The sequence below is a fragment of the Sphingomonas sp. 67-41 genome, assembly GCF_001899725.1.
Taxonomy (GTDB): Bacteria; Pseudomonadota; Alphaproteobacteria; order Sphingomonadales; family Sphingomonadaceae; genus Sphingomonas; species Sphingomonas leidyi.
In genome coordinates this window covers 1-44,157 of the sequence record NZ_MKWJ01000026.1, presented here as the reverse complement: position 1 = coordinate 44,157, position 44,157 = coordinate 1, and the positions used below count along the sequence as shown (strand labels likewise).

The following is a 44,157-nucleotide window of genomic DNA, read 5'->3' as shown; positions in this document are numbered from 1 at the left end:
TTCTAGCGCGGGTTCGATTCCCGCTACCCGCTCCAGCTTCTCCTTGATTCCGAAGACATTGCCGCGAATCGCGGACGACGCGCCATGCGCGGTTCCCATGTGCGATTAAATCAGACTATTGTGCTTGCCATGCTCCGCTGGCTCCCTGCGCTCGCCCTTCTGCTTGCCACCCCCGCTTTCGCCCAGATGCCGCATATGGAGGGCGGACGGCTGATCGTGGACGGCAAGCCGTTCCTGATCCGGGGGGGCGAACTGGGCAATAGCTCGGCCACCGACCGCGCGTGGCTCAGGCCGCACTGGCAGCGGCTGAAGGCGCTGCATCTCAACACGGTGCTGGCGCCGGTGACATGGGAGGCAATCGAGCCCGAGGAAGGCCGGTTCGACTTCTCCAGCCTCGACTGGCTGGTCGAGGATGCGCGGGCCAACGACATGCGGCTGGTGCTGCTGTGGTTCGGCAGCTGGAAGAACAGCATGTCGACCTATGTGCCCGCCTGGGTGAAGCGCGACGGCAAGCGCTTCCTGCGCTCGACCGGCGAGGATGGGCAGCCGCAGGATATCCTGTCGGTGTTCGGCATGGCCACGCGCGACGCCGATGCGCGGGCCTTTGCCGCGTTGATGAAGCATCTGAAGGCGATCGACGGCGACCGGCACACCGTGCTCATGGTGCAGGTGGAGAACGAGATCGGCTTCCTGCCGACCGCGCGCGAGCACGGCCCGCTGGCCGACGCCGCCTTCGCCAGGTGGAAGGGCGGCGAGGAGGGGTTCACCGCGCATCATTATGCGCGCTGGGCCAATGCGGTGGCCGAGGCCGGCAAGCGCGAATACGCGCTGCCGATGTACGTCAACGGGGCGCAGGGGCGGCCGGGCAAGCTGCCGGGCGAATATCCGAGCGGCGGCCCGCTCGCGCATCTGATGCAGATATGGCGGGATGCCGCGCCTGCGATCGATATGCTCGCGCCCGACATCTACTTCCCGAACTTCGCGGGCATCGTCGAGGGCTATACCGTGCCTGGCAACCCCCTGTTCGTGCCCGAGGCGAACCAGGCGGGCGATCCGCGCGCGCCGGCCAACGCCATGCGGGCGATCGGCAAACATGGCGCGATCGGGTTCAGCCCCTTCGCGATCGAGAACATTGCCGACAAGGACCGCCTGGGCAGCTTCTATGCGATGCTCGAGCAACTGACCCCGGCATTATTCGCGGCCAGGGCACGCGCGGGGTTCGCGCCGCCGGTGGGCTTCGAAGGCGCGGTCGACAGCGCACCGCAGACGGCGACGCTGGGTGGCTATGCGCTGACCGTCGGGTTCGTCGATCCCTGGACGCCGAAGGACAAGCAGGAGCCGGCCGAGCATGGCGGGATCCTGCTCTGGCTGGGCGGCGAGGATTATCTGGTCGCGGGCAGCGGAATCACGGTGACGTTCGGGCCGCGCATCGGCCTCGATACCGTCGAGGAGGGCAAGTTCGTCGACGGGAAATGGGTCGCCGGCCGGAAACTCAACGGCGACGAGACGCACCAGGGCCGGCACGTCCGCCTGCCGCCCGGGCAGTTCGGCATCCAGAAGATGCGGCTCTATCGTTATTGAGATCCGGTTGAGCCAAATCATATCTCGGGCGTTACGATCCGGATGGAAAGACTCTGGTTCATCACCAACCCCGGCTCGGGATCCACCACCAGGGCCAAATGCGATGCGCTCGAGGGCGTGTTCACGGAGCGCGGGCTGACGCTGGTCGGCCGCACCGAGTTTCCGGAGCAGAATATGCCCGCCGGGCCCGATCTCGATCGGGACGGGATCGATACCGTGGTGCTGTTCGCGGGCGACGGAACGATCAACGCTGCACTATCGGCGCTCAGGGCATGGGAGGGCAGCTTCCTGATCCTGCCGGGCGGAACGATGAACCTGCTCGCCAAGTCGCTGCACGATACGCTCGATCCCCGGGCGATCGTCCAGGCCGCGCACGACGAAGCCACCCGCATCGCCCTGCCCTATGTCCAGGCGGCCGGGCATCGTGCGTTCGTCGGGCTGATCATGGGGCCCGCCACTGCCTGGTTCCGCGCGCGCGAGGCGGTGCGCAAGGGGGCGTTCCGGCGGTTGTTCCAGGCGGCCCATGTTGCATGGAACCGCACGTTCGGCGGCAGCGGCATCCGCATCTCCGGCGTATCGGCGCTCGCGGGCCGCTATCAGGCGGTATTCGTCCGGCCCGAGAAGGGCGAACTGCACGTAGCGGCGGTGGACGCGCGCGACTGGAGCGCGATCGCGCAACTGGGCTGGGAATGGCTGACCGGGGATTGGGTCGCGGCGCATGCAGTGAGCGAGGGCCTTACCCGCGAGTTCGCCGCCCGCGGGAAGAAGCCGGTGCTGGCGCTGTTCGATGGCGAGCCGGTTCCGCTGGCGCCGGGAACCCCGATCACGGCGGGGATAAGCCGCAAGGCCTTCATCGCGACGCGCAAGGGGCCGGAATGACGCGGCTCTTCCATGTCAGCGACGTGCATTTCGGGCGGGAGGACCGCGCTGCGCTCGACTGGTTCGCCGCGCGGGTGCGCGAAGAGCAGCCTGACGCTGTGATCGTGACCGGCGACTTGACGATGCAGGCGCGGGCGAAGGAATTCTCGGCCGCTGCGCAGTGGCTCAAGGGCCTTGGCCGGCCGGTGACGGTGGAGGTGGGCAATCACGACCTGCCGTGGTTCAATCCCTGGGCGCGGTTCGTGGCGCCCTACCGGCGCTACCATGCGCTCGAACGGATGATCGAGCGGCCGCTCGATGTGAAGGGCGTGGCAGTGGTGCCGCTCAAGACCACCGCGCGCTTCCAGTGGCGGCTCGACTGGTCGAAGGGCTATGTCAGCGGCCGGGCACTGCGGGCATCGCTGGCATTGGTCGAAGCGGTGCCGCCGGGCGGGCTGGTGTTCGTCGCCTGCCATCACCCGCTGGTGGAGGGTGGCACGCGGACGACCTCGGAGACGCATTGCGGGGCCCAGGCCCTGGACGCGCTGGCCCGGGCGGGGGTGGATGCGGTGCTCACCGGCCATGTCCATGATCCGTTCGATATCGAGCGGCGGATCGGCGAGCGGACGGTGCGCCTGATCGGGGCGGGCACCTTGTCAGAGCGGGTGCGGGCGCGCCCGCCTTCGTTCAACGAACTCAGCGTGGCGGGCACGGGCTTCTCCACCCGGGCGCGGTTCATGGGCGAGGGGAGCGTGGCGCTCTAGGCGATGGCCCACTTGCGGTTTGCCGACTCCCCGGACATCCTGGCCGCAAGAAGGGGGAATATCCATGCGGTTCGGCGGGTCTTTGTTGTTGTGCGCGTTGGCGACGCTGTCGCCGGCACCTGCTCGGGCGCAGGGGTGTGAAGTGCACATCTGGCCCACCACCCGATTTGCCGCCACGACCAGCAGCATCTTCCTGGGTGGGACGATGGGCGGCACCCACAATGCGCCGACTGCCAAGGACAACCTCGCCGAAGTGATGTCGCCGGAGCGCCAGGCCGAGGTCTATCGATCGCTGGACTGGGCAATGCTGATGGCGAGCAAGCAGCCGATCGCGTTGGTCATCGAGCCCGCGATGGATGCCGTGACAGTGAAGAAGAAGGGGCCCCGCCTGGCGAAGGGCGGAGCGGCCTGCCACTATGAAATTATCATCCAGGGCATCGCCTATGGCGAGGATCCCGTTTGGGGCAAGGCGCTCGCTACCTCGATGATCCTGCGGAGATACGACGGTCAATCGGAGCAGGCGCGGGTCACTTGGATTCGGGGCAGCCAAGGCGTGAAGAAGTCGCTCAACAAGGAAGCTGTCGGCGTCGAGGAAGCGGCTTCGGTGATGAAGGAAGCGCTTGCGATCATTCTGGGGGAGCGTGTTCCGGTTGCTGCCAGAAAGCTCGGTTAGCTGCCATGTTGGGCGAGACAGTCTAGCGCTTCGAAATGTCCTGCCCGAACACCAGCAGATTGCCGTCCGGCGCCACCACCATCAGTTCGCGCTGGCCATAGATCTGGTCGACCGGTCCGTGGATGTCGCCATCGTTGAGCAGGTGCGCCTTGGGTCTCAGCTCGTCGGCGACCGCTTCCACATCCTCGACGTCGACATAATAGCAGAAGCGGCGATTGCCCGGCGGGGCACCGTCGTCGCCGACATTCTCCAGCAGGCGGAACGCTGCCTGTTCGCGCTGGACATACGCATAGTTGGACGTGCGGAAATAGAGCGTGAAGCCGAGCACCTCGGTGAAGAACCAGACGGCCTTCTCGAAATCCGGCACGTGCATGAACGGTGTAATGCGATAGAGATTGGCCATCGTCCGCCTCCCCCAAAGCCGCGCCCCATTACCGGAGCGGAACGATAGCGCAATCCCGATACGCAGTTAAGCGCGGAGGAACCTAAGTTCGGAACAGGCCCAGCGGCCCGCGCCCGCCCGTGCTCCAGGTCGACCAGTTGGGGAAGACATAGGGCAGGTCCGCATCGGCGACGCCGTGCCAGCGGGCGATCGCGCCGATATACTCCTCCTGCGCCACGGCGGGAACGAAGCGACCCTCGCTGCTCACATCGGTGGCGCCGCCGAGCACCGGGTCCGGATAGGCGCCGAAGATGCCGCCGGGCGCGACATTGCCGCCGACTACCAGATGGTTGCTGCCCCACGCATGGTCGGTGCCGTTCTGGGCATTGCCGCGATAGGTGCGGCCGAAGTCGCTCATCGTGAAGCTGGTGACGTTCTCGGCCATGCCGATCGCCTGCATCGCGCGGTGGAAGCCGGCCAGCGCCATGGCCAGGTCGCCGAGCAGGTTCGCATGGGTGCCGGTATCGTTGGTGCCGCCATTGGTCTGGCCCGAATGGTTGTCGTACCCGCCCTGGCTGACGAAGAAGGTCTGGCGGCCATGGCCCAGGCTGCCCCGCGCATCGATCATCCGGGCGACGCGCATCAGCTGGCGCGCGACGTCGCTGGTGAGCGCGGCGCCGGTGGCCGGGTTGACGAAATAGCCGTCGAGCGTGCTGTTCGCCGAGATGATCGTGTTGGCGGTGGTCGCCTGATCATAGCTGGCATTGATGGCGCGCGCGCTCGCCTCCGCGACGTCGCCCAGTCCGGCGGCCGAGGAGAAGGTGGTGAGCGCGGCGTTCTTGGCGTTGTTCGCCGCGTTGCTCATGCTCGAATAGCCCGAACGCATGAGCGTGCCGGTGGAAGGCAGCACCAGCGCCGAGCTGGTCTTGCCGATCACCGCCAGGTTCGAGCCGGCGATCGAGATCATCGACGGGACCGCGCTCGTGCCCATCCGGTCGGTCAGGCGGCCCATGAAGCCGTCGGTCGCGAAGTCGCGGGCGCGCAGGCCCTGCCAGTGCGCCTGCTCGTCCGAATGGCTGAGCAGGTTCATCGGGCGCAGATCGGCGCGCGACTGATAGGTCGCCTTGGTGAGCGGGGCGAAGAGGGTGCCGGCATTGAGGACGAGCGCCAGGCTGCCCTCGTCCCAGAGCGGGCGCAGCGCCGCCATCGCCGGATGGAGCGCATAGGGGGCGCCGGTGAGCGCGGTCAGCCGGTTGGCCGCGATGCCCACCGTGCCGCGCGAGGCGAGATATTGCGGGTGCCGGGCATCGGTGGGGATCACCATGTTCCAGCCGTCGTTCCCGCCGAACAGGAACACGCCCACCATCGCGCGATAGCTGCCGCTCGGCGCGGCGATGGCGGTGGTGCGGCCGAGCTGGCCGATCGCGGCGAGCGCGCTCGCGCCGGCGGTGACCTTGAGCAAGTCGCGTCGGGAAATCGTCATCGGTCCGGCTCCTCAGCGGTCGACCAGGAACATCGGGCTGGTCGCCGCGACGTAGAGCATCGTCTGGGCGCGGCGGCGCGCCTGGACATTCGCATCGGCATTGGTGATCGGCGTGGCAGCGGCCTTGAGCGCGTCCTTCTGCGCCTGATTCAGCGTATTGGCGAACAAGGTCAGGTCGATGCGCGACACCATCGTGTCGAGATCGGTGCCATAGGCTTCCCAGGTCGCCCACAGGGGCTGCGTCAGCGAGGACATGGGCAGGCCGGAATCGAGCGCATATTCGCTGCGATTGGCATCGCCCGAGACGGTCCAGTCATAGACGAAATTGTGCCAGCGCAGCACGTTGGACGTATTGAGCAGCTTCGAGGCCGGGCTCTTCAGCACCGTCGATCCGGGCAGCGGGAAGTCGTCCGGATAGAAGTTGAACACCGAAGGCGCCCGGAACACCGGCTGGCCGAGATTGGCATCGCGGGTGGTGAAGACATAGCCGTCGGTCGCAAAGCCGATCGCGCGGGCGAGCGCGGTCATCAGCAGCACCGGTTCCTTTAGCTTGCCGCCGGCGGCGGTGGGCGCCGCCCGCGCCTCGCCGTCGAGCAGGGTGGCGCGGACCACCGCCTTCATGTCGCCGCGCACGCCCTTGCCATTGTCCGCGAACGCCGCCGCCACGCGGCCGACATAGGCCGGGCTCGGATTGGCGGTGACGAGGTGGACGATCATGTGGCGCGCGACGAAGGGCGCGGTGGAAGCGCTGTTGAACGCGGCATCGACCACCGCCGCGACGCTGGCTTCCTGCGTGGCACCCGCGGCGACGGTGGCGCCGAGGAACTTCTTCTCGGTCGTGTCATAGCGCGATGCGACCTGGATCATCGGCTTGGAATAGTCGCGGGCATTGCCGTCGGTGATCGCGGCGCCGCCGACCCGGGCATAGGTCCAGCCGGTCAGCGCCTTGGCGACGCCCTTGATGTCGTCGGTCGCATAATTGGGAATGGCCGCGCCGCTGCCGTCGCGCTTCAAGCTGCCGTCCATGTTCAGCTGGTCCGGCCCCATCGAGAACAGCTGGAGCAGCTCGCGGGCGTAATTCTCCGACGGGCCCGACTTGTTGCTGTCGGCCATGTCGAGATAGTCGCCCATATAGCCGCTCATCGTCACCTGCTGGAGGATGTCGCGATAATTGCCGAAGGCGTTGGCGAGGAAGATCTGATTGAACGCGGCGATGCCCGCGGTCGAGTTCACCTCGGCTTCGGAAGCGACGATCATCTGGCCGAGCGCGAAGGCGGTGCGCTGGCGCAGCTGGTCGGACCCGGCGATGGCGTTGGCGTAGAAGCGCATCGCCACCGGCGTGCGGCTGAAATGGGCGCGCGAGCAGACCGTGTCGCCGCTCGCGCAGAAATCGCGGCGCACTTCCGTGGCGAGATCGGCGTAGGAACTGCTGGACGCGGCGAGCTGTTCGTCGACCCAGGCAGTGGCGCCGAGCTGCTTGATCCGGGCGATCAGATCGGGCGTGGGGCCGAAGCTCGCCTGCTTGGCGAGGCGGGCGGCGTCCCCCTCGGTGAACACGGCCGGCGTGGGCGTCGGTCCGGGTGTCGAGACCACGCCGCCGCCGCCCGACGACGTGCCCCCGCCGCCCGAATCGCAACCCACGAGCGCGAGCAAACCGAGCGCCGCGCCAAGCGCGGCCAGTTTTCGTTGCCGGAACACCAATTTTCCCCCGCCGCCGCGAGAAGTCGCGACCTGCGCGAATCTGCATAGTTTGCCGGCGGAATCCCAGCAACCTGCGGAAATACCTAAGACGGGCTTCAGCGCGATTGTGCCCGGCGCAAGGGCGCGGATCCGGCCGGTAGTTGCGCAGCCGCAACGGCGCGAACGGCGACGAGACGATCGGAACATGCGACGGAATGCGCAGTCCGACAGCGGTTGACTCTTCCGCAATCGTGTCTCATATTTCTGTTATGACAGAAATTACGGACAATGCTGTTCAGTTGCCGATCGCGGTGCAGCAGTTCGTGCTGCACTGGGGCGAGATGGGGGGGCAGTGGGGCGTCAACCGCTCGGTCGCCCAGATCCATGCGCTGCTCTATCTCTCGGACCGGCCGCTCAACGCCGAGGAGATCAGCGACACGCTGCGCATCGCGCGGAGCAACACGTCGAACAGTCTCAAGGAGTTGCTCGGCTGGAAGCTGATCCGCCGCGTGCCCGTGATGGGCGACCGGCGCGATCATTACGAGGCCGAGGTCGACTTGATGCAGATGCTCACGCGCATCGCCCAGGGCCGCAAGGAGCGCGAGATCGATCCGGCAGTGGCGGCGCTGCGCGTGTGCACCGAGGAAGCCAGGCGCGACGGCCGCATCTCGGACGTCGCGCGCGGGCGGATCGAGGCGATGCAGGATTTCGTCGTCACGATCGACGACTGGTACCAGCAGATGATGAGCGTGCCGCCGGGACGGCTGATGACGCTGATCCGGCTGGGCAAGCGGATCCTGAGCTTCCTTCCCAAGGGCAAGGCTGAATAGCGGCCCCCGGCCGCGGAAAGGGTGGCATATGGGCGTGGCAATCGGATATGCGCCTGGCGCGCTGGCCCGTTACGCCGACTGGCATCGAATGGGCGCGCCCTGCCGCGCCGACGACGACAGCCCCTTTGCCCGGCTGCTCGGCGCACGCTGGCTGTTCCTGCCGCCCGCGACGCGCCGCCGTTTCCTGCGCAAGATCGAGGCCGGGGCCTGTGTCTCCTATCTCGGCGAAGTCGCCGAATGCCGGATCAGCCGGGCGGGATGGCTGCTGGCGCAGGCCGCGCGGTTGATCGGCGCGCCGTTGCCGCTCGGCACGGACGTGGGCGTCTCGGCCAGCGTGAGCGTCACCGCCGATGCCGACGGCCAGGGGCAGTATTGGACGCGGCAATATGGCCGTGCACAGGGTTTTCCACAGGTTATCCACAGCGCCAAGCGCTTTGCCGGGCCGACGGGCATCGAGGAATATCTGGGGCTTGGGGTGGGCATCGCACTCCGGCTGGAGGAAGCGGGTGGCGCGCTCCTGTTCGTGAGCGATCATTATTTCCTGAAACTGGGCGGGCTGCGGGTGAAGCTGCCGGCCTGGGCGATGCCCGGGGCGTTGACGGTGGGGCATATGGATCTGGGCGGCGGACGTTTCCTGTTCAGTCTCGACCTGGTGCATCCTTGGCTTGGCGAGCTGGTCCACCAGCTCTGCGTGTTCGCGGACCCGGTGGAATGAGCGGGCGCGGCCCCATTGCCTGCTGCGCGGCGATCCTCGCCGCCGCCTTGGCCGGCTCGATCGGATTCATGCTCCTCGCGGGCAGTCTCGCCGGTGACCTGTTCCTGCTCTGCTTCTTCATCGCCCTGATTCTCGCATTCGGTCACCTGGTCTTCATTGCGCTTCCGATCTATCTGGTGCTGGTTGATCGATGGCCGCTGCGCATGTGGAATGCGGGTTTGGCCGGCTTTCTGATCGGTGCGATACCAATGTCGCTACTTGGCCTCGGTGGCAGGCCGGACCTGGAAGCGCTGCTCTCGGCGATATTGTGGTTCGGTGGTTCGGGACTGGTCGGCGGGCTGGCCTTTTGCGCGGTCCGCGGCGGAGACATTGTGGTGCCGGACGGCGCCGAATGAGCCGCATCCTCGTCATCGGCGGCTATGGCGGGTTCGGGGCGCGGTTGAGCCGGCGACTGCTTGCGGCGGGGCATGAGGTGCTGGTCGCCGGGCGGAGCCACGACAGGGCCGCGGCGTTCTGCGCCGGGCATCCCGGCGCCGAACCCGTTGTGGCGGACCGGACCAACGGGATCGGCATGGTGCTGGCGCGCGAACGGCCCGACCTGGTGATCGATGCGGCGGGACCGTTCCAGGGCAGCGGCTATACGGTGCCCGAGGCGTGCATCGCGATGCGCATCCCCTATCTCGACCTGGCGGATTCGCGCGATTTCGTGACGGGAATCGCGGCGCTCAACAAGGGCCCGGCGGTGGCGGTGCCGATCGTCAGCGGCGCCTCGAGCGTGCCGGCGCTTTCCGGCGCCGTGGTGCGTGCCCTGGCGGCGGGACTGCCGCAGGTCGAGCGCATCGACATCGCCATCAGCGCTTCGAACCGGGCAGTGGCCGGCCCATCGGTGGCGGCCGCGATCCTCTCCTATGTCGGCAAGCCGGTGCGCGTCTGGCGCGGCCAGCGCTGGATGCAGGCGACCGGCTGGCAGGACCTGCGCCGCGAGCGTTTCGCCATCGAAGGAGAGGCGGCCCCGCTCCGCCGCTGGATCGCGCTCGCCGAAGTGCCGGACCTGTCGCTGGCGCCGGAACTGTTGCCCGGCCGCCCCGCCACGACTTTCCGTGCCGGTACCGAGCTCGGGTTCCAGATGCTCGCCTTGTGGCTGCTGAGCTGGCCGGTCCGCTGGGGGTGGCTCCGGACGCTGCGCGGCGCGGCGCCCTGGCTGCACAAGCTCCAGCGGATCACCGCCTGGGCCGGGAGCGACCGATCGGCGATGTCGGTAACGCTGGTTGGGGCAGGTGTCCGCCGGCGCTGGACGCTGATCGCCGATCGCGGAGACGGGCCCGAAATTCCCACGCTGGCGGCCGAACTGCTCGCCGGGGACATTCTGGCCGGTCGCGTGCCGCCGGGCGCACAGGATGCGAGCCGGCTGCTGACGCTCGACCGGTTCGAGCCGCTCTTCGCCGGCCTGGCCATCCGCCATGCGGTGCGCGAGCATGCGGTCGATCCGCTCTACGCGCGGGCCATGGGTGCGCGCTTCGCGCGGCTGCCGGAACAGGTGCGTGCCATGCACGCGCTATGTGGCGATGCCGGCGCGGAGGGGGAGGGCGAGGTGCGCCGAGGCAGGGGCCTGGCCTGGCTGGTCGGGCGGGTGATGGGGTTCCCGCCGAGCGGCAGCTATCCGCTCCGCGTCGCCTTCGCGGCCAGGAATGGCAAGGAATGCTGGACGCGGGATTTCGGTGGCCATGCCTTTTCGAGCGAACTCGGCCAGGCGGGGCAGGGCGTCGCGGAGCGTTTCGGCCCGCTGCGCTTCGCCTTCGACCTCCCCTCGGATGACAAGGGGTTGCGGATGGTGCTGCGGCGCTGGAGCGCGTTCGGCGTGCCGATGCCGCGTTTGCTGGCCCCCCGCATCGCCGCGCGCGAATGGCAGGAGGATGGGCGCTTCCGCTTCGAGGTGGGGGTAGCGTTGCCGCTGCTCGGCGCGGTGGTCCACTATACCGGCTGGCTGGCGCGCCTCTAGCGCAGCCAGCGCGCCATTCGGGGATAGGCGGGGAGGCCCAGCGCGGCGGCCTGGTGCGGCTCGGCGGACATGCCGAAATATTGCAGCATCGGCGGCCCGGGCCCGGCGCCGCGGTCGAACGCGGCCGCCAGCGCTTCGCCGCCGCCGAGATAGCCATCGGCATGGAACAGCGTGCGCGTATCGATGCCGGCCGCGCGGGCAGCGGCATAGGACCAGGCGATCGCCGCCATCTCCTCGCCCGGATCGTCGCGGACCTCGCAGAGTGTCGGGCGGTCGGCGGGGTCGGTGACGGCGATATGGCCGGCCTCGTGGAGCAGGTCGCCGGGGTGAAAGGGCCGGGCCGGATCGAGCACCAGCCCGCCGCTGCGCACCTCGATGCCGGGCAGGAAGCTCTCGCCCTCGATCCTGCCCCGAGACACCGGGATCCCGATCTCGTCGAGGAAGGCCAGGATGCGGACCGTGTCGGGATGGTCGAGCGCCATGGCGCGAGGCTAGCCGCGGTCGGGGCCGGCGCACAAACGAAAAGGGCGGCCCGTCGCCGGACCGCCCCTTCGTTGTTCCGTGAAGAACCGCTTAGCGCTTCGAGAACTGGAAGCTGCGGCGAGCCTTGGCCCGGCCATACTTCTTGCGCTCGACCGTGCGGCTGTCGCGGGTCAGGAAGCCGGCCTGCTTCACCGGGGTGCGCAGGATCGGCTCGTACTTGGTGAGCGCCTGGCTGATGCCGTGCTTCACCGCGCCGGCCTGGCCCGAAAGGCCGCCACCCTTGACGGTGCAGACGACGTCATACTGGCCCTCGCGCTCGGTGATGCCGAACACCTGGTTGATGACGAGACGCAGCGTCGGGCGCGCGAAATAGACTTCCTGATCGCGACCGTTGATCGTGATCTTGCCGGTGCCCGGCTTCAGCCATACGCGGGCGACGGCATCCTTGCGGCGGCCGGTCGCATAGGCGCGGCCGAACTTGTCGAGCTCCTGCTGGCGCAGCACGGCCGGGGTCGACGGTGCGTCGAGCTGGCCGGCGAGATACGCCTCGGCGCGGGTGTCGGCCGAAGCCTGGGCCTCGGTGGCCACGGCCTGCTCGCCGGCGGCGATGGCGCCGAGATCGGAAAGGGACTGGCGGTTGTCGGACATTATGCGCCCACCTTGTTCTTGCGGCTCATGCCGGCGATGTCGAGGACCTCGGGGTTCTGCGCTTCGTGGGGATGCTCAGCACCGTTGTAGATGCGCAGGTTGCGCATCTGCTGGCGGCCCAGCGGACCGCGCGGGATCATGCGCTCCACGGCCTTTTCGAGCACGCGCTCCGGGAAACGACCCTCGAGCACCTTGCCCGCGGTGATCCCCTTGATGCCGCCCGCATAGCCGGTGTGCTTGTAGTACACCTTCTGGGCCAGCTTCTTGCCGGTGAACCGGATCTTGTCCGCGTTGATGACGATGACATTGTCACCGCAATCGACGTGCGGGGTGAAGCTCGTCTTGTGCTTGCCGCGCAGGACGTTGGCGATCACGACGGCAGCGCGGCCGACGATCAGGCCGTCGGCATCGACGATGTGCCACTTCTTCTCCACCTCGGCCGGCTTGGCCGACTTGGTGGTCTTCATCAGCGCCTTCATGGGCGAGACCTTTCGAGTATGAAACGCAAGCGCGCCACCCTTCCGGGCAGCGCGGTTGATGGCCCTCTGACGATTCGCGCGGAGAAAGTCAAGAAAAGCGCGGGTTTGCTGACGGGTACTGGGATACCATGGCCTAGTCGGCGGCCCGTTCCACGGTGAGCAATGTGACGCTGACCCTCTCCAGGCCGCCCGCCCGGATGCGCAGCGTCTTGCTGTTGCGGGTGATCAGCCCGGTGCGGGGATCCATGTCGGTCACGCGTTCGAACGCCATGTCGGCCGCATCGGCGCGGACGGTGCTGCGGAGCAGGCCGTCGGGCAGGGCGACGACGGTGCGCCGCCCCTCGAGCGCTATCGTGCCGCCATAGGCCGATTGGCCGGGCAGGCGGACCGGCGTGCTGCCGGGGGTTGTCGCCTCGTCCGCAATCACCGCCACCACGAGCGAGGCGAGCATCGCGCGCCGGCGTTCGACCGGCAGCGCGCGGAGCGGGGCCGCGATGCGCGCGGCGAGCTTCTCGCGTTCCGCCGGCGCCAGGGCATGCCGGGCGGCGGCCACTTCGGCGACACGCCGGCAGAAGCGCTCCCACAGCGCTGGCATGTCGTCGATCGCGACGACGACGCCCCGCGGATCGAGATGGAAGACGATCGTGCTGCCGGCAAATGCCCCGAACCCGGCTTCATAGGCAGCGCCGCTGCTGTCCGGGGTTTCGCCGATGCCGGCGCGCAGCGTCACTTCGGCGCGATAGCCCTTGTCCACGCGCGCGAAGCGGATATCGCGCTCCATGCGATAGGTGCGGGCGCCGTCGCGGCGTTCGGTCACCACGCGCCTCGGCGCATCCAGCGGCGGGGCGAAGGCGGCCGTGCTGGCCTGGAGGATGATCGCCGCGAGCAGCATCAGCGCGTCTCGCCTGCCACCCAGGCGGCCACCTGCTCGCTGGCAGTAGCGGTCCAGCTCTCGATCACCGGCAGTTCATAGGGATGGAGCGCAGCGATCCGATCGCGCAGGCGCGTGGCGAGCATCGGGCGCGTCTTGAACAGCACCGGCACTTCCTCCGCTCTCTCCAGCGCTCCGTGCCACAGATAGAGCGACGTGCAGGGGGCGAGGATGTTGGCGCAGGCGGCGAGATGCTCGTCGAGCACGGCTTCCGCCACCCGCTCGGCATCCGCGCGGGTGGCGAAGGTCACGTAGAAGAGCGCGAGCTCGCTCAAGCGGCAGCCCGGGCGCCGGCGACATGCGCGCCCCAGACGGTGGCGATCACCACCAGCGCGCCGGTGAGCTGGTGGAGCGCGGCGAGCCAGATCGGCACCCCGGCCATCACCGTGGCGATGCCGAGCAGGATCTGGGTGCCGAAGGCGCTGTGGATCGCGATCGAGGCGCGGCGGCTCGTGGCGCGCACCTTGCGCGCGAGCAGGATCAGCCCCGCCACCGCCACCCAGGCCCACCAGCGATGGATGAAGTGCACCACCGCCGGATCGGAGAAGAGGACATGGCCGAGGCTCTGGCCCGTCTGGCTGACGCCCGGGAAGAAATGGCCGTTCATCAGCGGCCATTGGTCGGTCACCAGCCCGGCATCGAGCCCGGCGACCAGCGCGCCGTAGAAGAGCTGGACGAACAGCACGAGCAGCACGCCGGTGGCGAGGCCGGTCAGCCGGGCGGGAGGTGCCATCGGGTTGCGGGCGAGCGCCAGCAGGTCGAGCGCGGTCCAGACGATGCCGCCTAGGGTGAACAGCGCGGTGAGCAGGTGCGCGGCAAGCCAGAAATGATCCACTGCGGTGCTGGTCTTGTTGAGCCCGGACTGGACCATCCACCAGCCGAGCGCGCCCTGCAGCCCGCCCAGCGCGAGCAGCGCGGTCAGCCGCCAGCCATAGCCTTGCGGAATCGCGCGCCGGACGGCGAACCAGACCAGGGGCAGGAAGAAGGCGAGCCCGATGACGCGGCCGAGCAGCCGGTGGAGATATTCCCAGAAGAAGATGTTCTTGAACTCGGCCAGCGTCATGCCGCGGTTCAGCTGCTCATATTGGCCGATCTGCCGGTAATGGGCGAACTCGGCCTGCCACTGTGCATCGGTGAGCGGCGGGATCGCGCCCGACAGCGGCTTCCATTCGGTGATCGACAGGCCCGATTCCGTGAGGCGGGTGATGCCGCCGATCACCACCATCAGCACGATCAGCGCCGCGACGGCGAACAGCCAATGGGCAAGGGCGCGCGGGCGGGCGGAAGCGGGGAGCGAAGTCATCTGCAGCACGTGGCGAGGTCTAGTGGCGATACGTGGCCAAGGCGAGTCCCGATCCGGACCGATTTGACCATCGATAGGGGAAGGCAAATTGGCTTCGGCCCCCTTTGGAAGCGCGGGCAGGCGACCGGCTGGGTCAGACCTCGATCGGGTTCCGCTCCCATCCCCGCTTCCCATGCGCGGAAGCAATGAGGTTAATCATTTTTAGGGATTCGCCTTCGCTCTCCTTCCGCGCATAGTCCTGCCGGGCAAGACAATAACGGGGGAGCGGGATGACCCAGCGGTTGACACGGCGACAGGCCATTGGCGGGGCGGTGGCTGCCGGCGGGCTGGCGAGCTGGCCCGGCCTGATCGCGCTGGCGGCCGAGCCCGAGATCCTGTTCCGCGAAGTGCTGCTCGTCGACGGGACGGGCGCCGCGCCGCGCCTGGCCAATGTGCTGGTCGCCGGCGACCGGATCGTCGAGGTTTCGGCGCCCTCGGCCGCGGGCGGGGCGATGCGGATCGTCGCCGGCGAGGGGCGGGTGCTCGCGCCGGGCTTCATCGACATGCACAGCCATGGCGACCCGCTCGACGAGAGCTACGAGGCCTTTCTCGCGATGGGCGTCACCACGATCACGCTCGGCCAGGACGGCAGCGGCCCCCGGCTGGGCAAGGACCTGGATCCGCGCAGCTGGATGGCGGCCGCCGATCGGGCGGCGATCGACCTCAATGTCGCGCTGCTCTCCAGCCATGGCACGCTGCGGCGCGCGGCGGGCGTGCCGGATTCGGTCCGCCGCCCCGATGCCGCCGGGCTCGCGCGGATGGCGGCGCAGCTCGACGCCGAGCTGAAGGCGGGAGCGTTCGGCCTGTCCTATGGCCTGGAATATGTGCCGGGCATCTATTCGGAGACGCCCGAGCTGACCAATCTCGGCAAGGTGGTGGCGCGGTACGGCGGCGTGGTGATGAGCCATATGCGCTCGGAGAATGACGAGGATATCAAGGCCTCGATCGACGAGCTGATCGCTTCCTCGCTGCCGGCGCGGCCGCACATCTCGCACCTCAAGGTCGTCTTCGGCAAGGGCGAGGCGCGGGCGCGCGAGCTGCTCGCCTATCTGGCCGAGAAGCGCCGCCAGGGGATCGACCTGACCGCCGACCAATATCCGTACGAGGCCGGCTATACCGGCATCGCTATCCTCTTTCCCAAATGGGCGCTGCCGCCGACCGACTATGCCAAGGTGGTGGCCGAGCGGCGGCAGGAACTGCGCGACTATCTGGTGCAGCGCATGACCCGCCGCGGCGGGCCCGAGGCGCTGCTGATCGGCACCAAGCCCTATGCCGGCAAGACGCTGGCCCAGGCGGCGGGGGAAGCCGGGCTGCATTATGCCGATTTCCTGATCAGGATCGGCCCGCAGAGCGGATCAGGGGCGCATTTCACGCAGGACAAGGCGTTGCAGGACGTGCTGCTGGTCGATCCCCATGTCGCCTTCTCCACCGATGGCGGCCCGGGCATGCGCCATCCGCGCGCGACCGGCACCTATGCCAAGCTGGTCGAGGAATATGTGGTGCGCGATCGCAAGCTCACGATCGAGGAGATGGTCCGCAAGGGCACCGGCTATCCGGCCCATATCCTGCGCCTGGGCGATCGCGGCACGATCCGCGCTGGGGCGAAGGCCGACCTGATCCTGTTCGATCCGGCGAAGGTGAAGGCGCGCTCCACTTATGTCGATCCCTTCGCCAGGGCCGAGGGGTTCGACCTGGTGATGGTCAATGGGAAGCCCGCCTATGAGGGCGGCGCGCGCGTTGGGAAGAGCGGGCGGCTGCTCCGCGCGCGCTGATCACTTTCCGGGCCGGGCCGCCGCCTTGCACAGATTGTCGGTCGCCAGCGCGATGCGCGATTCCGGCATGTTCCGGTTGCCGGGATCGTTCTCGACGCCGCGCGTCTCGGTGTTGAAGGCGAGCAGGGTGCCCATGTGCTGGTCGGGGCACAGGCTCAGATAGGCGCGGAAGCCGTTCTGGTCGCCATTGTGCCCGACGATGCGGATGCCGTCGGTCCGGTCGAGGAAGAAGGACAGGCCGCTCCAGGTGGTCGGCGCCATCCGGCCCTGGGTGAAGTCCTCGCCCGCGTCGATCACCGGCCGCCACATCTCCTCGAGCGAGGCCCGCTTGAGGACCAGGTCGTATTCGGCGCCGCGCTTCGGGTCGCCGAGCAGGAAGGCGACATATTTCGCCATGTCCGGCAGCGGGGCGTTGAGCCCTCCGTTCGAGACGGTCACGCCGGTATCGACGTCGAACGGGGCGGGCACGCGCTTGCCGTCGCGGATATAATAGCTGTGGGCGCGGTGGGGCAGGAGATAGGGCGGGGTGCGGTCGAAATAGCTCGATCGCATGTCGAGCGGGCGCAGGATGTTCTTGTCGACATAGACTTCGAAATCCTCGCCCGAGAGCCGCTCGATCACCTGGCCGAGATAGACGATGCCGGGGTTGGAATAGCCGAACCTGCTGCCCGGTTTGAACTGTAGCTCGGTGTAGGGGATCATGGCCTCCAGCTGCTTCCAGCCAGGCGGCTCGAAGGGCTGCCATGCCTTGTCGCGCCACGGCCAGGTGCCGTTCCGGAAGCCGGCGCTGTGGCTCATCAACTGGCGGATGGTGATCTCGGCAGGATCGCCGAAGGGATCGTGAACGCCGGCGAGCTCGGGCACGTAGCGGATGATCGGATCGTCCAGCTTCAGCAGCCCGCGATCGCGCAGCTGCAGGATCGCGATGCCGGTCATCGTCTTGGTGATCGACGCCCAGTGATAGATGGTCCGCGCATCCACCGGCACATGCGCCTCGGCATCCTGCTCGCCGAGATGGTCGGCAACGATCGTGCGGCCGTCGCGGATCAGGTAGAAGCTGCTGCCGGCGATCCCGGCCTTGGCGACCTCGGCGCGGTGGAGGGCGCGGAAATCGGCCACTGCCTTGTCGAAGCCGCGATCCTGCGCCGCGGCCGGGGCGGCGGCGAGGGCGAGCAGGAGCAGGGCGGCGCGCCTCATGCCGGCCGCAGCGTGGTGCGCGATGCGGCGCGCGCGTCGACCGCGGCGCGGCTGAACGGCATGGGCTGCATCCGGCCGCTCGCCCAGTTGCGATACTGGTCGCGATAATGCGGCGAGCGCGGGTCGATCGACTGGCCGGGCAGGATCAGCATCAGCGAATTGTCCCAGGCGCCGACGTCGATCACCTGGAGATAGCTCGCGCCGCCGCCGACCTGCCAGCCCGGGCCGGAGCCGAGCCAGCGCGCCATCACCGTATAGCCGTCGCCGCCCGAGCCTTCGCCCTCGATCGCCGGGAAGGCGCGGGCGATGGCGGGGATGGCGGAGAGCGGGTGGCGCAGGCGGACCTGGTGGAGCGTGCCATAGCGCCAGGCGGCGGGATCGGGGCCGAGCTTCTCGCGGATCGCGGTCCAGCCGGCGGCCAGCGCCGCATCGAGCATCGCGTCGCGCGCCGCCACGGGATCGGGGCCCAACCGCGTGTCGGGCTTGGCCAGCGCGTCGAGCAGGATCGAAGGGGCGATGGTGTTGATCAGCCCCTTGGCGCGGGCCGGAACGATCGCGGCGAGCATGCGCTTGCCGGCCTCGCGCCACACTGCCTCGAACAGTGCGGCGGCGCCGCTGTCGCGATCGATCCGCGCATCCCAGCCGCGCAGCATGTCGGCCGCCGGCCTGGCCGCGGCCGAGGGCGCCGCCGGCAGGAGCGCGAGGAACTGGCGGGCGGGGGTCGAGAGCGTGTCGTGCTGGAGCGCGACGCTGTCGGCCAGGCTGTGCCTGGGTTGGGAGGCGAGCACTTCGGCGATGCGATCGTAGCGATAGGGATCGCGGAAGGAGAAAGCGGGGATGCGGTCGCGCGGCCAGTCGGCGGGCAGGTTGTTCTGGTTGGCCGAGGCGAACCAGCCCTTGGCGGGATTGTACGCGCTCGGCAGCGCCTCGAACTTGCGCATGCCGGTCCAGTCGTAGCGGCCGTCGCCCGGCACGGGGAGCAGCCCGTCGCCGCGCTTGCGCACCGGCACGAAGCCGATCACCTGCCAGCCGGTATTCCCGTCGACATCGGCATAGTGGAAGTTGGTGGGCGAGGGGTGGAGGGCGAAGGCCTTGCGCAGGCCTTCCCAGTCCCGGGCCAGGTTGATCGCGATCATCGCGAAGGCGCCGTCGCCGCCCGGCTGCATCGCGATGGTGGCGAGCGCAGTGGCGCGGCGCTTCTCCGGGTTCCAGGAAAGCACCGGGCCCTGCACCGAATAGCGCAGCGTCGCCGCGACGGGCGCGCCGTCCTTCACCGCGATCGCTTCCTCGACCTTGTCGAACCGCTTCCAGCCGCCGTCGTGGCGATAGCGTTCGGGATCGGCGGGGTCGAGCTCGAGGACGAACAGGTCGCCCTGGTCGATGTGGAAATTGGTGCGGCCAAAGGCGAAGCGATCGGTATGGCCCTGCATGATGCCGGGCAGGCCGGGCGCGCCGCCGCCGATCAGGTCGAGCCCCGGCGCGGTCAGGTGCGCGATGTGGCGCGGGCTGAAGCCGCCGATGCCGAGATGCGGATCATTGGCCAGGATCGGCCGGCCGGTGGCGGTGCGCGACGGCGACACCGTCCAGGCGTTGCTGCCGGCATTGGCGCGCTCGGCGGAAGCGGCGGCCGGGTCCTGGCCGGTGAGTTCGGCCCAGGGCAGGCCGTCGATGTTGAGCACGCCCAGGTCCGCCGCGCTCACCGCCGCGGCGTCGAGCCCGTCGGGCACCTTCATCGACCAGGCCGGGCGGAGCGGGGCGACGATCGCGTCGAGATCGAGCAACCCCAGGGCGGCGAGGCGGGCGCGGCGGATCTCGTCGTCGACATTGCCGCTCGAGGCTTCGCGGGCACGCACCAGGTCGCGCAGGTCCCAGCGGATCGGGACGATCTGGAGGATGCGATATTCGAGCGGCAACAGCGAGGGATCGGCAATCACTTCGTCGATGCGCGCATTGATGCCGGCGACATAGGCCTGGGCGCAGGCCAGCACATCGGCCGGCACCCGGCGCAGCTCGGCGTCGATGTCGCCGCGATAGTGGAACAGGCGGGCATTGGCGTCGTGCCTGGCGAAGCGCGCGCCGAACGCTTCGGCCAGCCGGCCCATCTCGCGGCGATGCGACAAGTCGATCTGGAACAGCCGGTCGCGCGCGACGACATAGCCCTGGCCGAAGAACGCATCGGGGATGGTTGCGGCGCGGATGTGCGGCGTGCCCCATTCGTCGTCGACAATTTCGATCGGCGCGCTCGCCCCGCGGACGCTCTGCTGCTTCGCGGCGACCAGCCGGGGTCTCGCCACGGCGGCGCCGGTGAGCAGCGCCGTGGTCGAGCTCAGCAGGAAGGCACGGCGGTTCAGCATTGGATATTCCCCGGATGGCGCTTTGGCGCTGAGGGTGGTCCGGGCAAATGCGGCTGTCCATCGGAACATAGGTTCGACGGACATAACCTGGGGCTATTGGGGGGGAGCCTGCCCTCGCCGCTCTTCCTCGTCATCCCTGCGAAGGCGGGAATCCAGAGTTATCTGGGACGCCGCCTTGCGACCCTGGATCCCTGCCTTCGCGGGATGACGGGAATGGTATAGGAAGCTCGCCGAACTTGACCTAGGCCCGCGCCCCGTCGGTCACCACCGCTTCGTTGTAGCGCAGCGCCTTCAGCACCGTGTCGACGATGTTCTCGGCATTCAGGCCGGCCTCGGCATATTGCAGCTCGGGCTTGTCCTGGTCCTGGAACAGGTCCGGCAGGCGCATCGTGCGCAGCTTGAGGCCCGCATCGATCAGGCCCTGGTCGCTCGCCATGGTGAGGACGTGCGCGCCCAGGCCGCCGATCGCGCCTTCCTCGATCGTCACCGCCACTTCGTGCGTGGTGAGCAGGCGGCGGATCAGTTCCTCGTCGAGCGGCTTGGCGAAGCGCAGGTCGGCGACGGTGGTGGAGAGCCCCTTGGCCTCGAGCGTGTCGGCCGCTCTCAGCGCCTCGGCCAAACGGGTGCCGAGGGAGAGGATCGCCACGGTCTTGCCTTCGCGGACGATGCGGCCCTTGCCGATCTCCAGCCGCTGCGGAACCTGGGGAAGCGCCACGCCGGTGCCGCCGCCGCGCGGATAGCGCAGCGCGATCGGGCCGCTGTCGTGCAGCACGGCGGTGTGCGTCATGTGGACCAGCTCGGCCTCATCCGCCGCGGCCATCACCACCATGTTGGGCAGGGTGGCGAGATAGGTGACGTCGAAGCTGCCGGCATGCGTCGCGCCATCGGCGCCGACCAGCCCCGCGCGGTCGATCGCGAAGCGCACCGGCAGGTTCTGGATCGCCACGTCGTGCACGACCTGGTCATAGGCGCGTTGCAGGAAGGTCGAATAGATCGCGCAGAAGGGGCGCATGCCCTGCGCTGCCAGCCCGGCGGCGAAGGTCACCGCATGCTGTTCGGCGATGCCGACGTCGAAGGTGCGGTCCGGATAGGCCCTGGCGAAACGATCCACGCCGGTGCCCGAGGGCATGGCGGCGGTGATCGCGACGATCCGGGGATCGTGCTCGGCGTCCTTGATCAGCTGGTCGGCGAAGACGTTCTGATAGGCGGGCGGGCCCGGGGGCGCCTTGGCCTGGGTGCCGGTGATCACGTCGAACTTCTGGACGCCGTGATATTTGTCCGCCGCCGCTTCGGCCGGGGCATAGCCCTTGCCCTTCTTGGTGACGACATGGACGAGGATCGGCCCGTCCTCGGCATCGCGGACATTCTCCAGCACCGGGATCAGATGCTCGAGATTATGGCCGTCGATCGGGCCGACATAATAGAAGCCCAGCTCCTCGAAGAGCGTGCCGCCGGTGACGAGGCCGCGGGCGAACTCCTCGGTCTTGCCGGCCGCCGCAGTCAGGCGGCGCGAGAATTTGCGGATCGCACGCTTGGCGAGGCTGCGCAGCCCCAGATATTCGGACGACGACACCATCCGCGCGAGATAGGCGGAGAGCCCGCCCACCGGCGGCGCGATCGACATGTCGTTGTCGTTGAGGATCACCACCAGCCGGTTGCCCGCGGCCTCGGCATTGTTCATCGCCTCATAGGCCATGCCCGCGCTCATCGCGCCGTCGCCGATCACCGCGATGCCCTTGCCCGGCTTGTCGCCCAGCTTGTTGGCGATCGCGAAGCCCAGCGCGGCGCTGATCGACGTCGAGCTATGGGCCGCGCCGAACGGGTCGTATTCGCTCTCGCTGCGCTTGGTGAAGCCCGACAGGCCGCCGCCCTGGCGCAGCGTGCGGATGCGGTCGCGGCGGCCGGTGAGGATCTTGTGCGGATAGCATTGGTGCCCGACATCCCAGATCAGCCGGTCGTCGGGGGTGTTGAAGACATAGTGGATGGCGACGGTCAGTTCGACGACGCCGAGCCCGGAGCCGAGATGCCCGCCGGTCGAGCCCACGGCCGAGATCGTTTCCGCGCGCAGCTCGTCGGCGAGCTGGCGAAGCTGCTTCGGATCGAGCTTGCGCAGATCCTCGGGCGTATCGACGGTATCGAGCAGCGGCGTGCTGGGTAGATCGGCCATCCGACTGCCCTTACTCCTCCGATTCCGGGAAGTCGAACCTTGCGCGTGTGGATTTTGCGTGCAGGCGCCGTGCAGGAAGGGCGATCAGTCGCAATCCGCGCACTTGCCGCGCACTTCGATCACCGGCCGCTCGGGCGAGAAGCCCATGTCCTTGGCGGCGGCGCGCACCGTCTTGGTGATCGAATCGTCGTCGATGTGCGTGGTCTGGCCGCAATTGTCGCAGACCAGGAAGATGCAGTCGTGCAGGCAGTCGGGATGGGTGTTCGCCATATAGGCGTTGGCGCTCTCCACCCGCCGCGCGAGATTGGCGCCGACGAACAGGTCGAGGATGCGGTAGACGCTGTTGGCGGCGACCCGGCGCCCCTCCGCCCGCGAGACGGCCTCGGCAATGTCATAGGCGGAGGCTGGCTTGTCGAAGCCCGCCAGCGCTTCGAACACCCGTTCGCGCATCGTCGTCCATTGCTCGCCGGATTTCTCCAGCGTCGCCTGGGCGGCCTTGGTCAGGTCGTTGCCGTGATGCTCGTGATGGTCGTGCGCGTGCATGGATATGATGTAGGCCCGCAGGCCCCTCGCGGCAAGTTCAGTAGGTGGCGCGCCGGTTGAGATCATGGCCCAGGGCGACGAGGCTGACGCCCACCAAAGTCCAGAAAATCTCGAAATCGCCATGCGGCAGCGACAATGCGCCCGCCATGATGCCGAGCCCGAAGGCGCCCACCACCGCGGGGGCCATATAGCCGTGGGACATCACGCCCTTGACCAGCGCAAAGGCGCCGAAGCCGATCGCGAGGGTGAGGCCGACCTCGTGGATCGCCGGGTTGAGCAGGCCGCCGGCCGAGGAAATCACGGTGAGCAATATGGTGGTCGTGACGCAGTGGACGAGGCACAGCCCGCTGATCCCGATCGCGATACGATCGAGACGCGCATCAATGCCGCCCCACAAGCGGGCCAACGGAAGACTCACCGGCATGGCGCGGATATAGGGCAAGCGAGTTAAAGATACAACATAACATGCGCACGAATCTCGAGCGGGCAGCGGCGCCGTGCAACCGGGCCGGGGACGCGCATCGGATATCGGGCACGGACGCCAGGTCCGGGGACTCGTTCAGCGAACCCCGTCATCCCCGCGCAAGCGCGGATGACCGAGGAAGATCAGATGCTTGCTTGCGTTTCCAGCCTAGCCCAGCAGGCCGTGCCCCCTGGCCCAGGCGAGGAACAGTTCGGGCCAGGCATGTGCGGGCCTGCCCAGGGTGCGCGGCCCCCAGCCGAAGCCATGGCCGCCTTGCTCGAACAGATGCGTCTCCACCGGCACTCCCGCCGCCTTCAGCGCGGCGCGCAGGGCGATCGTGTTCTGGATCGGCACGGTGGCGTCGTCCTCGGCATGGCAGAGGAAGCAGGGCGGCGTATGGGCACCGACCTGGCGCTCGGGGGAATGCTCGGTGGCCATGCCGGGCGTGGCTTCCTTGCCGATCAGCAGCGTGCGCGAGCCCATATGCGCGAAGCCCGGGTCCATCGAGACGACCGGATAGATCGGCGCTGCGACGATCGGGCGCGCGTCGAGGGCATCGGCGGCGTCGATGGGCGCATGGAGCTTGCGGCCGAAGCGGGCCGCGAGATCGGCGCAGAGGTGCCCGCCGGCGGAGAAGCCCATCGCGCCGACGCGTTCGGGGTCGACCTGCCACTCGGCTGCGCGAGATCGGATCAGCCGCATGGCGCGCTGCGCATCCGCCAGGGCGACGTTGCTCGGATCGCGCCAGGGGTCGCCGGGCAGGCGGTAGAAGAGCACGAAGGCAGTGATCCCGCGCGCGGCGAGCCACGGCCCCAGTTCATAGCCCTCCTTGTCGACCACGACGCGGGCATAGCCGCCGCCGGGAATGACGAGCATCGCGGCGCCATTCGGCTGGGTCGCCCGGAATATGTCGAGCCGCGGCGTGCGGACATGATCCATCGCGCGATCGGGAAAGCCCGGATCGGCACTGCGGACCGCGACATGATCCTGCAGCGCCCGGTCGAGCAGGCCCGGCGCTTCCCCCGGCCAGAGGTTGATGCTGGCATCGGGGGCGAGGGGCCCGTGCGGCACGGCCCTGGCGGCAAGCGGGAGCAATGGGCCGGCCAGGCCGGCGGCAAGCAGGTCTCGACGATCCATGACACCGGTGTACCCGGGCGGAGGCGCTGGCGGAAGGAAAAAGGAAAAGGCGCGGGTAGGCCGGGTGACGCTCTAGGGTACGCCACCCGGCCACGCCCGCACTCCCTATTTAGGGGATTTGCGGGCAGTTACCAGTGGCGTGCGTCCGGAAGCACCGGCCACACGCCGAATCATGCATGCCGACTCAGATAATGCGCCTGGGCGGCTTCGGTTGCGTTGATCGCGAGCAGCGAGCGCGCATCCGCCGCCGTCCGGACGCGGCCGGACCGGTCCGAGGCGGCATCGAGCACGCGGTCGAGCAGTTCCTGCCCCTCGTGCCACCAGCCGATGCCGCTGGCGGCGTTGAGGTGCCCCTGCGGGCCGGCGTCGACGAAGAAGCTGCCCCAGCCCTTGGCCAGCTCGCGGGCGCGATCGATGCCGATCCAGGGATCGTCGCGGCTCGCCACGGTGATCGAGGGGAAGGGGAGCGGCTTGGCCGGCGCGGGGGCGAAGCCGGCAAGCTCGGACTTCACCTCCGGCCGGTCGACATCGGCGGGGGCCACCAGCAACGCGCCCGCCACCGGCCAGCCAAAGGGCTGGGGCGAGAGCTCGGCCCACCAGGCGACGGCAAGGCAGCCCAGGCTGTGCGCCGCCAGCACCACCGGCGCCTGGGCGCCGCGGATCGCCTGGTCGAGCCTGGTCACCCAGGCGTTGCGGTGCGGCGTGTCCCACATGCCGAGCTCGACTCGGCTGGTATCGGGACGGGATTGTTCCCAGAGCGTCTGCCAGTGCGAGGGCCCCGAGCCACCGAGCCCGGGGACGGTGAGGACGATCGGGGAATGTTCGTCGAACGGAGCGAAGATACTCATTGCAATTGCACTCCAACGGGAGGGCAGGCCGGAGCTCCAATTTATTCCCATTGAATTAGTAGGCAATAAGCCTTGCGACGGAATGATGGCCAGTTGCGCCGGGCCGAAACGGACCTAAAGGGAAGCGCATGCCCAAGCAGCGTGCCGACCAGATGCTCGTGGACCGCGGCCTTGCCGAGAGCCGCACGCGTGCCCAGGCGCTGATCATGGCGGGGCTGGTGTTCGCGGGCGATCGCAAGGTGGACAAGCCCGGCCAGCAATTCCCGGAGGAGACGCCGCTCGACGTGCGGGGGCGCGACCATCCCTGGGTGTCGCGCGGCGGGATCAAGCTGGCGCACGCGCTCGCGCATTTCGGCTGGGACGTGACCGGGGCAGTGGCGATCGACGTCGGTTCGTCGACCGGCGGCTTCACCGACGTGCTGCTGAGCAACGGGGCGGCCCGCGTCTATGCGGTGGACAGCGGCACCAACCAGCTCGCCTGGAAGCTGCGCCAGGACCCGCGCGTCATCGTCCATGAGCAGACCAGCGCGCGGATCCTGACCGAGGCGCACATTCCCGAGTTGGTCGACCTGATCGTCTGCGACGCGAGCTTCATCGGCCTGGCCAAGGTGCTCGAAGTGCCGTTCCGCTTTGCCCGGCCCGGCGCCCGGCTGGCCGCGCTGATCAAGCCGCAGTTCGAGGCGGGGCGCGACGAAGTGGGCAAGGGCGGGGTGGTGCGCGATGCCGCGGTGCACGAGCGCGTCTGCCGCGAAGTGTCCGAATGGGTTGCCGCGCAGGGCTGGACCGTCGTCGGCGTCACCGCCAGCCCGATCACCGGGCCCGAGGGGAATGTTGAATTCCTGATCGCCGCGACGCGCGAAACATAACGGCAACGCTTGCGTTTCGGCGCGCTGCAACATAGCCCTTGCGCCCACAGGATCTAACCGGAGGGCGCGTTGAGGGAAATCGCATCGAAGGGGCAGCTGAGGCTCGCCTATCTGCGATGGGCCGTGGTCACGGTGCCGTTCATTCTGCTGCTCGGCTTCACCTCGGCGCGCCTGGCGCCGTCGGGCAGCGCCAACCCGTGGTTCGCCCGGCTGGCGAAGCCCGCGATCATGCCGGAGGAATGGGTTTTCCCGGTCGCTTGGACCGCGCTCTACATATTGATGGGGCTGGCGCTGGCGATGATCATCAATGCGCGCGGGTCGACGCTGCGCGGGCCCGCGCTGGTCGTCTTCGCGGTGCAGATGGTGGCGAACCTCGTCTGGTCGCCGGTCTTTTTCGGGATGCACCAGGTGGTGCCGGCGCTGGCGATCCTCGGCGCGCTGTTCCTGCTCGCGCTGATCACCTTCGTGCTCTTCGCCCGCATCCGCGCCTTCGCCGCGGTGCTGCTGATCCCGTATCTCGCCTGGATCGCGTTCGCCGGCATGCTCCTCTATCAGATCCACCAGCTCAATCCGGACGCGGGAAGCCTTGTATCCGCGCGTCCGGCTGACGAAATACAGATCAAGTGATCGCGCGAGGAATTTGAAATGCAGACCGACAACCGCCTGTTCGACGATTTCGTGAAGTTCGTGAACGGCGCGGCGGGCACGCTGGCCGGCGTCGCCCGCGAGACCGAAGGCGCCGCGCGCGAGCGCGCCCGCGAATGGATCGGCGGGATGGACTTTGTTTCCCGCGAGGAATTCGAAGCGGTGAAGGCCATGGCCGTGGCCGCGCGCGACGAGAACGAGGCGCTCCAGGCGCGCCTCGCCGCGCTCGAGGCACAGCTGGGCGGCGCTGCCAAGCCGGCGGCCGCGCCCAAGGCGCCGAAATCGCCTAAAAAGCCGGCAGGACAAGCATAAACACCTTGTCCACAGCTTTTGCGCAGGGTTGTGAACCCCGCGCTTGTGCGGGCCCGATGCGGTTGGCAGATTCTGCCCAAGCAATCCGGCCCCAGTGGAGAAACTGATGCTCGACGAAGCGGAATTCGACCGCGACGACGCAGCCCCTATCGACATGCTCGAAAGTTATTTCGCCGCGCATGGCTGGACGCACAGCCGCGAAGAAGACGAGATCGTGGCGAAGGTGAAGGGCAGCTGGACGGAGTATGAGCTGCGCGCGATCTGGCGCGAGGACGATGGCGTGCTCCAGTTCCTCGCCTTTCCGGACATCCGCGTGGCCGACGAGCGCCGCATGGCGGTCTACGAGACGATCGGCCTGGTCAACGAGCAGCTCTGGATCGGCCATTTCGAGCTCTGGTCGCAGAGCGGCATCCTGTTGTTCCGCCACGCCGCGCTGATCGACGGCGAGGAGCCGACGCTCAGCCTGGCCCAGGCCGAGCTGCTGGTGGAGAGCGCGATCGACGAATGCGAGCGCTTCTACCCCGTGTTCCAGTTCGTGCTGTGGGGCGGCAAGACCCCGCAGGACGCGCTGGCCTCCGCGCTCATCGAAACGCAGGGCGAGGCGTGAGCGCGGTGCCCCCGGCCAGCCTCTGGCTGGTCGGCTGCGGTAACATGGCGGGCGCGATGCTCCGCCGCTGGATCGATGCGGGAACGGTGGACCCCGCGCGGGTCTTCGTCGTCAACCGCCAGGACCGCGCGCTGCCCCAGGGCGTGCGCCAGGGCAGGGCCTTCCCCGACGGTCCGCTGCCCGATGCCGTGATGCTCGGCATGAAGCCGCAGCAGATCGATGCGGTGGCCGAGGCGCACGGCGCGCGCATCGCCAGGGTGCCGCTGCTCATTTCCATCCTCGCCGGCGTCGAGCTGGCTTCGCTTGCGGGCCGGTTCCGGGCAGGGGGCATCGTCCGCGCGATGCCCAATTTGCCGGTCGCGATCGGCAAGGGCGTGGTCGGGCTGGCCGGCGATCACAGCGCGCCGGTCGACGCGCTGATGCGGCCGCTCGGGCTGGTCGAATGGGGCGACGAGGCGGGGCTGGACCGGCTCGGCGTGCTCGCCGGCTGCGGGCCGGCCTTTGTCTATCGCTTCATCGATGCGCTTGCGGCGGGCGGGGTGTCGATCGGGTTCGGCGAAGAGCAGGCGCTGCGGCTCGCCGTTGCCACGGTGGAGGGGGCGGGGCTGCTCGCCGCCCAGGCCGAGCTGCCGCCCTCGGCGCTCGTGGAGCAGGTCGCCAGCCCGGGCGGAACCACGCGCAAGGGGCTCGACGTGCTCGACGCGGACGACGCGCTCGCGGCGCTGCTGCGCGCCACGCTCGGCGCATCGGCGCGTCGCAGTGCCGAAATGGCCGCCGCGGCCCGGCGCTGACCGGAACGCGCATAGCCTCCCTTCGTTGTTGCGGCGACGGCGTAACATCGGAGTCGAGGGCCATGACGACCACCACCGCCACGCGCGACAGCAAGGGCCGCTTCACCGGATCGAAGCGGACGAGCACCACCCACAATCTCGGCGTGATCGCCGGCGCCGCCGCTGGCGGCATGGCGCTGGGCATGCTGGCGCTGCTCGGGCGCAAGGCCGTGGTGCAGGCGCCCAGCCTGCTCGCCGGCAATTGGGACGAGGCGCTCGCCACCGAGCACGAGGCGGTGCGCAAGGTGTTCGGCCAGATCGAGGCCACGGACGAGCATTCCTCCACCCGGCGCAACCTGCTGCTCGCGCATCTGAAACATGCGCTGATGAAACATGCGGTGGAGGAGGAGAATGTGATCTATCCGGCGCTGCGCGAGGCCGGGCAGAGAGATGCCGCCGATCAGCTCACCAAGGAGCATGGCTATGTGAAGCAGCATCTCTACGAACTGGAGAATATGCCCACGGCTTCGCCCGACTGGATCGCCAAGGTCCGCCGGTTCCGCGCCGAGATCGAGGCGCATATGGAGGAAGAGGAACTGCGCCTGTTCCCGATGCTGCGCGCCCAGCTGAGCGACGAGAAGAACAAGGCGCTGACGCTGGCGATGAACCGGGAAGGGTTCAAGGTGGCGTAAGGCTGGGGGGCGTCCGCTCGCACGACGACGCGATGCTTCCATCACGCGCGCAGGCGACGAGCTCGAACTTGTCGTCCGGCATAGCTTGTCTTGATCTCACATGCCAAAGGTGCCCGCCGCGTTCGCGGCGAAGCTGATCCGGGTTCGGACGGGAGCAGATGCTCCCGGACCTTGGGCAGTGACGGACAGAGGCAAATCCAAGCCGATGAGCCAGCAGGGTAGCGGGCGCGGGGAAGCTCCGTAACTGTGGCGATACGGGCAGCGCCGCTCCGCGCTACCAGCGATATTCCATGGCGACGTCGCAACGGGCATACCGGCCGCCATATAGCCGCATGATCTCCCCCGAATGCTCGAAGCCCAGCTTCTCGTAGAGATGGATGGCAGCCGCGCATTTGCGGTTGGTCAGCAGATAGAGGCGCTCCATGCCGATCTCGCGGGCGCGATCGAGCGTCGCGGCAAGGAGGAATTCGCCGGCCTTGCGGCCGCGCGCCGCCTCGCTGACACCCATCTTGGTCAGTTCGAAGACGCCCTCTTCGATCTTGATCAGCGCACAGGTGCCGACCACTCCGGAATCGGGCGTCTCGACGAACAGGATCTCGCCGCCGCGGTCGATGATCAACTCGCGCGGGCGGGTGAGGATCTGGACGTCATTCTCCTCCAGGGTGAACATCGCCTGGACCCATTCGGCATTGATGCGGTGGAAAGCCTCGGCGAGATCGTCCGAATAGGGCCGGATATTCAGCCCCTGCGGGATGTCCCGCACGCGGGCATCCAGAGACTGCCGGTCGAGCGCCGTCTCGATCTGGCCCACCTGGTCGAGGAACGACCCGTTCAGGTCTGCGCAGAGCTGTTTCACGGCCGCATCCACGCGCGGCCATATCATCGGCTTGGCCCGTGCCATCATCGCTTCGCCGGCGCTCGACAGGCGGATCGTCTTCTGGCGAAGATCGGCTTCGTCGCGGGTCGTCTCCACCAGCCCCATCTCGACCAGTCCCGCAAGCGTGCGCGTGACGACGGGTTGGCTGACGCCCAGCGCCTCCACTGCTTGTCCGACCGTGAGCGGGCCATAGCGATCGATCGCCGCGAGCATCGGGAACTGTGCCGGCTGGATCGGCAGTCCCACGTCGCGCAGGACGCGCCCCGCGCCCGCCTGCAGGCGTTCGGCGAGGCGCTTCAGGCGGCTTCCGAGAAACAGGTCGCCGAGATCTTCGAGCACGTCCGCCATCGTTCGGGCCTCATCAATATAGCAAGATATATATCATGCTATATTGATGAGGCGACTGCAAGCGCGCGCCGGCCGTCCTGGATGGAGGACCGATATTGTCCAAGCGGGATCCGCCCCGAGCAGGTCCGGGGCGGCGGTGAGGAAGTGGCCGCGGCCGGCGCGCGGCCTCGTGCAGCTCGTGCGGTTCAGCGGCCCAGCGCCGCCACCCGCTGGCGCTCTTCCTCGGGCACCAGCCCTTCGAGCACTGCCCAGAAGCCGCCCACCGCGCCCTGTCCGGCACTCGAATAGGCGTTGGCCATCTTCTCGCGCAGCGCATCGAACAGCTCGCCTTCCAGCTTCGCCCCCGCGGGGGTGAGCCGCAACAGGCGCTGGCGCCGGTCGCGATCGCCGGTGCGGGTCTCGACGAAGCCGCGATCGGCCAGTTCGGTCAGCACCCGGCCGAGCGACTGCTTCGTGATCGCCAGGATCGCCAGCAGCTCGCTCACCGTCAGGTCCGGCTTGCGGGCGATGAAATAGAGCGCGCGATGATGCGCGCGGCCCAGGCCCTGTGCCGCCAGCCCCGCGTCGATCGAACGCGTCAGATGGGCATAGCCGAAGTAGAGCAGCTCCACGCCACGCCGGATCTCGGGCTCGCGCAGGAACAGCGGGGAGGCAGGAATTGGGGCAGCCATGTTGACGCTTTCTGCCACCGCGCCTAACCCGCTGCAAGCCGGTCCGGCAGAGTCGAAGGCGAGTGCTATGCAAGACACCACCACCCTGGATTTCGAGTTCGAGGCGCATCCCAATCCGGTCAGCGACGGCGACCGTGCGGCGGTGCTCGCCAATCCGGGTTTCGGCAAGGTGTTCACCGATCACATGGCGGTGATCAAGTACAGCGCCGACAAGGGCTGGCACGATGCGAAGATCCTGCCGCGCGGCCCGATCCAGGTCGATCCGGCGACCGCGGTGCTCCATTATGCGCAGGAGATCTTCGAGGGGCTGAAGGCCTATCGCCTGCCCGATGGCGGCGTGTCGCTGTTCCGTGCGGACGAGAATGCCCGCCGCTTCCGCGAATCCGCCGAGCGGATGGCGATGGCGCCGCTGCCGGACGCGCTGTTCCTGGACTCGATCCGCGAGCTCGTCCGCATCGACCAGAAATGGATCCCGGAGATCGAGGGCGGCTCGCTCTATCTGCGTCCGTTCATGTTCGCGAGCGAAGTGTTCCTGGGGGTGAAGCCGGCCAGCGAATATCTCTACATGGTGATCGCCTCGCCGGCGGGCGCCTATTTCAAGGGCGGCGCGCCGTCGGTGACCCTGTGGGTCTCGGAACATTATACGCGCGCGGCCCCCGGCGGGACCGGTGCGGCCAAGTGCGGCGGCAATTACGCGGCCAGCCTGGTCGCGCAGAAGGAAGCGATCGACCAGGGTTGCGACCAGGTGGTGTTCCTCGATGCGGTCGAGAACCGCTATGTCGAGGAGCTGGGCGGCATGAACGTGATGTTCGTGATGGACGACGGCTCGATCGTCACGCCGCCGCTGGGCGGCACGATCCTGCCCGGCATCACCCGCGATTCGCTGATCACCCTGGCACGGTCGCAGGGAATCGAAGTGCGCGAGGAGCGCTATTCGATCGACCAGTGGAAGGCCGATGCCCAGAGCGGCAAGCTGCGCGAAGCCTTTGCCTGCGGCACGGCCGCGGTGCTCACGCCGATCGGCAAGGTGCGTGGCCGCGGCTATGAGTTCATGATCGGAAACGGCGGACCGGGCATCCTTACCGAGAAGCTCAGGGGGGAATTGGGCGGCATTCAGCGCGGAACCGCGCCGGACCCGCATGGCTGGGTTGAACGGCTGCCCTAAGTCCCTATAAGCGCGCTTCCCGCTGGGGCGTAGCCAAGTGGTAAGGCAACGGTTTTTGGTACCGTGTACCGAAGGTTCGAATCCTTCCGCCCCAGCCAATCGATCAAATGCCGATGCGCGACGGCCGGCTGCGAAGGGCCTTCATGCCGCACCTTTCGCAAGGGCGCCGCGCCGCCGAGCCGGGTTCGGCGCGAGCAGCCGGGCAGGCGCGCGCCCCGACAATGGCCGTTCACGGGCCGGTGCCGTACATCCGCTCCCGCTCGGGAGCGGATGCTTCGCTCTTCATTCGATCACCGGTCAGCGTTGCAGCCGGCAGGCCTTGGGTGCGTTGACCGGATTGCAGCGCGCCTCGCCGCCGCCCGGCAGCCGCACGACATAATTGGTCCCATAGGCGTTGCCCGGCTTGTAGAAGTCGGTCGAGACGATCTGGGCGCCGCTGGCAAAGGCCCGGTTGGCGCGACCCGGGTCGTCCACCTTGGCCTCGTAGGTCTCGATATCGGCGCGGGCGCGGACGAGATATCCCTGCTTCACGCGTTCGGGGATTTCCCGGGCGCGGACATCGGCATTGTCGAGCAGAAGGAACGCGGCATAGCTCTGCCCCGGCGTGGCACGCAGGAACGCCGCGCGACCCTCCAGATTCTCGCGCCCGGCATGGTAGGCGGCCAGCGCCTTGGGATCCATCGCGGTCAGCAGCAGGAAGACGAACTTGCCGCGCGACTTGGCGAGCGTGGGCCAGTTATGGGCCAGCACGCCGGCTTCGAGGGTGGGATGGTGCCCGCGGACATCGTCGGGGATCACCAGCTTGTCGCGGCCGATCTCGCGGAAGATCGACTGGTCCATCTCGTCGAACGCGGCGCGATCGAAGGCAAGCGGCGGCGTCGCGTTGGGGAATATCGGCAGGGCATCGCTCTTCGCCTCGACCAGGATGAAGATCGGGGCATGGTCCGGATGGGCATCCGACCAGGCGCGAAGCTGCTTCAGGCAGCGCGTGAACAGGTTGCAGCTGGAGCGCACGTCGAGATCGGCGACATGGAACACCTTGAGGCCCGGCTTTTCCATGTCGGTGGCGTCATAGGGCAGCATCTGGCTGTCCTTCACGCCCTTGGCACGCAGCGCCGCAAGACCCGCGGGCCGCGCGTAGCGGCCACCCTGGGGATCGTTGTTGATATCGATCTCGAGGCTGCGCATCCCGGCGTCGAGCTGGTCCGTCAGCGTGGTGTAGCGATAGTTCAGCCCCTCGCTCATGCTGGTAAAATTGGGGTGATATTCCTGCCAGTCCGCCTTCATCTTCTCTGGCATGGCCTTGGCGAAGGCGGCCAGTTTCGGGCCGAGCAAGGCATCCACCATCGCCAGCAGCTGCGGGTCGACGCCCTGCGCGTAGCTGTTGTGGGTGCCGATCACCTGGATTTCGTTGAGCCGCACTTCGTCGGTGCGGGGCGCTTCCTGAGCGGCGCCGCAGGTGGCGATTGCACCGGCGGCGCAGGCGGCAATCAGGCCGAGGCCGGTCGCGAATTTCTTCATGTCGGGTGTCCTTGGTGGATCGGGGCGTGCGCATCCCTCCCGGCTGAATGGCCGGGAGGGGCGAAGGCGCGTCAGAAGTTGATCTTGGCGAAGGCGCCGAGCGTCCGATAGGCGTTCGGCGAGGTGTAATGGAGCAGGCCGAGCGGGCCGTAGATCTGCCACCCCGTGGAATAATAGGTGTTCAGCAGATTGCGGGCATAGACGCCGAACTCGACCGCGCCATCCACCTTGGCCAGGCTGATCCGGCCGTTGAGCAGGCCATAGCCCGGGATCAGCGAGTACGTGGAATTGGGCGTCTTGGTGCCGTCCGGGTTGCTGACCGGCGGGGCAAGGATATCGCCCAGCATCGCGCCCGTCACCGTCTGGGTGCGGCTGCGATAGCCATAGTCGAGATGCGCCTTGAAGTTCAGCCCCGCGCCGATCTCGTCGGCATAGTCCATGGTGACGCTCGCCTGCCATTCCGGCGCGTTCGTAAGGCGCGTGCCGGTATAGTTGGCGGTCGGGCTGGCGACATAGTCGGTGAACACGGCGTCGGTGTAGGTCACCGAGCCGCCGAGCGTGACCTGGCGCGCGGGCTTGATCGCCAGCGACGCCTCGACGCCGCGCGAGCGCAGGCCCGGCGCGTTGCCGATCGCCGAGGCCAGGATGAACCCGCCGACACCCGTGCTCACCGGAGTCAGGATCGTCGCCTGGAAATTGGTGAACTTCGACGCGAACGCATTGATGTTGAAGCGCACGCGGCGATCGAACAACTCGCTCTTCAGGCCGATTTCCCAGCTCTTCACGGATTCCGGATTATAGGGATCGTAGCGGTTGCCGACAAAGGCGACGCCGCCCGGCTTGTAGCCCGTGGCATAGCTCGCATAGAGCATCACGTCGCGGCTGATCGTGAACTGCGGCGCGATGCGATAGGTGAAGCGGCCACCCTTTTTCGATCCCGATCGGAATGCCTCGGTCGGTCCGGAGCTGGTGGCGACGAAGACGGGCGAATAGCCGGTGATCGGAACCGGATCGATATTGATGTAGCCGATCGTCTGGCGGTTCCAGTCATAATTGTAGCGGCCGCCAAGGGTCACGCTGAACTGGCGGGCCGGGGTGATCTTGACCTGGCCGAACGCGGCCGCCGTCTCGTTGGCGGCGTCGAACAGTACGGCGTTGCCCAGCATCGCCTTGGTGATGGGATCGAATGCACCGGTCAACGCGTAGAGCGTCGGCGACGGAACGCCGGCGGGCGAGAGCAAAGGCGCGCCGAGCGTGCCCCATTGCAGCTGGGTCTGCCTGGCGTTCAGCTTGTTGTAGAAGGCGCCGACCAGATATTCGAACGTCCCGCCCGCGGGCGAAGCGAAGTGGATCTCCTCGCTGAACTTGTGCGTCTTCAGCCGGCCCGAGTTGAACGGGATGAAGGCATAGATGTTGCGGGGCAGCAGATCGGCGGGCGTGTCGTTATCGAACGTCGTTTCGCGATAGGCAGTGATCGACGTCAGCGTGTGCCGGCCCATCTCGTAGTTCACATGGAGCGAGCCGCCCTTGTTGGTCGTGGTGTTGTGGCCCAGCGAGCCATCGGCGCTGTCGGCATTCTCCGGCCCCGGGATCACGCCGAGGGCGATCTGCGCCGCGGTGAGCGCGGCGGCGGGCGCATAGGTCGAGCCGGCCGGGCCGCCCACCGGCACGCGGATGGCGGTGTCGATATGGTGGGTGTACTCGCCGGCAAGGACCAGTTCGAGCGCGGGGGCAGGCCGGAACAGCAGCTTGCCGCGCACGCCCCATTCGCTGACCAGGCCCAGATTGCGGTCGAGCACGACATAGCGGCCCTTGCCATCCTGGCCCAGCGCGAAGGCGGACAGGCGAAGTGCGGCCTGATCGCTGATCGGCACGTTGAGGGTCAGGTTGGCATTGCGGTCGTTGCGCTCGCCATAGGCGGCATAGGCAGTGCCGGAGAATTGACCGATCACCGGCTTGTTGGTGGTGATCGCGATCACGCCCGAGGTGGAATTCTTGCCGAACAGCGTGCCCTGCGGGCCCATCAGCACATCGACGCGCTGGATGTCGGTGAGGCCGATCAGGCCATTGTCGCGCTGGGCGTCCATTACGACGTCGTCGACGACGACGTTGACCGACTTGGCGTTGGAGAAATCGAACGAGGTGCTGCCGACGCCGCGGATCTGGAAGGCCGCGCCCTGCGTGGGGTCATATTGCACGCCGGGCACGACATATTGCAGGTCGGTGAGCGAGGTGAAGCCGCTGTCCTCCAGCGTCTGGCCGCTGACCGACGTGATCGAGATCGGCACCGATTGCGCCTTTTCCTGGCGGCGCTGCGCGGTGACGACGATGTCGGCAAGGCCGGTGTCCGCGGACGCCTCCGATGTCTGCACGGGAGCAGCGCTATCGTTCTGGGCATACGCTTGTTCAGTCATACCGAAGCCGCACGCAATCGTCGCCGCGCTGGCCATCAGCACGCGAAGCAGGTCGTTCTTCATTCGCAATCCCCCTGGAAGTACCACCGATTCGGCGGGATACGAGGGTCGCCCTAGGGTTTTCGCATGACAGGGAAATTACATTTGTTCAGTTGATGCGCCAGGGTTCGTGCAGGGCGTTGAATTTGCTTCCTTCGCCAGGATCCGCAGTGAAGCCAGGGTGATCAGCGCTGCGGCGAGACTCGGGACCAGCAGCACCGGCGCGAACGTCTGTTCAGGCGCGGGCATCGCGCGCGGATCGAACCCCAGGGTGCGATAGCCGGTGAACAACAGGCCCGAAGCGGCGGCCCCGCACAGATTGAAGGGCAGGTGGAATCCGGCATAATGCGCCGCGGCGCGCTTCCCCGAGGGTGCGTCCGCGGCATCGAGCCGTGCGCCCAGCAGCATCCGCAGGGCCATGAAATCGATCGCGGAGGTCAGGCCGAAGGGTATGGTCCACAGCATCAGCGCAGCCGGGGAACCAGCCGGCAGCATCGGCAGGGCGAGCGCCAGAACCAGATTCGCCCAGAGCGTCAGCCGCAGCAATGTGTGCGGGCTCAGATTGGCGGCGATGCGCATCGCCGCCAGAATGCCGATGGCGGCACAGATCGTCTGGACGAGGATCCCGGCCGGGGCCCAGCCGCGCAGCCCCAGGCCATCGTTGACCGTGTAGAAATAGCCTGTCGTGGTGATCGCCGCATGCGCGCCATTGAGCGCGAACAGCGCTGCCAGCCGGCGGTTGTCGCGATTGGCGAACAGCAATCGCAGCGGGGCGAGCAGGCCGGCGAGCCGCCACCTGCCCGGCGTGGCCGCACGATCCGGCACCAGCGCGATGAGTGCGGCATGCAGCACCAGCGCCCCGCAGGCGACGAAGATCATGATCGCCATGAAGGGCGAGGACCAGGCGGGGACCTGCAGCGCGCCGATCGCCGAGAAGCCGATGCCCCCGGCGATGCCGAACAGGGTTCGCGTGCCGAATATCCGTCCGCGGGCCTGGCCATCGCGCGCCGCTTCCAGCGCCCAGGCGCCATGCGTGACGTTGCACAATGCCCAGCCGACCACCGATGCGACCAATGCGATCGCTAGCGAGGCGATCGAAGGCGCGGCGCCGTGCGCGAGCAGCGCGGCGGTGCCGATCAGCACCAGGGCCGTACCCAGGATCATCCATAGTCGTCGTCGCCCGAACCGGCTCGATCCGTGATCGCCCATCGATCCCGCGAGCAGCTCGGCCGGGATCGGCGCGAAGTTGGCGAGCAGCACCAGCCAGCCGACGACGCTCACCTGGAGCCCGAGCTCGCCGGAGAGATAGGGCGCCAGGAAGACCCGCCGGGCCAGGTCGTAGCCGGCAAAGGCCAGCGAGGGCAGCGACAGCACGACGAGGCGCGTGCGCGATAGTGTTTCCCGATCCGCCATCCCGCGCACTCCGGCACGGCGCCTATCAGCGGGTTATGCCGTTTCGATGACTCCGCGCGCTCAGCGGGGCGATCGCATGCGCCAGGCTTCGAGGGCGGCGAAGGCGCGCATATAGTGCGTGCGATCGGGTATCTTGCGCGCCATGCCGATCATTCCCATGCCGAAGGCGGCGATCGACAGCACCTGCGCAGCCGCGCGATCGAAGCCGGCTCCGATGCCGATCCCCATGGGCGCCATATCGCTCGCCCGCCAATTCTCGCCGCGCCGGCGCCGCATGTCGAGCGCATGGGGCAACAGGCTGGGCTCGCGGGCGCTGGCAAGCGCGATCATCGACGTCGCCTTGACCAGGTCCTGGATGCTGGTGTCGTTCGGCTGCCCGCCGTCATGCCCGGCGCGAATATCGCTCCGGCGGCTGTGGAAACGGGCGATGACGGCGTGGAGCCCCGCCACGACCAATGCCGGGCGCCCCCCGAAATGATAGACGACCGTGGAAGCGGGCACGCCTGCGGCCAGCGCGACCGAACGGTGCGTCACGCTTTCTATGCCTTGCGAGACGATCAGGTCGGCGGCGCTGCCCGCGATCCGCTGGCGCTTCGCATCTCCTTCCTGTGTCGTGGGCGGCACATCGGCGTCGAGCAAGCCGATCAGCGAAGCGATCGTTCCGCTCTCCCCGGCATCCGCCCCGGGGAATATGCCGCCGGCAAAACGCCGGAGGCACAGGGAGCGCAGCAGCGCATATTTCGGGCTGTCGTCGGCGCCGAGCGAGAAGCCCGCCTCGTCGAGCACATAGCCGAGTGCCAGATCGGCCAGCGCCGCATCCCCGAATATGAGTTCGGCCCAGAACCGGCCGGCATCGTCGAGCCAATGCTCGAGCGCGGGCAGCCGATCGGGCCGCAACGCCCGATCATGGACCAATTCGATGAGCAGAACGACGTGGCGCCGTTCCCGGGTCACCCATTCGCGCAGGGCCAGTTCCGCCATCGCGGCGCGTGCGGCGGTATCCGGAGCGCCAACCGCGTCCGCAAGGGCGCGCCATTTCCCGAAGAACGCCAGATCGCTGGCATGCGCCGCCTGGGTCACGCCTTCGAGCAACTGCTCCTTGCTGCCCATGCGCGTCGAGATCACCGGTACGCTGACGCCGAGGCTGGTTGCGAGCGGCCGCAGCGTCAGTTCGGCAAGGCCGCCGGACGCAACAAGGTCCAGCGCCTGGTCGACGATCGCACCGACTGAAATACCAACGGGAAGAACGGATCGATTCACTGGCACGGCACGCATCTATCGCAATCGCATCTTCCGGTCACGATTCGCGTGGCGCAGTTGCGCGATCGGCGTGCGCGGAATCCCTGGGGCCCGGGATTTTTTGGGGCCGAGGCTAAACGATCGCGAGATTCCTCCGATTTGGATGTGAAGGGGCGGCGTGTCGTGCTGTCCGGGTTGATGTTTGGGGGAACGGATGGTTGCGATCTTCACGGGCGCCGGGACGGGATTCGAGCGCGGATCGGGGAGCGTGCTGGGCGGGTCGGGGTTGCTGGGCTCGGCGAGCTTCGGGCGCAGCGGCGAGCAGGTGTTCCTCAACGCGGCGAACGGCAATCTGCTGATCAACCGTCAGGACGAGTTCCTGGTGGGGCGGGGTCCGGATGCGGGGGTGGGCCGGACCTATAACAGCCTGGGCAACCAGAGCGACGACAATGGCGACAACTGGCTGCAGAGCACGGACCGGCGGGTGTTCGGGCTGACGGGGACGCTGAACAGCTGGGGGAGCACGATCAAGCGGCGCTCGGGGGACGGCAGCGAGATCAGCTATGGCTGGGACGGCACGAGCTATGTCGCGACCGACGGGGCGGGGAGCTTCGACCGGCTGAGCTACAATGGCGCGAGCTGGACCTGGACGGACGGGGACAGCCGGGTCACCGAGAGCTATGCGGCCTATGGCAGCTATTGGCGCATTACGTCGCAGAGCGACACCAGCGGCAACAGCCTGACCTTCGGCTATACCGGCGACAAGCTGACGACGCTCACCACCGCCAATGGCGAGACGCTCACCTATACGTGGAGCGGCAACCATATCAGCGCGGTGGATTCCGGCGACGGCACGCTGACCCGCTATTATTATGACGGCTATGACCGGCTGAGCCGGGTCGATATCGAGCTGACGGGCGGGGGCAGCGTCTATTCGACGAGCTACACCTATCATGGCAGCTCGAAGCTGGTCGCGTCGATCAGCGAGACCGACGGATCCTATATCGCGATTAGCTATGACGGGTATAACCGGGTGATCAGCCTGGCGCAGACGGTTGCTGCCGGCGTCACGCGCACCACCACGCTCTATTATAGCGCGGGCTATACCGACGTCACCGATCCGACCGGCGCGGTCACGCGCCTCGAATATGCCAATGGCAATTTCGCGGCTCCGGTCGAGGTCTGGGGCTCCGGCAATGTCGACCGGCAGCCTGCGACGATCGATGGCCATGCCGCCACGCAATTCACCGTGCAGGTAACCGGGAACTGGACCGGCATCTCCCACGGAATCAACGCAGCCGCGGGCGAGACCATAACCTTCGGGCTCACGCTGCAGGCCGTGGGCGTCTACACGACCCAGGATCTCGGCCTCTATGGCGATGCGGAGGGTTGGGGTAGCGCCAACATATCCTCGGCGCGGATCGTTTCCGGTCCCGGCCAGATCGAGCAGCTCGAGGGCGGCATATGGCGTGTGTCAGGTCTTTCGAGCACGACCGGCACGCGGGTCGAGATCACCCGCACCTTCAAGCAGGCCCAAACCGGCGGGGCCTATATCTATGTCGACAATCCCGGCGGCTACCGTGCCGGCATGTCGCTCGTCGTCGCCGATGCGGAGCTCACGCGCAGCATGACGGCGGTCGATCCCGGCACCATGACCGGGGGGAGCTGGTATATTGGGGGCGTGAGCCGAGCCCCGGCCGGGACGCTCGATGGCTCGCCGGCCTATCAATATACCGTGACAGACAGTGGCTGGGCAGGGACGGCGATCTGGCAGCGGGTAAATGCCGGCGACCGGATGAGCTATTCGATCAGCCTGCAGGCGGTATCGGGTGGTGCCACTTCGCAGACGCTCGGTCTCTGGGGAGAGAGTTCCGGCTGGGGCCTGCCCGCCGACAGCACCGCGCGGATCATTTCCGGGCCGGGTACGCTCAGCCGGACGGCGGGCGGTCTCTGGACCGTCGACGGGCTTTCGACGTCGCAGGCCACGCGTATCGAGATCGTCCGCACCTATGACCGGGCGGAAGTTTCCGGCAGCTATCTCTATTTCGACTATCCCGGTGGCTTTCGCGTCGGTCAGACTCTCATTGCGGGCGCGCCCTATGTCGTGCGCCAGGCTGGATATGATGCCCAGGCCAGGCAGCTGACCAAGATCACTACCGCCTATGGCACGGCGCAGGCGCAGACGGTGCAGTTCGGCTATAACGCCAATGGCGACCTCACCAGCGTGACGGACGGGCTGGGGAATACGACCAGCTATACCTATGACGCGAACGGCAACCAGCTGACGGCGACGGACCGGCTGGGGAACGTGGTCACGCGGACCTATAGCGCCACGAACCAGCTGCTGACCGAGACGCGCACGGGCTCGGACAAGGACAGCGCGGCGGCCGCGCATACTACGCGCTATGTCTATGACAGTGCCAATAGGCTGGTCTACACGGTCTCCGCCGAAGGGCAGGTCACCCGCAACTGGTATGACGGCTACGGCCAGCTCTACTTCGTCAGCGAGTTCCCCGACCATCGCTACGATCTGAGCGGTCTCGCCGCAAACCAGGCGCCGAGCCAGTCGCAGCTCGACGGCTGGTGTGCGGGGCTCGGCGACACGGCGAGCTCGCAGGTCACGTACATGCTGCGCGATGCGCGGGGGAACCTGACCCAGCGTCTGCGTGGCTCGGCCAACAACAACTATGCCTCGTACAACGGCTGGGGCGGCTACACCCACGAATACTACACCTATGATTCCGCGGGGCGGCTGCTCAGTTCGGTCGTGGCCGGGCAGAACACGCAATATTATGTCTATGACGGGCTGAACCGGCTGGTCTCGCAGACCGACGTCAACGGGGGGACGACGAGCATCGTGTTCGCCGATACGGCGACGCAGACGGTGATCACGCTGGCGAACGGCTTCGTCCAGACCTCGACCTACAACAAGGCCGGCGAGCTGATCAGCTTCACCGAGAGTGGCGACTTCGTCGAGGGCGGCACCGCGCAATATGGTTATGACAAGAATGGCCGGCTGCGGATGATGGCCGACGCGACGGGCCGGAAATTCTATTATCTCTACGACAAGGCCGGCCGGAAGGTGGCCGATATCGTCGAGAATGGCGAGACCACCGAGTATCGCTACGACGCCAATGGCCGGCTGGTCGCGACCGTGCATTATATGCTCTGGACCAGCGGAATGGCGCAGATCGCCGACCTCAATTCCAATGTTGATATCGCGTCGGTCCGGCCCAATCCCAATGGCTCCGACCTGTGGACCTGGTCGGTCTACGACAAGGAAGGGCGGCTGATCGAGGCGATCGAGGGCGACGGCTCGGTCACGGCGTATGAATATGACGCGTCCGGCCGGCTGGTGAAGACCACCAGCTACGCGAACAGGCTTGCCGGCTGGCAGATTGCCGGCTTCCAGGCGGCGGCGCCCTCCGGCCTGGTACTGCCGGCAAGCGACGTCAAGGACAGCGTCGCGCGGATCTTCTACGACAAGGACGGTCGCAAGATCGGCGCACTCGATGGCGAGGGCTATCTCACCCGCACGATCTACGACGGGTCGGGGCGCAAGGTGCAGGAGATCGCCTATGCCAACATCACGAGCGCGGCGCTGCGTGCGTCGGGCACCCTGCAGAACCTGATCGACAGCGCCGGGACCAGCGCGAACGACCGCTCGACACGCTATGTCTATGACGGGCAGGACCTGCTGCGCTTCACGATCGACGCGCTGAACCACGTCACCGAATATGTGTACGAGGATAGCAGCTGGCTGTGGAGCGCTTTCGGGCCGGTCCGGCAGACGACCCGCTATGCCGGCGCCATCGGCGCACTCTCGAGCTACAGCTATGCGAGCGTGAAGAGCGCGGTCGCCGCGCTGGCGAGCGATCCCGCCAATCGCACCAGCTATGCAGTCTACGACAGCGCCGCGCGGCTGGCCTATTCGATCGATGCCGGCGGCGCGGTGGTCGGCTACAGCTACGACAGCCGGGGCCAGATGGTCCGCAAGGTCGAATATGCGACGCTGCGGCCGACTTCGTCGCTGCCGAGCAAGGGCGACATGGACAGCTGGGTCGCCAGCTATCCCACCGCGAACGACCGCGTCACGCGCTATTATTACAGCGCGCGCGGCGAGCTGCGTTTCGCCATCGATGCGGAAGGCTATGTGACCCGCACCGACTATGACGCGGAGGGACGGGTATCGGCGACGCTGCGCTGGGACAATGCCGTCTCGGCCAATGACGGCTGGACGATCGCCACCGTCAGCAACGCTCAGAGCGGCGACTATACGGTCTCCAATAGCTATTATGATGTGAGTGGTCGTCTCACCCTAACCACCAACAATGCGGGGCTGTGGCATCGCCATTACTATTACGCCAACGGCTTGCTGGCCTGGGACATTCTGTCGGAGGGTGGTCAGGACGACAGCCGGACCTATTATGTCTACGACGCGGCGGGCCGGAAGGCGGCGGAATATGCGGCGCACGGGACGGCCGAGCAGGCGATCACGACCTATACGTATAACGGCCTGGGCGACCTGATCGCGGTCAGCGATCCCAACGCGCATACGACGTCGTTCGAATATGACCATGCCGGGCGGGTGATCCGCCAGGCGAATGCGTACGGCTCGCCGACGGTGTTCGAATACAACGCGTTCGGCGAAGTGACGCGCACGATCAACGCGCGGGGTTTCAGCACGTACAGCGAGTACGACCAGGCGGGTCGGGTGACGTCGGTGGTCGATGCGCTGAACTACACGACGACGACGCGCTACACAGCGTTCGGGGAAGTGGCGTCGGTGACGCGCGGCGCGGCGGTGACGAGCTTCGGCTATGACAAGCTGGGCCGGGCGGTGACGGCCACCGATGCCGAGGGCGGGATCGAGACGAGCGGCTATGACGCGTTCGGCAACCGGATCCGGTTGGTGAACAAGCTGGGCGGGATCACCGACTATAGCTATGACCGCCGCGGGCTGCTGGCCGAGGAAAGGGTCCAGGCGATCCTGGACGGGAGCGGCAACGTCGTCACCGCCGCCTTCTCGCGCAACCGCTATGAATATGACGCGCGCGGCAATGTGGTGCACCGGATCGAGGCGTACGGCCTGGCCGAGCAGCGCGACAGCTGGTTCGAATATGACAAGGCGAACCGGCTGACGTCGAAATGGGGCGAGGCGGTATCGGTGGGGCTGTCGCAGGCCATGGCGACGCCGCGGGAATATTATCGCTACGACACGCGCGGCAACCTGGTCGAGACGATCGACG

Annotated in this window: 39 protein-coding genes and 1 tRNA gene; 18 read left to right on the top strand and 22 right to left on the bottom strand. The window is 67.6% G+C overall.

The window, feature by feature from the left end; all coding sequences use genetic code 11:
* The first annotated feature begins 129 nt into the window (after window positions 1-129).
* From BGP17_RS19945 to BGP17_RS19930, 4 genes are all read left to right on the top strand, one after another.
* Window positions 130-1,581, top strand: coding sequence for a DUF5597 domain-containing protein (locus BGP17_RS19945; protein WP_286713339.1), 1,452 nt, complete (start codon window positions 130-132; stop codon window positions 1,579-1,581).
* Between the two features lie 42 nt (window positions 1,582-1,623).
* Entirely contained in the window at window positions 1,624-2,460 is an 837-nt protein-coding gene (locus BGP17_RS19940; protein WP_286713338.1) for a diacylglycerol/lipid kinase family protein, read from the top strand.
* Window positions 2,457-3,203, top strand: a complete 747-nt coding sequence (locus tag BGP17_RS19935; protein ID WP_167301017.1) for a metallophosphoesterase family protein — start codon at window positions 2,457-2,459, stop codon at window positions 3,201-3,203. Before BGP17_RS19940 ends, BGP17_RS19935 begins: the two co-directional genes overlap by 4 nt.
* A gap of 64 nt (window positions 3,204-3,267) precedes the next feature.
* Window positions 3,268-3,876, top strand: coding sequence for a hypothetical protein (locus BGP17_RS19930; RefSeq protein ID WP_286713336.1), 609 nt, complete (start codon window positions 3,268-3,270; stop codon window positions 3,874-3,876).
* A gap of 22 nt (window positions 3,877-3,898) precedes the next feature.
* On the opposite strand, the gene BGP17_RS19925 is transcribed toward BGP17_RS19930, so the two are convergent.
* From BGP17_RS19925 to BGP17_RS19915, 3 genes are all read right to left on the bottom strand, one after another.
* A complete protein-coding gene (locus BGP17_RS19925; protein ID WP_167301016.1) occupies window positions 3,899-4,279 on the bottom strand; it encodes a VOC family protein in 381 nt (126 codons plus the stop codon).
* 82 nt (window positions 4,280-4,361) lie between these two features.
* Complete coding sequence (locus tag BGP17_RS19920) at window positions 4,362-5,741, bottom strand: DUF1501 domain-containing protein (protein WP_286713335.1); 1,380 nt, start codon at window positions 5,739-5,741, stop codon at window positions 4,362-4,364.
* 12 nt (window positions 5,742-5,753) lie between these two features.
* Window positions 5,754-7,439 carry a DUF1800 domain-containing protein gene (locus tag BGP17_RS19915; RefSeq protein WP_286713333.1) on the bottom strand — a complete coding sequence of 562 codons (1,686 nt, stop codon included), beginning with the start codon at window positions 7,437-7,439 and terminating at the stop codon, window positions 5,754-5,756.
* Between the two features lie 251 nt (window positions 7,440-7,690).
* Between BGP17_RS19915 and BGP17_RS19910 the strand changes: the two genes are divergently transcribed.
* The 4 genes from BGP17_RS19910 to BGP17_RS19895 are packed head-to-tail and all read left to right on the top strand — an operon-like array spanning window position 7,691 to window position 10,965.
* Window positions 7,691-8,251 (top strand): GbsR/MarR family transcriptional regulator, encoded by a 561-nt coding sequence (locus tag BGP17_RS19910; RefSeq protein ID WP_137865016.1) that lies wholly within the window; start codon window positions 7,691-7,693, stop codon window positions 8,249-8,251.
* Between the two features lie 28 nt (window positions 8,252-8,279).
* A complete protein-coding gene (locus BGP17_RS19905) occupies window positions 8,280-8,966 on the top strand; it encodes a DUF4166 domain-containing protein (protein WP_286713332.1) in 687 nt (228 codons plus the stop codon).
* Window positions 8,967-9,013: 47 nt separating this feature from the next.
* On the top strand, window positions 9,014-9,361 hold the full coding sequence (locus BGP17_RS19900) for a hypothetical protein (RefSeq protein ID WP_286713331.1): 348 nt from the start codon (window positions 9,014-9,016) through the stop codon (window positions 9,359-9,361).
* Window positions 9,358-10,965, top strand: a complete 1,608-nt coding sequence (locus tag BGP17_RS19895) for a saccharopine dehydrogenase family protein (RefSeq protein ID WP_286713330.1) — start codon at window positions 9,358-9,360, stop codon at window positions 10,963-10,965. The genes BGP17_RS19900 and BGP17_RS19895 overlap by 4 nt, the downstream gene beginning before the upstream one ends.
* Here BGP17_RS19895 and BGP17_RS19890 read toward each other — a convergent pair.
* The 6 genes from BGP17_RS19890 to BGP17_RS19865 all read right to left on the bottom strand — a co-directional run bounded on the left by BGP17_RS19890 (window position 10,962) and on the right by BGP17_RS19865 (window position 14,809).
* On the bottom strand, window positions 10,962-11,447 hold the full coding sequence (locus BGP17_RS19890; RefSeq protein WP_167301011.1) for a hypothetical protein: 486 nt from the start codon (window positions 11,445-11,447) through the stop codon (window positions 10,962-10,964). The genes BGP17_RS19895 and BGP17_RS19890 overlap by 4 nt on opposite strands.
* Before the next feature lie 91 nt (window positions 11,448-11,538).
* Window positions 11,539-12,096, bottom strand: coding sequence for a 30S ribosomal protein S9 (gene rpsI, locus BGP17_RS19885; protein WP_167301010.1), 558 nt, complete (start codon window positions 12,094-12,096; stop codon window positions 11,539-11,541).
* Entirely contained in the window at window positions 12,096-12,575 is a 480-nt protein-coding gene (gene rplM / locus BGP17_RS19880; protein WP_086131156.1) for a 50S ribosomal protein L13, read from the bottom strand. Before rplM ends, rpsI begins: the two co-directional genes overlap by 1 nt.
* A gap of 133 nt (window positions 12,576-12,708) precedes the next feature.
* Complete coding sequence (locus BGP17_RS19875) at window positions 12,709-13,467, bottom strand: hypothetical protein (RefSeq protein WP_286713328.1); 759 nt, start codon at window positions 13,465-13,467, stop codon at window positions 12,709-12,711.
* The gene (cutA, locus tag BGP17_RS19870) at window positions 13,467-13,781 is read right to left on the bottom strand and encodes a divalent-cation tolerance protein CutA (RefSeq protein ID WP_167301008.1); all 315 of its coding nucleotides are present in this window, start codon (window positions 13,779-13,781) and stop codon (window positions 13,467-13,469) included. Before cutA ends, BGP17_RS19875 begins: the two co-directional genes overlap by 1 nt.
* Window positions 13,778-14,809, bottom strand: a complete 1,032-nt coding sequence (locus tag BGP17_RS19865; RefSeq protein WP_286713341.1) for a COX15/CtaA family protein — start codon at window positions 14,807-14,809, stop codon at window positions 13,778-13,780. Before BGP17_RS19865 ends, cutA begins: the two co-directional genes overlap by 4 nt.
* Before the next feature lie 269 nt (window positions 14,810-15,078).
* On the opposite strand from BGP17_RS19865, the gene BGP17_RS19860 reads away from it, so the two are divergent.
* Window positions 15,079-16,620 carry an N-acyl-D-amino-acid deacylase family protein gene (locus tag BGP17_RS19860; RefSeq protein WP_286713327.1) on the top strand — a complete coding sequence of 514 codons (1,542 nt, stop codon included), beginning with the start codon at window positions 15,079-15,081 and terminating at the stop codon, window positions 16,618-16,620.
* Here BGP17_RS19860 and BGP17_RS19855 read toward each other — a convergent pair whose 3' ends face one another.
* The 7 genes from BGP17_RS19855 to BGP17_RS19825 all read right to left on the bottom strand — a co-directional run bounded on the left by BGP17_RS19855 (window position 16,621) and on the right by BGP17_RS19825 (window position 25,329).
* Window positions 16,621-17,817, bottom strand: coding sequence for a serine hydrolase domain-containing protein (locus BGP17_RS19855; RefSeq protein WP_286713326.1), 1,197 nt, complete (start codon window positions 17,815-17,817; stop codon window positions 16,621-16,623).
* Complete coding sequence (locus tag BGP17_RS19850; RefSeq protein WP_286713325.1) at window positions 17,814-20,171, bottom strand: penicillin acylase family protein; 2,358 nt, start codon at window positions 20,169-20,171, stop codon at window positions 17,814-17,816. Before BGP17_RS19850 ends, BGP17_RS19855 begins: the two co-directional genes overlap by 4 nt.
* Window positions 20,172-20,412: 241 nt before the next feature.
* Complete coding sequence (dxs, locus tag BGP17_RS19845; RefSeq protein WP_167301004.1) at window positions 20,413-22,338, bottom strand: 1-deoxy-D-xylulose-5-phosphate synthase; 1,926 nt, start codon at window positions 22,336-22,338, stop codon at window positions 20,413-20,415.
* Window positions 22,339-22,422: 84 nt separating this feature from the next.
* A complete protein-coding gene (locus tag BGP17_RS19840; RefSeq protein ID WP_167301003.1) occupies window positions 22,423-22,881 on the bottom strand; it encodes a Fur family transcriptional regulator in 459 nt (152 codons plus the stop codon).
* A 37-nt stretch (window positions 22,882-22,918) separates the two neighbouring features.
* Window positions 22,919-23,305, bottom strand: coding sequence for a MerC domain-containing protein (locus BGP17_RS19835; RefSeq protein WP_167301183.1), 387 nt, complete (start codon window positions 23,303-23,305; stop codon window positions 22,919-22,921).
* A 207-nt stretch (window positions 23,306-23,512) separates the two neighbouring features.
* On the bottom strand, window positions 23,513-24,481 hold the full coding sequence (locus BGP17_RS19830; protein ID WP_167301002.1) for an alpha/beta hydrolase: 969 nt from the start codon (window positions 24,479-24,481) through the stop codon (window positions 23,513-23,515).
* Window positions 24,482-24,651: 170 nt separating this feature from the next.
* Complete coding sequence (locus BGP17_RS19825; RefSeq protein ID WP_167301001.1) at window positions 24,652-25,329, bottom strand: RBBP9/YdeN family alpha/beta hydrolase; 678 nt, start codon at window positions 25,327-25,329, stop codon at window positions 24,652-24,654.
* 128 nt (window positions 25,330-25,457) lie between these two features.
* On the opposite strand from BGP17_RS19825, the gene BGP17_RS19820 reads away from it, so the two are divergent.
* From BGP17_RS19820 to BGP17_RS19795, 6 genes are all read left to right on the top strand, one after another.
* On the top strand, window positions 25,458-26,195 hold the full coding sequence (locus BGP17_RS19820) for a TlyA family RNA methyltransferase (RefSeq protein ID WP_167301000.1): 738 nt from the start codon (window positions 25,458-25,460) through the stop codon (window positions 26,193-26,195).
* Window positions 26,196-26,264: 69 nt separating this feature from the next.
* Entirely contained in the window at window positions 26,265-26,822 is a 558-nt protein-coding gene (locus BGP17_RS19815; protein WP_167300999.1) for a TspO/MBR family protein, read from the top strand.
* Window positions 26,823-26,840: 18 nt separating this feature from the next.
* Window positions 26,841-27,152 carry an accessory factor UbiK family protein gene (locus BGP17_RS19810; RefSeq protein WP_167300998.1) on the top strand — a complete coding sequence of 104 codons (312 nt, stop codon included), beginning with the start codon at window positions 26,841-26,843 and terminating at the stop codon, window positions 27,150-27,152.
* Between the two features lie 103 nt (window positions 27,153-27,255).
* Window positions 27,256-27,759 carry a type III secretion system chaperone family protein gene (locus BGP17_RS19805; RefSeq protein WP_455431369.1) on the top strand — a complete coding sequence of 168 codons (504 nt, stop codon included), beginning with the start codon at window positions 27,256-27,258 and terminating at the stop codon, window positions 27,757-27,759.
* Window positions 27,756-28,550, top strand: a complete 795-nt coding sequence (locus tag BGP17_RS19800) for a pyrroline-5-carboxylate reductase family protein (RefSeq protein ID WP_286713323.1) — start codon at window positions 27,756-27,758, stop codon at window positions 28,548-28,550. Before BGP17_RS19805 ends, BGP17_RS19800 begins: the two co-directional genes overlap by 4 nt.
* Window positions 28,551-28,612: 62 nt before the next feature.
* Complete coding sequence (locus BGP17_RS19795) at window positions 28,613-29,221, top strand: hemerythrin domain-containing protein (protein ID WP_167300997.1); 609 nt, start codon at window positions 28,613-28,615, stop codon at window positions 29,219-29,221.
* Between the two features lie 274 nt (window positions 29,222-29,495).
* Here the strand turns inward: BGP17_RS19795 and BGP17_RS19790 are convergent, their stop codons facing one another.
* Window positions 29,496-30,446, bottom strand: a complete 951-nt coding sequence (locus tag BGP17_RS19790; RefSeq protein WP_167300996.1) for a bifunctional helix-turn-helix transcriptional regulator/GNAT family N-acetyltransferase — start codon at window positions 30,444-30,446, stop codon at window positions 29,496-29,498.
* Window positions 30,447-30,631: 185 nt separating this feature from the next.
* On the bottom strand, window positions 30,632-31,117 hold the full coding sequence (locus BGP17_RS19785; protein WP_167300995.1) for a MarR family transcriptional regulator: 486 nt from the start codon (window positions 31,115-31,117) through the stop codon (window positions 30,632-30,634).
* A 67-nt stretch (window positions 31,118-31,184) separates the two neighbouring features.
* Between BGP17_RS19785 and BGP17_RS19780 the strand changes: the two genes are divergently transcribed.
* Window positions 31,185-32,282, top strand: a complete 1,098-nt coding sequence (locus tag BGP17_RS19780) for a branched-chain amino acid aminotransferase (RefSeq protein ID WP_167300994.1) — start codon at window positions 31,185-31,187, stop codon at window positions 32,280-32,282.
* Between the two features lie 23 nt (window positions 32,283-32,305).
* Window positions 32,306-32,380 (top strand) — tRNA-Gln (locus BGP17_RS19775).
* 199 nt (window positions 32,381-32,579) lie between these two features.
* Here BGP17_RS19775 and BGP17_RS19770 read toward each other — a convergent pair.
* The 4 genes from BGP17_RS19770 to BGP17_RS19755 form a co-directional block, all read right to left on the bottom strand.
* Complete coding sequence (locus BGP17_RS19770; RefSeq protein ID WP_286713321.1) at window positions 32,580-33,803, bottom strand: Ca2+-dependent phosphoinositide-specific phospholipase C; 1,224 nt, start codon at window positions 33,801-33,803, stop codon at window positions 32,580-32,582.
* 71 nt (window positions 33,804-33,874) lie between these two features.
* The gene (locus tag BGP17_RS19765; RefSeq protein ID WP_286713320.1) at window positions 33,875-36,280 is read right to left on the bottom strand and encodes a TonB-dependent receptor; all 2,406 of its coding nucleotides are present in this window, start codon (window positions 36,278-36,280) and stop codon (window positions 33,875-33,877) included.
* A gap of 75 nt (window positions 36,281-36,355) precedes the next feature.
* Window positions 36,356-37,669 (bottom strand): MFS transporter, encoded by a 1,314-nt coding sequence (locus BGP17_RS19760; protein ID WP_286713319.1) that lies wholly within the window; start codon window positions 37,667-37,669, stop codon window positions 36,356-36,358.
* Window positions 37,670-37,729: 60 nt separating this feature from the next.
* Complete coding sequence (locus tag BGP17_RS19755; protein WP_286713318.1) at window positions 37,730-38,929, bottom strand: TetR/AcrR family transcriptional regulator; 1,200 nt, start codon at window positions 38,927-38,929, stop codon at window positions 37,730-37,732.
* A 193-nt stretch (window positions 38,930-39,122) separates the two neighbouring features.
* On the opposite strand from BGP17_RS19755, the gene BGP17_RS19750 reads away from it, so the two are divergent.
* Window positions 39,123-44,157, top strand: a 5,035-nt coding sequence (locus BGP17_RS19750; RefSeq protein WP_286713317.1) for an RHS repeat domain-containing protein, incomplete at its 3' end; no start/stop codon positions are given.

Coding starts and splice junctions, on each gene's coding strand:
- BGP17_RS19760 (WP_286713319.1), bottom strand. CDS start 37,669: ATGGCGGATCGGGAAACACTATCGCGCACGCGCCTCGTCGTGCTGTCG.
- BGP17_RS19945 (WP_286713339.1), top strand. CDS start 130: ATGCTCCGCTGGCTCCCTGCGCTCGCCCTTCTGCTTGCCACCCCCGCT.
- BGP17_RS19875 (WP_286713328.1), bottom strand. CDS start 13,467: ATGCTGCTCGCGGCGATCATCCTCCAGGCCAGCACGGCCGCCTTCGCC.
- BGP17_RS19940 (WP_286713338.1), top strand. CDS start 1,624: ATGGAAAGACTCTGGTTCATCACCAACCCCGGCTCGGGATCCACCACC.
- BGP17_RS19895 (WP_286713330.1), top strand. CDS start 9,358: ATGAGCCGCATCCTCGTCATCGGCGGCTATGGCGGGTTCGGGGCGCGG.
- BGP17_RS19865 (WP_286713341.1), bottom strand. CDS start 14,809: ATGACTTCGCTCCCCGCTTCCGCCCGCCCGCGCGCCCTTGCCCATTGG.
- BGP17_RS19850 (WP_286713325.1), bottom strand. CDS start 20,171: ATGCTGAACCGCCGTGCCTTCCTGCTGAGCTCGACCACGGCGCTGCTC.
- BGP17_RS19890 (WP_167301011.1), bottom strand. CDS start 11,447: ATGGCGCTCGACCATCCCGACACGGTCCGCATCCTGGCCTTCCTCGAC.
- BGP17_RS19930 (WP_286713336.1), top strand. CDS start 3,268: ATGCGGTTCGGCGGGTCTTTGTTGTTGTGCGCGTTGGCGACGCTGTCG.
- BGP17_RS19820 (WP_167301000.1), top strand. CDS start 25,458: ATGCCCAAGCAGCGTGCCGACCAGATGCTCGTGGACCGCGGCCTTGCC.
- BGP17_RS19835 (WP_167301183.1), bottom strand. CDS start 23,305: ATGCCGGTGAGTCTTCCGTTGGCCCGCTTGTGGGGCGGCATTGATGCG.
- BGP17_RS19795 (WP_167300997.1), top strand. CDS start 28,613: ATGACGACCACCACCGCCACGCGCGACAGCAAGGGCCGCTTCACCGGA.
- BGP17_RS19905 (WP_286713332.1), top strand. CDS start 8,280: ATGGGCGTGGCAATCGGATATGCGCCTGGCGCGCTGGCCCGTTACGCC.
- BGP17_RS19935 (WP_167301017.1), top strand. CDS start 2,457: ATGACGCGGCTCTTCCATGTCAGCGACGTGCATTTCGGGCGGGAGGAC.
- BGP17_RS19925 (WP_167301016.1), bottom strand. CDS start 4,279: ATGGCCAATCTCTATCGCATTACACCGTTCATGCACGTGCCGGATTTC.
- rplM (WP_086131156.1), bottom strand. CDS start 12,575: ATGAAGGCGCTGATGAAGACCACCAAGTCGGCCAAGCCGGCCGAGGTG.
- BGP17_RS19770 (WP_286713321.1), bottom strand. CDS start 33,803: ATGAAGAAATTCGCGACCGGCCTCGGCCTGATTGCCGCCTGCGCCGCC.
- BGP17_RS19860 (WP_286713327.1), top strand. CDS start 15,079: ATGACCCAGCGGTTGACACGGCGACAGGCCATTGGCGGGGCGGTGGCT.
- rpsI (WP_167301010.1), bottom strand. CDS start 12,096: ATGTCCGACAACCGCCAGTCCCTTTCCGATCTCGGCGCCATCGCCGCC.
- BGP17_RS19765 (WP_286713320.1), bottom strand. CDS start 36,280: ATGAAGAACGACCTGCTTCGCGTGCTGATGGCCAGCGCGGCGACGATT.
- BGP17_RS19840 (WP_167301003.1), bottom strand. CDS start 22,881: ATGCACGCGCACGACCATCACGAGCATCACGGCAACGACCTGACCAAG.
- BGP17_RS19855 (WP_286713326.1), bottom strand. CDS start 17,817: ATGAGGCGCGCCGCCCTGCTCCTGCTCGCCCTCGCCGCCGCCCCGGCC.
- BGP17_RS19825 (WP_167301001.1), bottom strand. CDS start 25,329: ATGAGTATCTTCGCTCCGTTCGACGAACATTCCCCGATCGTCCTCACC.
- BGP17_RS19910 (WP_137865016.1), top strand. CDS start 7,691: ATGACAGAAATTACGGACAATGCTGTTCAGTTGCCGATCGCGGTGCAG.
- BGP17_RS19785 (WP_167300995.1), bottom strand. CDS start 31,117: ATGGCTGCCCCAATTCCTGCCTCCCCGCTGTTCCTGCGCGAGCCCGAG.
- BGP17_RS19790 (WP_167300996.1), bottom strand. CDS start 30,446: ATGGCGGACGTGCTCGAAGATCTCGGCGACCTGTTTCTCGGAAGCCGC.
- BGP17_RS19920 (WP_286713335.1), bottom strand. CDS start 5,741: ATGACGATTTCCCGACGCGACTTGCTCAAGGTCACCGCCGGCGCGAGC.
- BGP17_RS19830 (WP_167301002.1), bottom strand. CDS start 24,481: ATGGATCGTCGAGACCTGCTTGCCGCCGGCCTGGCCGGCCCATTGCTC.
- BGP17_RS19780 (WP_167300994.1), top strand. CDS start 31,185: ATGCAAGACACCACCACCCTGGATTTCGAGTTCGAGGCGCATCCCAAT.
- dxs (WP_167301004.1), bottom strand. CDS start 22,338: ATGGCCGATCTACCCAGCACGCCGCTGCTCGATACCGTCGATACGCCC.
- BGP17_RS19810 (WP_167300998.1), top strand. CDS start 26,841: ATGCAGACCGACAACCGCCTGTTCGACGATTTCGTGAAGTTCGTGAAC.